Here is a 51239-nt window from a genome sequence, read left to right as displayed (position 1 = left end):
GCTGTCCAGCCAGGTAGCAGCATGGACAAAAGCAAGAAACAAAAAAGAATGCTCTATAAACTGGCAGTTTACCACCCAAGATTCACGAGTTAAATTGAAACGTCTCTATCCGACAATCGATGATTGACGGGTCACTAGTCCAAATTGTATTGCCATCAGGATTTATCTTCCTCAATGCAGCATTATTATTCGAACCACCAGCCAGAATTACATTACCATCAGAAGTAGTTTTCATAGAGAAAACACCGAATTCATTATCATATGGGATTGCCCACATTTGATTTCCCTCCGAATCTCGTTTTATCATATAGATCCCTCCTCCACCAAAAGCTGAATAACCTATAGATAGTAAACTGCCGTCAGGTAATTCAGTAAAATCTATTTGATATCCATTGCTAATCATGAAATCCAGAGAATCATCAACAGCCCAAAGTAGATTGCCATCAGAATCGGTCTTCATAAGGAAGGCCCAATTCTCATACTCATGAGGATCATAGCCGAAAATTTCATATGATCCACAGACCACATAGCCACCATCTTGAGTAATTATCACATCTTCGACTTCGTATCTATCTGTCCAGTTAGGTCGTTGAAATGGACGATAAGTTTTTACCCAGGTTTCTTGGGAAAAAAGGCCAAAAGCAAAAAGCAGAAAGCAGAAAAGGAACAGAAGTGAGAGATGAGAGTTGAGACGATGAGATTTTGAGACTTTGTGACTTTGTGATTGAGAGACTTTGTGACTTTGAGATTGAGAGACTTTGTGACTTTGAGATTGAGAGACTTTGTGACTTTGAGATTGAGAGACTTTGTGACTTTGGGATTGAGAGACTTTGTGACTTTGGGATTGAGAGACTTTGTGACTTTGTGATTGAGAGACTTTGTGACTTTGAGAGAATGAGAAAATACGAATTACTAATGACAAGTGACCAGTGATTAATAACCAATGATCGTCATATTGCAGAAATCTTCTTGCGACTATTGACGAAGAATCTTTATTTCTTTGGATCTTTACCTCTCTGCTTCTTTGCCTCTTTGCATCTTTGCCTCTTTGCCTCCCTGCTTCTTTGCCTCTTTATTTCAACAACTTCATTACACTTCTTCTAAATTCGAATTGTTTCGAATCTAAGCATAGATAGAAAATATTTAATGGAATTGGTTGTCAAATTCTTTACCTGTTTGTAAATTATATTCCATGAAAAAAGAAAAAGTAATTTCGATCATCGGAAATGGCGAAAAGCCAGAAGAAAAGTTGAAAGAGATCATTTTACAATCGGATGTTATTATTGCTGCCGATGGTGGAGCAAATCATTGTGGAGAATTGGATATAAAGCCAGATTACATCATTGGTGATCTTGATTCCATTTTTCCTGAGAATAAACATAAATTCTGTAATGCAAAAATAATCCGGATAGAAGAGCAGCAGACTTCCGACCTGGAAAAAACACTTAATTTTGCCAGCACACTTTCTCCAGATCTGATCAGATTATTCTCTATATTTGGCCGGCGCAGCGATCATACTTTGTACAGTTTGAAAAAGCTGTGGGTAGCAGAAAACAATCTTGGAATTGAGTTGTACGATAATTTCGGTTACTGGAAAATTTATCGATCAGGACAATATGTTTTTAAAGGTGAAATCGGTGAAACGGTCTCCTTTTTTTCTCCGGGAAAAGTTACAAAATTTGAAAGTTTTGGATTTGAGTTTCCTATAAAATTTGGAGATTATGTAAATGGATTTTACAGTTTGAGCAATACATTCCAGCAAAAAGAAGTAAAAATAAAATTTACCTCTGGCAAGGTCTTGATTTATAGAATGCTACACAATGAAGAGCGTTTTGATTAACCAATAAAGATATAGCAAAAAAATAACTTGCACCAAAATGAAGTGAAAAAAAAATGTATGAAAATTGAAATAAGAAAATAAATCTTGGAGGAAGTGTGAAAAAGTTAATTTTAACTCTCGCTTTGATGAGCATTTTGATGTTCTCACTCTTAGCCGAAGTCCAAAAAGTAGCAATAGTAAAATTCGAGAAGAACGATCGTCCCAGCGATTATGTTTATAAGGAGATGACCAAACGTGATTTTGAGAATGTTTTCAAGGACAATGAAAATCTGGAATTGATCAAAATTAAAGATGCCGAAAAAGCATTCAAGAAATCTGGTTTTGCCTATATGGGAAAAGACGAAGCACGTACACTAGGAACTGATCTGGAGGCAGATTTTGTTCTCTGGGGAGGAATTAGTTCTGCTTCCAATAATGAATTCAAAGTTCAATTGAATGTTTACAGTTTGCAAACTTCCGATGTTTTTCCGATAATTTTTAACGTTACCAAAAATAAAGAAGACCGTCGTGCAATGATCTCTGAGAATTTGTTAACGAAAATTGAAGAATCTGGCCAGGCTGAAGTTACAAAACTGATGGATATCGGCTTGCAGCATTTCAACAGTAAGAACTTTGCATCCGCCGAAGAGTCTTTCAGCAGCCTTATACAGATCGATCCGCAAAACGTGGATGCCTATTTTTATCTGGGTGCTATTAAATATTTGAACAAAGAATATGAAGCATCAGTAGATTATTATCTGCAAGGGCTGGAAATCGATCCTGAAAACGTAAATATGTTAGATTTTTTAAGTAAATCTTATCTTAAAATGGAATATTACGAAGAAGCTGTAGATGCTCTGGAACAGATTGCTGCTATAGATGAAAACAACAAAGAGATCTGGTATCGAATAGGAAATATTTACTCCGAGATCGAATATTATGGAGATGCAGAAGCAGCCTTCCGAAAAGCACTGGAAATTGATGAAAACTATTCAGAAGCCTGTCAGGCTCTGGGCGTTTTGTTATACGATCAGGAATTGTATGATGATGCAATTCAACCTCTTTTATCTGCAAGCCAGGCATTTCCGGATGTAGATCATTTGCAGAAAAAACTGGCAAAGTGTTATCTAAAAACTGGAAAATTGGATGATGCTATCCAGCAGTATAAATCTGTTTTGGTTGAGCAACCTGAAAATGTGAATGCTTATATGAATCTGGCTGGAGCGTATCGTGTTACAGGGCAAAATCAGGAAGCATTGAACACCCTTCTTCAGTTAAAAAACATCAATCCTGAACTTCCTAAAGTTTATCTGAGAATTGCAGATATTTACCTGGTGATGAAAGATTATGGAAAAACAATCCAAATGGCTGATAAAGCATTGGAACTGGATGCAAATTTATACGACTCTTACATGATAAAAGCTCAGGTAAAATTTGAACAGGGCTACAAAAAATATGAGAAGTTTTTGTGGTACGAGGAAGAATATAAAGATAAATCCAGATACTACGGTGAAGCTGCCGATCAGCTGGTGGAAGATCGTGACAGAGTGAAGGAAGAGGCTTATAATTTGTTCCTGGAAGAAGAAGCTCTTTTGAATAAAGCTCAAGGAATGACTTCAGATCCTTCTGTATTGAAAGAGATAAAAAACAAGAAAGCTACTTTGCAGCAACTTAAATCTGCTACGAAACCAGGTGGGTTTTAGAAAATATATTTGAACTTGAAAGCCCTCGAATTTCCGGGGGCTTTTTTTATTTTCTTAGACAGGATCACTAGATGGACGGGGAAAATATATGTCATCCTGAGTAGGAGTGTAACGACGTATCGAAGGATATGACCAGATCAATGACGAATTGCAATTGCAAGCGAATTTGTCGCTTAAAATCTAAAAAACGCTTTGCACCCAAAAAAAGCCGTCATCCTGACGTTTCTGTTAGCATTACCTTGGAAGGATCTCGTGAAAACTCTTGGTGCTTTACTTCTCGGAATGCAAAGAGATTCTTCCAACCTGTGCCGAAGTTACCCACGAATGAATTCGTGGGCTTACAAAAAAAATGTCGTCATATTGAGGTACTCTTTGCTTTTTGACGAAATATGAACTCGTCTATCCTTCGTCAACTTTCTAAGAAAGAATTCCTCAGGATGACCGATAATTGGATGAATCTACTTCCCAAACAACACCGGAAATAACTGGCGAATATGTTTTAGTTTTGTGATCTTGCTTTTCACGTTTTTGGTTCGTGCTGAAACGATAATGTTTTCGTAGCCTAATTTAATCGCTTCTTTTATCCTTTTTTCAGCTTGCGATACTGCCCGAATTTCTCCATTCAATCCAACTTCACCAAGCAGCATCGTTTTAGCTGGAAGAGGTGTGTCTTTGGCGCTGGAAAGGATTGCAGCAATTATCGAAAGATCCAGAGCCGGTTCCATCACTTTCATTCCGCCTGCCAGGTTCAAAAACACATCATTATTCCGCAGATTTATGGAAAGATTTTTCTCGATAACAGCTAAGATCAGAGCTAATTTTCGGTGATCGAAACCTAAAGCAACTCGCTGCGAATTTCCATAACTGGCAGGAGAAACCAGAGCCTGAACTTCTACCAGGAAAGCACGCGTTCCTTCCAGCAGACAGCCGATTGCACATCCCACATTCGTTTCATTTTCCCGCAGGAAAAGTTGAGATGGATTTTTGACTTCCTGCAAACCGGAAGCCAGCATTTCAAAAATTCCAATTTCATTTGTAGAGCCAAAACGATTTTTCGTGGCACGCAAAATTTTGAACTGATTCTGCATTTCACCTTCAAAATAAAGAACTGTATCCACCATGTGTTCGATGATCTTCGGTCCTGCTACCGAGCCGTCTTTGGTAACGTGTCCAACAAGGAAGATCGGGATATTTTTCTGTTTGGCAATTCGGGTAAGAAGCCCGGTGCATTCCCGCAATTGAGAAACACTTCCCGGAGCGCTGTCGATAGAATTCATATAAATTGATTGGATGGAATCGATCACTACAAATTCAGGTTCCAGATCGGAAATTGTATTCAAAATAGCTTCTGCATCATTTTCACAATATAGAAGTAACTCTTCCGAAGTACATTCCAAACGTACACTCCTCATTTTGATCTGCTGTTTGCTCTCCTCTCCGGAAACATAAAGAACTTTTCGCTTATCTGCCAGAATATTTGCTACCTGCATCATCAAAGTTGACTTGCCAATTCCGGGTTCTCCACCAATCAAAACGACCATTCCGGAAACAATTCCACCACCCAGCGTTCCATCCAATTCACCGATTGTGGTAGATATCCGCTCTTTTGCATCTGCTTTGATGTTTATAATCTTTTCCGGTTGGGTGGAAAGTTCAAATCTTACGCGCTGATTTTTCTTTTTTCCTGTTACCCGTGTTGTTTCTTTCAATGTATTCCAGGCTCCGCAAGCCGGGCACTTTCCCGACCATTTACTGGTTTCTGATCCGCATTCTGTGCAGAAAAACATGTTTACCTCCGAAACTTAAAAATCTATTAGGACAAATAACGGAAATGGAATGAACAAAACATCTGTTGAATTAATTTTTTTAAAATCAAAATAATCTCTTGAAACAACGAAGGCTCGAGCGGGAACATATTTTTTGATGAAACTATGAAGTGATTTTTGTATACTGCTTCTTTTTAAATTGGATTTAATTTCAACAGGGATTATTTCTCCATTTTTTTCTATTATCAAATCTACTTCCGCTTTCGATTTTGTACGCCAATACTTTGTTTCTATATTTTTTTTATGTGTTTCTTCAAATATGAAATTTTCGTAAAGATCTGCAGTATCAGTACGCGAATCTTGATTGGTAAAGTTTTTGATCACAGCATTTCTGAAACCAGAATCTCGAAAGAAAAGTTTTTTGCTTTTACTAAGTTCCAGAAGTTTGTTTGTATAAAATGGATTTGAAAGCTGAATAATAAAAGTTTTTTCCAAAACATGGATTAATTGCTGAACTTTTCTTACATTCATTCCCATAAAATTTGATATTTCATTAAGATTTATCAAATCAGCTATTCTCAACCCCAGCGATTTCGTTAATTTCTCCATTTCAAAATCATTTTCTATATTCAGGATTTCTCTGATTTCTTTAATTAGATATGTATTGTAAATATTGTGCAAAACGGTTTCTTTTTCTTCAGCATTTTCACTTAATACTACTCGAGGATAACCACCAAAAATAATGTACTCATCTAAAATTTGCAAAGCTTTGCTGATAAGTGCTGACGGCACAATTGGCAATTTATAATCTTTTATTTGAGTAAATTCCTTTAATTGATCTGCAGCTTTATACAATTGCTCATAAAGTTGGATATCTTCATGTCTCAAAACTTCTGAAAAACTAAATGAATTCAGTTGAAATTGAAATATTCGACCCACTAAATATTTTGCTGCCTGCTCTGTTAGTTCTAAAGAAGAAGAACCACTGATGATAATTTTTTTACCAGGATAATTATCGAAGATATATTTAAGTTTTTTGCCACCTTCTCTGGCATATTGGAATTCATCAATTATCAATATGTCGCATTTATCTAAATAATAATCTGCAAAAGACTTTTCATCTTCTTGAAAATGAGATAGCTTTTCCCTATCTTCAAAACTGATCATTAATGAATTTTCCGTATTAAAAAAGTTCTGCAATAATGTAGTTTTTCCTACCTGACGTGCTCCTAAAATTGCAATTATCTCAGGGCTTTTCAGATATTTTTTTAGTTTATTTTCTAATTCTCTTTGCACATACATAACAACCTCACAACCAACAGATTATCACTTTAAACCTTACACCCGATTACATTTTTGCAGGGTTATTTTGTCAAGGTTTTATATTTTAGCAGGGTTGTTTTGGATATTACTTACTTTTTAGCAGGGTTGTTCTGGAAATATCCCCGTGTGTTTTCCACATCTTTTTTTATTTGATCGATAAGTTCGCGAGTTGATGCAAAATCAAGTTCATCTCGCAATTTTTTGTGGAAGATCACTTCAACGGTTTGATCATAAATATCTTCATCAAAATCCAAAATAAAAGTTTCGATCTCTTTGTAATGATTTTTCTTGAGAGTTGGGCTGTAACCAATATTGGTCGTTCCCAGAAAAATCGTATTTTTCCAGTGAATTTCACAAACGTAAACACCGATGCCGGGAATAAGTTTATTAGCATCTACCGGTTGCAAATTAATCGTGGGAAATCCGATCCCACGCCCCAACTGCTGACCTTTGATAACTTTGCCAATTATGGAATATTTCCTGCCCAGACATCTGGCTGCATCAAATAGATCGCCTTCGCGTACAAAATCACGTATCAGACTGCTGCTGATGATGCGATTCTTTATTTTAAAAGGTTCTACAAGCGATACTTTATAATTATATTCTTCCGCATTTTTCTTCAGGAATTCATAATTTCCTGCGCGGAATCTGCCAAAATGTGTATCGTAGCCAACGATCATTTCTTTTGCTCCGATTTCATCTATCAATATTTTTTTCAAGAAATCAGCAGGTGACATCGCAGCCATTTCTTCAGTAAATTCTAAATATAAAATACAATCCACACCAAATTCTCGCAGCAGCTTTTCTTTCAGATTTCTCTCGGTAAGAAGATAGGGAAAAGTTTTTTTATGAATTGTTTCCAACGGATGGTGATAATAGGAGATAACAACCGATTCTCCACCGGTTTCTTGGGCTCGATCAGTTAAATTCTGCAGTAATTTCTGATGCCCCAGATGAACTCCGTCAAAAGTTCCCATGCTGATAACAGGATAATTGAAACTGCAGTTCTGACCGTTTAGAAATTTCATTTTTTAATAATAACCCTCAGCCTTCGTTATACGGAGCCAGCTCCCTTCACAGGGAGCGAAAGCGGAACTCATATTCTCTTTACTTCCATATTTTTCCCCTTCAAAGGGGAAATGTTCTGTCTTTCTTGGTAACAATCTTTCGCAGAACAAAGGGGTTACTTTCTTCTGATAACCCTCAGCCTCCGTTACACGGAGCCAGCTCCCTTCACAGGGAGCGAAAGTGGAACTCATATTCTCTTTACTTCCATATTGTTCCCCTTCAAAGGGGAAATGTTCTGTCTTTCTTGGTAACAATCTTTCGCAGAACAAAGGGGTTCTCCAATTTGCCTGGATAGAGGAATTTTCACTTTTCTTATTATTAATATATTTCATATAAAAACCGTCTTGGGCTGCAACATATTGGCGTGTATTTTTGCGAATCCCAGAAAATCTTGCTCAGGAGATAAAACCATCACATCATCGCAATTTTCATGCTCTAAATCTATAAAACGCCCGTTTTTATAATGCTCAATATTTTCGATAATTATAGATTCAATATCAGGAAAAATATCAGGTACAGATATCATATTCTGCTGCCAGTTTTCTGAATTCAAATCTTTTATTTTTACCGCATTTTCAATTTTCAGATTTCCGATCTTTGTTCGTCGTAATTCTAATGTCGTTCCGATCGTACCAAGCATCTCTGCAATAGTCTCGGAAAGCGTGCGAATATAAGTTCCTTTGCTTACGATAACTCTATATTTCATGATCGGTAAATCAAAACTTTCAATAGAAAAATCATTTATTTGGATCGGTCTGGCTTGAATGGTAAAATCTTCATTTTTCCTAGCTAATTGATAAGCACGTTTGCCATCAATTCTGATGGCAGAAAACTTGTGAGGAATTTGAGATTCAATCTTTTCGACTTTAGATTTGAGTTCGATCAAATCATTATCTGAGATTTCGGGAATTTGCAGCTCTTCGATCTCTTCGCTTTCTGTATCGCCGGTTGCGGTTCGAACTCCCAGTTTCATGGTAACCAGATATTCTTTTTCCTTTGCCATCATCCTGTTTGTAAGTCGAGTTGCTTTTCCTATACAAACCGGCAGAAGTCCGGTGGCAAAAGGATCCAGAGTTCCAGTGTGGCCCACTTTTCTGATATCAGTAATTTTGCGGATCTTTCGGATAATATCGAATGAAGACAATCCCACAGGTTTATCGATGAGAAGCACGCCGAACGGATTCATAATCATCCTTTGAATTTAAATGCTGTGAAGTTGGTTTCGAATATCTTCCAACAATCCTTGTTGAACTTTTTCTAAACTGCCTTTGATCTCGCAGCCGGAAGCTTTTTTGTGTCCACCGCCGCCATATTTTGTAGCAATTTTATTTACGTTTATATAATTGGAACGCAAACTAATACGATAACGATTCGAATTTATCTCCAGGAAACTTGCAACAATTTTCACATTTTTAGTTCCTTTTACCCAGCGTGTAAGTTTGGAAACTTCTTTATCGATAAGATCATGACGTTCCAACATATCGAGAGAAGCAACGATGAACAGAATATTATCTTCATCATAAGTTGCCATTTTAGAGAGAGCTTCCCCGATAAACTGCATCTCATTTACGGGTCGGCAAAGTAAAAACTGTTCTGTGATCTGTCCGGGAACAATATCAAATTTCATCAATTTGGAACAAAATAAAAAGGTAGCTGCATCGGTGTTCATATTTATGAAATTATCTGTATCATTTATAACAGTTGTATATAGAGCTTTGGCAACATAATTTGCCGAATCAGCAGGAAGATTTGCAATTTCTTCTTCAAACATATCAAACAGGATTGCACCGACAGAAACTGCTTTGGCATTTATGTAAGTTTTGGAATTTTCTATCAGCTGCTGCTGCACGTGATGATCGAATACGAAAACTTCTTTGGCTGTGTGAAGCAGAGGAGCGCATTTTCCCAGACGATCAACTTCATGACAATCCAGAATTATCACGAATTTATACAGCATTGTATCATTAAAAACTTTCACCCTTTCAGAACCGTTCAGAAATTCGTAATTATCTGGTATTTCATCTTCGATTACTACATCTGCTTTTATGGCAAAATCTAATAAAATTTCCTGCAGAGCCAAAGCTGCACAAAGACCGTCACCATCAGGATTTTTGTGAGTGAGAATACAGAAAGATTTGTAATTTGGAAGTGCATCTAATAATTGTTTTTTTATTTTTTGCAGATCGTCAATTCTCATCAGTATCAGCTTCCTCCTGGTGAATTTTAGCAAAGATCTCATCTAATCTGCGAGCTTTTTCTGCTTTATCATCAAACTTAAAAATAAGTTCCGGAACGATCCGCATGAATTTAGCAGCTGCGATCTCTTTTTTTATAAAACCTTTACTGCGTTCCAAGCCAAGCTGAACCTTTTTTACATTTGGTTCCAAGGTTGTATAATAGATTTTGGCATAAGCCAGATCATTGGTAAGCTTAACCTCTGTAACATTGACCATCTGCAGGTCTTTATCTCGTACTTTGAACGTGAGAACAGTACTGATAAGCTTGAAAAGTTCACTTTCCAAACGTTGAATTCTAATACGGGGCAATTTTGGTCTCCCAGTTTACAATTTTCTGGCGACTTCTTCCATCACAAAGTTTTCAATCACATCGCCTTCTTTCAAATCATTATATTTTTCGATGCCGATTCCACATTCGGAACCTGCCTTCACTTCTTTCACTTCGTTTGCATAATGTTTCAAAGATGATAGTTTTCCCTCGTGAATAACAATATCATCACGATAAAGTCGAACAACTCCGGTATTGGTTATTTTACCTTTTTCTACCGCACAACCGGCAATTGTGCCAACGCCTTTGATCTTGAATATCTGTTTAACAGCTGCTGTTCCCATATATTTTTCCACAATTTCAGGAGCTAACATTCCCTGCATGGCGCTTTGAATATCTTCGATAGCTTCGTAAATAATGTGATAGAGTTTGATCTCTATACCTTCATCTTCTGCCATTTTCTTAGCAGTGTTGTTAGCTCGCACGTGGAATCCAATGATGATAGCATCGGAAGCAGAAGCCATGTTCACATCGGCTTCATTAATTCCACCAACTGCTTTACGGATAATGTTCACAACCACTTCATCTGTACTTAACTTCTGGAACGAGTCACAAAGAGCTTCCACAGAACCGTCTGTATCGGCTTTCACAATAAGCTTGATCTCGCTCATCGAGTGTTCCTTGATTCTCTGAAACAGGTTATCAAGATTTGTTTTCTGCTGATATTTTTCTCGTTCACGACGAATATTTTTACGTTCAGTACTTATCGAACGTGCCGTTTTCTCATTTTCTACTTTATTCAAAATATCTCCAGCTTTGGGAACACTGTTCAATCCATATAGAACAGCCACACCTGCTGGACTGACCTTTTCAATTTCTTTACCGCGTTCATCTTCCATTTTTCGAATACGCCCAAAAGTAGCTCCACAAACTACGCTATCACTTTTTTCTAATGTTCCTTCCTGAAGTAAGATAGTCACGATTGTTCCCATGCGCTGATCTTTCATCGACTCAATTACAATTCCTTTACCAGGAACTTCTTCAGCTGCCTTCAGTTCCAGCATTTCAGCAGAAAGTAAAATTGTATCCAGAAGTTCGTTGATTCCTTCACCGGTTTTGGCTGAACAGGGAACCCAGAGAATTTCTCCACCGTAACCTTCCAGCATCAGGTTCTGCTGCATCAAATCTGAAATCACACGATCAATATTTGCATCTTTAAGATCAATTTTGTTGATCGCCAAGATTATTGTAACTCCAGCAGCTTTGGCATGATCGATAGCTTCTACTGTTTGCTGTTTCACACTCTCATTTGCCGCAACCACAATAATAGCAATGTCAGTTACATTTGCTCCGCGAGCACGCATAGCCGCAAAAGCTTCATGACCTGGAGTATCCAGGAATGTGATCTGTTTATCCTGATATTCTACCTGATAAGCACCGATATGCTGAGTAATTCCACCAGCTTCTCCGGCAATTACATTTGTAGAACGAATTCTATCCAATATGGCAGTTTTACCATGATCGACATGACCCATCACTGTAACTATCGGTGGTCTGCCGACTTTTTCAGAATCATCGACTTCTTCTACTTTTTCTTCCAGGATCTCTTTTCCGTACTCTTCTTCAAATTCCACATCAAAATCAAATTCATCACAGATCATTTCCAAAGATTCTTTATCCAAACGCTGATTTATCGTTACCATCTGACCCATCATGAAAAACTTCTGAATAATATCCGAAGCATTTACATTCATCAGTTTTGCTAATTCACTTACAGAAGTAAACTCGGCAATTTTTATCTTAGCATCAACCTGAGTCTGAGTTTTATCATCTTTTTTATATTTTTTCTTTTTGGAAGTAGTTATTAATGTTTTTTTGATGTTTTTTGCAATTTCAGCTTCTTCCAATTCTGTAGGAACAAATTTGGTCTTGCGTCCCTTTTTCTTCTTCATGCTTTTTAATTTAGCTTTCAGATGCTTTGATTTATCTTTGAATTTCTTATCTTTAGATTTGTCATCTTTGTTGGTAAATTCTTTGTCTTTGAATTTCGGTTCTGTAACACCTTTTAATTTTGGTGGCAATTTACTTTCTTTATATACTGGTTGTTCCTTTTTTGGTTTCGGCTTTGAATGCTTTTTGTGAGAAGATCGGGAGTCTTTTTTCTCAATTTTTTTCTCAACAAATTTGGGAATATCTATGGCTTTGGGTTTGGGAGAAGAAGCTTTTTCCTGCTCAGTTTCCTTCTTTTTCTTATTTGCCAGAATTATTTTTTTATGAAGCGATTTACTATCGTGCTGACGCTGTTTGATGGCTCTGACTTCTTCGTTGAATTTAGCTCGAATCTTAGCAACTATTTCGTCATCCACCGGACTCATATGGCTTTTTACTTCCACACCCATATCGCCCAGATGTTTCTTCAACGCAGCAGTCGAAATTTTGAATTCTTTGGCTAATTGATGTACTCTTATCGGCATTTTTCCCCCTTAAATTTTCTTCCCCATTTTATCTTCAGGAATATCAGTTTTCTTCAGAATACCCTTGGCAAAATTATGATCTTCTACACTGATAATTCCCAGGTCTCTGGTTTTGAATGCTTCACCGAATTTTTCTTTTGTTCCTATTTCAATCCACTTCACATTACAGGCTTCCGAAACGTTTATCATTTCCGATTTCTGCCTACTTGCCAAATCTTCAGCCAGGATCAGCAATTTAGCATCACCTGCCATCAATGATCTTTTGCAGGCATCAAAGCCGACAATCAAATGACCGGCTTTTCGGGCCATATGAAGCAAATTCAAAACCTTTTCAATTTTCATTTAATCTTTCTTCCTTTTTTGGAAATCCATCTCTTCAACTTAGATAGGCAGTCATTATCATCACAAACATAGCTTCCCCGCTGCTGCAATTTCTGTTTCAGATCGAAGATCGGACTTCCTTTCACCACTATAAATCTTAAAAAATTATATTTCTCTTTTTTTTGCCGGCAGATCACACAAGTGCGCTGTGGCACATGATTAGCATGAGATGATCCATTCGACATAACTTCCTCATTTTAGAAGAATTTGGAAGATTCTTTGATCTTGTTAGCTGTTTTTTTACCAAGACCTTCCAGATTGCAAAGTTCTTCGATGCTGGCATCATAGATATCCTGCACAGAAGTGTAGCCATGTTCTTTCAGAACTTCGGCAACTTTGGCCGAAACTCCATCCAGATCGCTTACATGGCTGGTGATTCTTCTTTCTTCCGAGATCTTTTCTTCAAATTCTTCTTCTGTATAAATATCCAATTTGAAATCGGTAAGTTTGGCAGCCAGTTTCACGTTTTTGCCTTTCTTTCCGATTGCCAGATTTTTGTTGTCTTCACTTACTATTATACGAGCAAATCTGCCACGTTCCGCCAGATAAACTTTTTCTACCAAATCAGGTCCAATTGCGTTAGCAATAAGCTGTTCAGGAGATTCTGCCCAAAGTACTATGTCCACCAATTCGCCATTCAACTGATTACGGATCGATTCGATACGAATTCCTTTTTCGCCAAGGCAAGCAGCTGTAGCGTCGATGTTTTTATCATTGGAAATTACTGCAACTTTAGTTCTCATTCCAGGCTCACGCACGATCTTTTTTATATCGATGTCACCTGAATTTACTTCGGGAATTTCTGTTTCAAATATTCTTTTAACAAATTCCGGACGAGTTCTGGATAAGATCACGATCACATCATTTTTTCTTTTACGAATGTTGACTACGAAAGCTTTGATGATATCGCCAACTTTAAAATATTCATCTTCGATCTGCTCTTCCTTCGGCAGAAGTGCATCTGCATATCCTATATCTACTACGTAACCATTATAATCATCTTTAGTAACTTTTCCGGAAATGATCTGATCTTTCTGATTTTCATAATCGTCCATAATGCGATTTTCTTCCAATGCCTTAATGCGTTCCAAGATTGCCTTTCTGGCATTACGGATCACTTTCGGTTCAAAATCGGAAATATACATTTCCACGGGAATTAAGTCACCTAATTCGGCTTCGGGTTCATAATGTTTAGCTTCTTCCAGGGAGATTTCTCCCAAAGAAAAATCGCGTTCCACCACGATGCGATTAAATTTTGCCAGCACTCTGTTCGTATCAAATTCGGCAATGATCTTCAAATCATTTTCTTCTATCATCTTCTTTGAGATTGCCTGATATAAGCTTTCTTTTATGATCTCTGCCAGTTGATTTTTATCAAGTTGTTTCAAACTGGCCAGTTCGGCTAAAGAACTCATTAAGTTAGCACTCATAATTCCCTCTCTTAACTCTTCTTTTTATAATCGAAATAAGTTTTTGCTTTTTTTATATCACTGAATGTAATTTGTTTCATTTCATCTTTTACATCCAATTTCAAATAATCGGTTTCTACTTCTTTTAGAACTCCGATCACTGTTTTATTTTTATCTTCTGCCTGGAATGTTATCTTCAGTTTCTCGCCAATCGCACTCACGTAATGCTTCTTCAATTTCAATTCGCGTTCCAAACCCGGCGATGATACTTCCAGAAAAAATCGTTCAGCTATGAAATCATCGATTTCCAAACGATTCGAGATTTCTCTGCTAACTATCTGGCAATCACCAATGTTCACACCATCCAATTTTGTGATATAAACCAGCACAATAAGACCTTTGGAAGCACGCTTCAATTCCAGATCGTAAAGTGCTACACCCTGTTTTGAACAAGCTTCTTTAGCTATTTTCTCAAGTTTTTCCACCATGATTTTTTCCATGGTCTCTCACCTCACTTTTCATCTTTTCAGAGCCATTATAAAATAGCCCTTTTATACGACGAAACCACTGAATATCAGTGGTACTCTTTTATTACCAAAAAAATGCTGACCTTGGTCAGCTGATAATAAATATGCGCCTTTTTTAATTGTGTGATACAAAAAATCCCGACGTTTTAGTGTCAAGCATATTATTATAATTTATTATTTTATAATATTATAGTAAATTAATTTTGGAATGGAATCATTGACAAACTTGATTAAAATTAATTTATAAATTCTTAAGAAAATTATTAAATTTCGGAGGTTTTTTTTGATCTATAAAATCGGAGTATTACAATTCGAACCAAAATTTCTGAAAATCCAGGAAAATCTAAAAAAAATGGAAGAATTATTAGCCACGGTAAATGCTGATTTGGTTGTTCTTCCCGAGTTGGCAACTTCAGGATACTTATTCAAAACCAAATCTGAATTGGAAAAAGCTGCAGAACCAGCAAAAACAGGAGTCACGGCAAATTTATTCACAAGATTGGCGAAAGAAAAAAATACCAGCTATGTAGTTGGATTTGCCGAAAAAGATGGAGATAAATTCTACAATTCATCTTTGCTGGTAAATCCTGCCGGAACTATCCATGTTTATAGGAAGACCCACCTGTTTTACGAAGAAAAAAAATGGTTTCTTCCTGGTAATTCGGGACTAAAAGTTTTCGAAGCTAAAGATGGTGTAAAAGTTGGTCTTATGATCTGCTTTGACTGGATATTCCCGGAATCAGCAAGAACCTTGGCATTACGTGGAGCGCAGATAATTGCTCATTCCGCCAATCTTGTATTGCCCTGGTGCCAGCAGGCAATGATAACCAGAAGTTTGGAAAATCGTGTGTTTTCGATAACTTCCAATAGAACCGGAACTGAAAAAAATATGGATAGTGAATTAACCTTTACCGGTATGAGTCAGATACTTTCTACCAAAGGAGAAATTCTGCATCGCTGCACTGAAACTGAAGAAACTGTTCAAATCGTGGAGATCTACCCCGAAAAAGCTGATGACAAAAAAGTTACAGAATACAATCATGCTTTCAATGACAGAAGAACGGAGATGTATGAATGTTGAAAAAAATTCTGTTCTATTTGTTTGTAATTTTCATATTCCTGGTTATTTATTTTATCTCAAATCCCATATCTAAAACCATAACAATCGATAATGAAAATGATCTGATTGAACTATTTAAAACCAGCCAGAATAACATAATTGTAGAGCTGGCAAGTGGAGATTATGAACTGACTCCAACTCATTTTATAGATTCTACTTGTGCCAATTGTGAAGAACCCAAAACAACAAATCCGGCAACTTACGGACTTAAAATAAGTGGGGAAAACATTAAAATTATTGGCCCCAAAGACAGGTCGGCAGTTATTCACACTAATTCCGGATACGGACTTTATATTGTTGATTGCCAGGATTTCTATCTGGAGAACATTACAATTACGGATGGAATACGTGATTCAGCAGGGATGGCCGGCGATGCAGCGATCGTAGTAAAAAACAGCAGCGCAAAAATTCATAATAATCTGATCACGAATAATCTGGGTGATTCCTTGATGATCGTGAAAAATATTTCCGGAATCATGGGGATTTGCGGTCGTGAAAATTCGTATTTGGAAATTACCGATAATGACATCATTCGAAATTCCTGGGATGGAATTGCGCTTTTTAGAAATACAGAAGCGATCGTGACTGGAAATTATATCGACGGCATGGACAAAGCAGGTGGAAGAACTCCCAAAGGTGGCCGCGGAGTAGCAGTTGGCGTTACCTGGAATGCTAAAGCGAAAATCTCGAACAACTACATCGCGCGTTATTGGAAAGGTATCGGACTTTTCGTGGATGCCATTGGAATCGTGGATAACAACATAATTGAAGACATGAATACCTGGGGAATTTCTCTCTGGGATGCCAGTCGCGGAAAACCTCAAGGTTTCATCTCACACAATATCGTTTACGATACAGGAGCAATGGGAGCTGCGATCACTTCTTCAACTGAGGAAAATCCCGGTTTTTTCAAAGATAATATCATCGTGCAAACAGCTCAAAGCAAAGCTTATGATTCTCCCGATTATTACGGCTATCAATGCCCTTTTGCCTTGCACTTGGTTCCAGATGATTTTGTGATAGAAAATAACCTGTTCTTCAATAACCGCAGAGCAACCGAAGATTTGGATGATTTTGATGTTGATGAAGAAATATTTAATGTGAAATTGCAGGAAAAAATGGAGTGGATGAAGAGGATGAAATTTATTGGAAAATCGGAGTTCGGAAAAAAATTTTTTAATCATTAATTATTTTGTATAGAGTTTCGATAAAACGAAATTTCAAGGTCATAGTTTTTATTTCCCAAAACTATCATTTTAACCATAAATAATATTTGACATCATTAATTAAAAACTTAATTTTGTAGTAAAACTTAGGAGTTTTAATATGATGCAGTTAGAAGTTGGATTTCCCGGAAATCTGAAAGTGGAAGCAAAGATAAGAGATTTTTCTGTGATGACAGATCAACCAAAGCGCAGTGGTGGAGATGACTCAGCACCTTCTCCATTTGAATTATTTTTATCAGCATTAGGCACTTGTGCAGGAATTTACATCAAAAGTTTCTGCCAGCAGAGAGGCTTGGAAACAGATCAGATAAAGCTTATCCAGGATGTTGTTTTTGATATGAAAACCGGTTTGATAGATACAATTTCGATGCAGATATTTGTTCCGGAAGACTTTCCCGAACAATATCACAAAGCACTCATCAAATCTGCCAGTTTGTGCGCAGTAAAAAAGCATCTGCATGAATCGATAAAAATTGAAATAGATGTGGTGAAAAATAAATAATTTTAAATAAAGAAAATTCTTAAATTTGGCTATCACCGTGGCAGAGCCAAGGTGTATTTCGCTAAATTTATTTCAGCAAGCTGAAAATCGAATTTTCTTTATTTACCCCTCTCCGGCAACTGCCGGATCTCCCCTCAAACAGGGGAGAAAATTTGGAAAATCCCGATGCAGAGCAGCGAGGAATTCTTTCGATTAATTCCCATTGAAAAACAAAAACTGTTTTAAGTCTTTCAAACTTCTATCAGCAAGTTTCTGCTTTTTCAATTTCTTATCTTTGATTTTTTCAATCAACGGCGGCAACAGTCCAAAGTTTGCATTCATAGGTTGAAAGTTTTTTACTGGTGTTATCAAATGTCGCCAAAGTTGACCGGAAACGGTCGTTTCTGGTAAAATCATTGAGTTAGAACGACAGTCTGACTTAAGGATTTTAATTTTTTCATTCTCGTTCCTAAACTCCGGTATGGAAGCAGTTTTTTCTAACGAAACTCCTTTTCCGTAAGAGTGCAAACAGGATGTTTGCTTTACGTTCCTCGCAACCAGAATTCCACCTAAAATTGATTCTACGTAACCTTCCACACCTGCCAACTGACCAGCAATAAACACATTTGGTTTTGCCTGCAAAGATAAATCAGGATTCAGGATTTTTGGTCCATTTAGAAACGTATTGCGATGGATTGAGCCAAACCGCAGGAATTCAGCATATTGTAATCCTGGAATTTTACGTAAGATCTTTTTCTGATCTCCATATTTCAGCATCGTTTGGCAGCCAACTAAGTTATAAGCTGTTTTATCTGTGTTTTCTGCTCTCAGCTGAAATGCAGCGAAAGGACGTTTATCTGTTTTTGGATCTTCCAAACCGACTGGACGCATCACACCAAAGCGCAGGGTATCCTTTCCCCTTCTGACAAGTTCTTCTATTGGTGTGCAGTTTTCGTAAAACTGAAACTTGATATCTTCGAAAATTTGAGTTTCAAATTCATGAGCTTCATGTTTTTGCCCATTATTCAACACTGTTACGAAATCGTAATATTCATCACGGGAAAAGGGACAATTTAAGTAATCCGCTTCACCTTTATCGTATCGTGTTTTGCGATAAACTATATCACGGTCAATGCTATCCGCATCGATGATCGGAGCGATCGCATCGAAAAAATAAAGCTGATTTTTACCGATCAAATCGATCAGGTTTTGTGTAAGTGTGGAAGATGTTAACGGACCGGTAGCAACGATTGTCAGTTCATCATCAATCTCTGTAAATTCTTTTCTGATCACATCAATATTTGGATGATCTGAGATGATTTTTGTAACTTCATGTGAGAATTTTTCACGATCAACAGCTAAAGCAATTCCAGCAGGAACGCTGCAATTTTCTGCGATCGGAAGAAGTTTACAGCCCAGCATTTTCATCTCTTCTTTCAAAAGGCCGGAAGCAGTTGTTCTCAATTTTGATTTTAGCGAATTGCTGCAAACGATCTCGGCAAATTTATCTGTTTCATGGGCAGGAGTTTTCAGCTTTGGACGCATTTCAAAAAGCTTAACTTTCCAACCGGAATCTGCCAGCTGCAATGCTGCTTCACTTCCTGATAGTCCGGCTCCGATGATTTTTATGGTTTTCATGGAAATTTAATTTGCAATCTTGTTATTTTGTAGATAATTAAATATTATGAAGTCGATTTTTAACCCCCTTTAATTCCCCCTTCCAAAGGGGGACGAAAAGGAAAAAATCTTCTGTTCGTTGTTAGAAATCACCAATTCTGTTCCACTTCGTAAGGAATCGGATCTTTCAATCCTGCTGCTTTGAAAGCATTTACACGCAGCACACAACTGTCGCATTTTCCGCAGGCAATGTCGTTGTTGCGATAACAGCTCCAGCTGAGATCGAAAGGAACTTCCAGTTTTGCTCCCAGTTTGATGATCTCAGATTTTCTCTTATGAATAATAGGAGTAATTAGTTGGATTTCAGTTCCATCTTTTGTACCTTCATTCACTGCTTTCTGCATTGCTTCAAAATATTTTTCACGACAGTCGGGATATCCGGAACTGTCTTCTTCCATAGCTCCGATATAAATTTTATCGGCACCTATAACTTCTGCCCAGCTTACACCAATAGCAATTATATGGCTGTTTCTGAATGGTACGTAAGTATTTGGAATATTGCCATTTTCCTGATGATCTTTCACTTCTATATTTTCGTCGGTCAAACTTGAACCGCCAATTTGTGTGAGATAGGCAATATCTGCTATCAACACATCTTTCGGTTTAAAATAATCTTTCATTTTCCTGAAAGATCGCAATTCGCGTACTTCGGTTCTCTGACCATAATTTACGTGCAAAAAGTATAATTCGTCACACTCTTTTTTGGCAATTGCAGCTGTAACCAGACTATCCATTCCACCACTAACTAAAACTACTGCTTTACTCATTTATTCTCCTAAAATTCCATTCAAAATCTAAATTTAAATCTTTCAATATTTCCTTGTTTCTTAGGAGGTTTTTTGGTGTTGGGATTTTTGTCCAGCACAAATTACATTTAATTTAATTGAATGTTATTGAAATTTGAAAACTATATAAGGTTTTTCGCATCACGCATACTGAGCGGATCGACGTATAACGTCTTGTGGTTTGTGTAAGTTACGAAACCAATTGCTGAACCTTTTGGTTTTCGTACATATCGAATCTGAGTAAAATCTACAGGAACATTTCCCGATTTCTTTGCTTTGCTGTAATATGCAGCCAATCTGCAACAGATCAATTTCATTTTATCAGGAAGTTCACGCTTGTTCAAATTTCGCAGGATTACATGAGTTCCACGGAAAATTCTGGTGTGAAACCACCAATCATGTGATTTTGCCAAACGTGTGGTCAAAAAATCGTTTTCCCTGCTGGTTCTGCCAATATAGATTTCCCAGTTTTCATCCACTTTCAGCATTTTATATTTTTCTGTTTTGGAAGATGATTTTTTATTCTTTTCCCTTTCTTTATCGGGAAGTGCATCGCTTTCTTCGATCTCGATTATCTCCATTTCCAGATCATGAATTTCAGTTTCTGTAAGATCGATCTGCTGAGCTATTTTCACTTTTCCATCGCGAGCTTTGCGATACTTCTTGAAATAGTATTCCACATTCTGACTGGAAGATTTTTTTTCATCTAATTTTATCAGGATTTCAGGAAAATCATTCTCATAATAATTTGTAAGTTTTATAGACTTCATCCCGGTTTTTATCTTTGAAAAGTTTGCTTTCAAAAGCTCCGCCTGCTGTTTCCAGAATTCTTCTTTTGAGGCATCTTTCAGCTCATTTTTCAATTTGATGATTTTACGTTCTTTCTGCTTCAATTTCTTCTTTACTGCTTTTATTTTTGCTTTTTTGAACTGCTCGATTTTCTTGTGCAGAATTCCTTTGTAATAAAGTGCTTCAAAAGCAGAATTCATATCAGAAAAACCAGCACTTTCTGATTTTTCCAGTTTCAATTTTTCATTGAATTGTAAAGGATATTTTATTTCCTTTTCCTGTACTATGAAATCAGTTGGAGGTTCAGAATATGTAACTCCCGGCAAAACCTGACGATGAGTGTTTTCGGCAAAACTGATCTTGCGAAGGCAATCTATGATCTGATTTTTTTGTACAAGAATTACGTTTTGATAGCGCGGGATCAATTCCAGAATAAGCTGCATAGACTCCTGCTGATTATAAATATTGATTCTTTCAAAATGCAGAATTATTATGCGATCATCGGTTGCAATATCTATTTTTTTCAGTTTAGATTTCTCTAAATTCTGGTTAAATTGATTCAGGTCATTTCTATCGGAAAAAAGCAGAATATTCTTTTCAGTAAAAAAACAGAAACAATCATTTGCCAGACAGATCTGAAGCTGTTTTTTCTGTTTATTAAATTTTATAATGTATTGATCCTGATATTTTTGCATCGCTCGAAAAACCAGGTTCTGATCCTGATTTTCTTCAACCCATTTTTTTAGAAATCCGTACTGCATTTTCTCCTCAATTCTCTTTTATTCAAATCAAAATGAGAGGATATATTTGTCCATGAAAGAATTCATTAGCCTGCTTATACTCATCACGAAGAACGATAAAACTTGACATTTAACAACTATACTTCGATTTTCTTTCCATTGAAAATAAGATGGGAGGTATAGATGCACAGAAAAGTTTTTTTATTACTATTTACTTTGCTTGTTGGCTTGTCACTTCTGGCAGATGAATTAGCAACAGAGCCGGAAGGCGGTGGCGGACCATTTAGCATGGGCGGCGGCGTGGGAACCGTGATGTTTGGCGGTACAACTTACACACAGATCAGATTGACTCCGGAACTTGTCTTCGGTAAATTCGGGATTGGATTGGATATGGATCTGCTCATCGACAGTGACGGCAACGTTCGCGAATCAGACTGGGATCAGTTTGATGATTATGTGAACAAAATCTATTATATTCGTTATGGTCAGCGTGGTGATGCCTTCTTTGGAAGAGTCGGTGGATTTCCATCCTACTCACTCGGCTACGGACTTGTCATGAAAGATTATACCAATATGCTGCGTTATCCCGAATATCGACAATTGGGGGTACAATTGGGCGGAGAACTTCCCTTCATGGGAATGACAGCAGAAGTATTCACATCGAATGTTGTAGAAAACGACATCCTGGCAGGAAGATTGACAATCCAACCCCTGGCTGGTTCCAGCATTCCACTTTTGAAAGGTTTCACTCTGGGTGGAACAGTTGCGCATGATACCAATCAAATTAATGGTCTGATGGATTCGGATGAAGATGATTATCCCGATTACTTTGACGATTATCCTTATGATGAAGATAAACATAATGAAGTTGATGAAAACATCGATTACTGGCTGACTGGATATGTTTCCATAAACGGCGATTCCACAGGATTTCATAATTGGTTTTATAATGAGCCTTTCATAAATGGACAGCGCAATCCATCTTTTGGCGATCTGGGTGAAGATGACATTTCCGTTTTCGCTCTGGATTATACTTTACCGATCATTCAGGAAGATTTATTTGCGTTAGGTCATTACGCTGAAGCAGCCAAGATTGACGGGCATGGTATGGGATTTATCTTTCCCGGCTTTTATTCAAAATTCCTGATATTTGACATGAATCTGGAATTTCGCATCTATGAAGAAGATTTTGCACCTGCGTTCTTTGACCAATTGTATGATGAAGGTCGTGCAATGGTTGATCAAAACTCAAATACTGTAGTAACAAAAGAGGATTTACTGGTTTTTAGAACCAAATCTCAAGGCTGGTATGGAAGTTTATCTTCCAATCTCTTCAATTTCATTACAGTAACAGTTGCTTACGAAGATATGTACACCAAAGATCCCGATATTTCCGGAAATGAACATTATCGTTCGATCTGGGGAAAAGCCGGAATTAATACTTCCATTATTCCCAAACTTACCAAAGCAGAAATCGGATATTACCAGACTGGCTTCGATAAATTGGAAGAATTTAAAACTCCCGGTGCTGTAGTTGATGGAAAACTGGCTTACGGTTTGGGCGGTGGAGCTCAACTTGTTGGTGTTTACCAGGAACGTTACGTCGATCTGGATGGCAATGGTAAGATCAAAGGAAAAGATGAAACTGTAAAAACCATCAGCATGGGCGTAGAATTTCAGTTTTAGAAAATAATTTTTTAATAACCTTGCGCAGGTCAAATTCCCCTCTTGAGAGGGGTGCGGCTTTAGCCGTGGGGTGTGTCAAACCTCCGCAAGGTTATTTGTCCCCCTTCGGAAGGGGGAATTAAAGGGGGTTTATGATGACCCATTCTGCATTCCAAAGACCCCAAATTCGTGAAATCCTCCTCCTTAAAAAATTAGTTTAATCTGGTAAATATTTGAGCAAAATGATTCAAAAAAAAGTATGATGTATAATGAGATTCTTCCTAGAACAACGTGCAAGATACGTCAGAATGACGATAAAGAGATATGAAAAAATTCCTCGATGCACATTGCCATCTGGCAGATGAAAGAATGGCTTCTAATCTGCAAAACGAACTTGATGAAGCCAAAAAAGCTGGAGTTACCCGCTTCATTTCTTCTGCTCTTTGCCGGGAAGAATTTACCTGGCATCAGCAAAATCAATTTCCCGGAATGTATTGGAGTGCAGGAATTCATCCGTTTTACGAAAAGAGTGATGAAAAAGATTTCGAATTTCTCATCAAATTCTGCGATGAAAAACAGATCGCTGCAATTGGTGAGATCGGCTTGGACGGCAGAAATAAAAATTCTGAGTGGCAAAAGCAAATACTTCTGCAGCAGCTCGATCTGGCAGCAAATTATGATCTGCCGGTAGTTTTTCATGTTGTTCACAAATACTACGATCTGTATAAAATAATCAAAAATAATTTCCCGAAAATCCACGGCTATCTGCATGCTTTCAATTCTTCTCTGGATGTAGCAGAAAATTTCTCGAAATTTGATCTGGCTTTTTCGATTGGCTGTAAACCTCCTAAAAAAGAAGTTCTTCAATACATTTTTAATCGCAGCTTGATTTTGTGTGAAACAGATGCTCCATATCAGAAACCACATGATTCCAAAGAAGATTTCAATCATTTGAAAAATCTTGGTTTAGTTGTTGAAAACATAAAAAAAACTTGTAATTGTTCTTTCAATAATATATTCTCTGTTCAAAATAAAACAATAAACATGATCTTTGAAGATAAATTGGAAGTTAATAATGCTTGAGCAATTTTCCAGAACAGCACTTTTATTTGGTGATGAAGCGATAGAAATTTTCCAGAAAAGCAAAGTAGCTGTGATGGGTTTGGGTGGAGTTGGAAGTTATGCTGCTGAAGCACTTGCACGCAGCGGTATTGGCAGCTTTTTATTAGTCGATTTTGATACAGTTGGACTTTCCAATTTGAATCGGCAGTTACCAGCTCTGCACAGCACTATCGGTAAGATGAAAACAGAAGCGATGCGAGATCGAATTCTGGATATTAATCCCCAGGCTGAAGTAGAAATCTATTCTGATTTTTGCGCTCAGGAATCGCGGGATTTCTTGCTGAAAAATCTGGATTTTGTGGTTGATGCAATTGATAGTCTGGGCCCCAAAACGGGACTTCTGGAAAGTTGCATTAAAAAGGAGATCCCCGTGATCAGCTCGATGGGAGCAGCCAGTAGATTTGATCCCGCTCAAATCGAACTTGTGGATATCTCCAAAAGCCGTATTTGTCCACTGGCAAAAAAGGTGCGAAAATATCTGCATCGTCGTGGAATTCGCAAAGGAATTCCGGTAATTTATTCCTACGAAAAACCAATCCCGCAATTTGATCATGCAGCGGGAGCGGAAGCAGAATGGGTTTCCGGTCGGGGTAGAAAACGCGGAACTTTAGGTTCGGTGGTTTATTTGCCGGCAATCATGGGAATGTGGGCTGCCAGTTACGTTCTGCGGAAATTGGCAGGGAAATTTTAGCTCACGAATTAACACAGATTACACAGATTATTTCTCTTCTAATTTTCTTGTTCCTAAACCTGCCTGCCAGTTCTTAGTCTCGATTTCTCGGGACGAAGATTGGTTTGGGAACGCATTTAAACTTCCTTTGGAATAAAAATCATTTCTTAATTCTGAATAATTTTTTACTTCTCTGTCATCTGTTCAATATCTCGCACCAGAAAGTAGTTCAATAATGTTCGAATGGCGATAATAGAAGCTAATTGACCAATATCATTCCAGGTTGGAGCGATGGTAGTTTTCAAGATGCTGGCGCCGATCAGAAAACCCAGTCCCAGCGAAAAGGCATGGCCAATTTCCAGACGGCTTTCTTTGATGGCTTCTCGAGCTTCCTTCCTGGTAAAAATATCCGCAAGAAATATCAAGAAGGCTTTTACGATGCCAACACCGATTACACAGATAGCTGCCAGATGGGCAAAATGAGCAGCCCAATTTACGATTACAATAATTACCTCTCCCACTTTTACTCCTCATCCTGCAGTAATAAATCTTCCTGAACAAATTTCTCAGGAATCTGCTTTTTGGCTTTTGCCCCAAGTTCTTCAATTTTTTTAACTCGAGAAATTAAATTTCCTTTTCCTGAAACCAGTTTTTTAATCGAATCATCATAAGCTTTTTTGGTACGATCCAGATTTACATCTATTTTTTCCAGGTCTTCCAGAAATCCATAAAATTTATCCAGAAGATTGCCGCTCTGACGGGCAATTTCCATGGCATGCTGAGTTTGATTTTCCTGCCGCCAAATAAAAGAAATCGTACGCAACGTAGCCAGCAACGTGCTGGGGCTCACTATTACGATTTGCTTATTCAGGGCATACTGATAAACTGTACTGTCGTTCTGCATCAGGATGGAAAACACACCTTCGATGGGAATAAATAGAAATACAAAATCGGGAGAATTTACATCTTTCAGATCATGATAATGTTTTTTGTAAAGTCCTTCGATATGAGATTTTACGGAAATATTGAGAGCTTTTAAATATCCGGTTTTCTGTTCTTCACTTTCAGATGAAACCATTCTTTCATAATTTACCAGTGAAACTTTGGAATCGACGATTAGATGTTTGTTATCAGGAAGTTTCACGACCACATCGGGCTGCATTCTCTGACCTTCTTCGTTTGTCATGCTAACTTGTGTATCGTACTCTATCCCCTTTCGCAAACCAGATTCTTCCAGAATTCTTTCCAGGATCACTTCCCCCCAATTTCCCTGCATTTTCGCATCACCTTTCAAGGCTTTCGTCAGGTTATTGGCATCATCGCTTATTTTTTTATTCAATTCTTTCAAATTTTTTATCTGCTCGATGAGCGAAGTGTGGCTGATCCTGTTTTTTTCGTTGGACTGCTCCACTTTACTTTCAAAATCTTTGATCTTTTCTTTGAGCGGATTTAAAAGTTCATCAAGATTGGTACGATTTTGTTCAGTGAATTTCTTGGTTTTTTCTTCCAGGATTTCGTTTGCCAGATTTTTAAAAGCATCGGTAAATTTGGTTTGCAGTTCTTCGATTTCCTTTTTCTGAGAATCGAGTTTTTCCTGGAAATTTTTATTCAAAGTTTCCAGTTTGGAACGTTCCGATTGCAGGTTCGTGTTATTTTCTCTAAGTTCAGACAGCTCAGATTCCTTCTTCCCAAGATCTTCCCGCAGAATTTCGTTTTGAGCTGCAAGTTTATCTCTTTCTTCTCGAATGATCAATTCATCATTTCCACCCGATTTGGATTTCAAAAAGAAACCAATGATCACCGAGCCAATAATGATTGCAGCAGCTATAATGACAAATTCCATTTTACCTCAAATTATATTTTTTCCTGAATTTTGATTCTTCCTTTCAATTCTTTTTCTTCGATCTCATCCATTTCGTCTAAGGCAGAATTCAGTAGACGTACTTTTTCTCGATAAGGAAGAAAAGCGCTTTTAAAACCATTTATAATAATATTTTTTATTTCGCTGTAATCCAATCCCAGTTCATCTATCGCTAACATAAATTCATCAGTAAGTGTAGTATTTGAGATCAAGCGATTATCGGTATTTATCGTAACGCGCAATCCATATTCCACATAAAATCCCAACGGATGTTCGCGTAAACCGGAGATGGCTTTCGTCTGCAGATTACTTGTGATGCAGATTTCTAACGGAATACGATGATCATTCACATAATTTAAAAGATCGCCATCTTCGATGAGTCGTGTGCCATGACCGATGCGATGTGTTCCACAATAATGCAGAGCTTGATGAATGCTTTCCGGTCCGTAAGCTTCTCCGGCATGAACAGTGATGTTGATGTTGTTGTTCAAAGCCAGATAAAATGCTTCTTTATGATGTTTGGCCGGATGATCAGCTTCAGCTCCCGCCAGATCAAAACCAAGAACACCTTTATTTTTATAAGCGATTGCCAGTTTTGCCAGATCGATGGAAGTTCCCGGATCCATATTGCGAATTCCGCAAATAATCACACCCGTTTTTATGTTAAATTTTTTCTCTGCTTCTGCTAATCCCCTGATAACTGCATCGGAAATTGTAGTTAGTTTCAAACCTTTTTGAGTATGCAAAATTGGAGAATAACGCACTTCCATATAACGAATATTTTCTTTGGCTGCATCTTCGGCCAGTTCAAAAGCTATTCGTTCCAATGCTTCTTCGGTTTGCATCACACTCAAGGTTATTTCAAAACCTTCCAGGTAATCGACTAAACTTTCGCATTGCCTGTCGCAACAAATTTTATCAGCCAGTTCTTTCTCAGTTTTTACAGGAAGTTTTACATTTTGCTTTTTTGCCAGATCAAATATTGTACTGATCCGCATCGAACCATCAAGATGAACGTGTAGATCAGTTTTTGGTAATTTTTGTACAATTTCTTTTGTCAATTTCATTTAAGCTCCTTTATCCAATATCTTATGAAAAAACTGACTAAGCTGTTTTGCTGTCAATTATTCTTTTCAAATCTCATTGTCCGAAAGTCTCATACAATTTTCAGATTCTTCGTCAATCTTCTGTGAAAGAATTGCTCAGATGACAAAAAAATACCGTCTTCCTGAGGATACCAATTGCTTTGCTTTCGACTGTGTCCGGCGAAGCTTTGCTAAGACGGAAGGATCTCGTGGAATTTCTTATAGCTTTACTTCTCTAAATTCGAAGAGATTCTTCCCACTTGTGCCGGCGTAGTTTCTCGAAGCCGTAAGAACAACGTGAACACACCCCACGACTGAAGTCGCACCCCTCTCAAGAGGGGAATAACGTCAGAATGACGGTTTTTTTTGATATATTCTCAAAGTCTCAAAGTCTCAAAGTCCCACAATCTCATCACTTCCATTCATCCCATTTCACTATCTTCTCTATTTCCAGCCGCTTTTTACTGCCTGCGAAAGTTTTCACCGCTTTGGCATAAAATCCCTGCTTCTGTTTGGGATAGCCAAATGGACTCATCGCAACAACTCTGATTTTATCAGGGATATTTAAGATATCTTTCACTTTTTTCTCATCGAAAGCCGCCAGCCAGCAACTGCCTATTCCTCGATTCCAGGCAGCCAGCATCATCTGTTGGAAGGCAATGGAGACATCTACCAGATAGTAATCCTGATTATTCACCGTTCCACTTTTACTTGTATCGGCACAAGCAACGATAATAACCGGAGCAGTTTTGATGAAGAAATTAACTTTTCCCAGAAAACCACTTTTAAGAGCCAGTTCTTTTCTTTTTTGAGGATCTCGTACCACAACAAACCGCCAGCATTGACGATTTTGAAAGGAAGGAGCCAATCGAGCTGCTTCTAAAATTTCTAACAAAAAATCTTCTGGAATATCTTTTTCGGCAAAACTACGAATACTTTTTCTTGATTTTATAACATCTAAAAATTCCATTTTACAACCTCAAACTTGATATAATTATATGAAATAATTGGTCAAACAAAAAAAAGCTCAAACAAAATCGTTCGAGCTTTTTTAAATAGTTTTTTTTTTGATTTAGAATCCTAAAGCAAATCCGGCTGTAAATGAATTGTATTTTCCAATGTTGTAGTCTGCATTGATGTTGAAAACTCCCAGGCGGAAAGTAGTTCCCAGGGTCAGTCTGCTTTTGTTTTTTCCATCAATATCGAATTTTATCTCCATTGGATCTAAAGGAGTTCCTGAAATTGGATCTGTACCTAATTCATAGCTATATTTAAATTTCATGTTGGAACTTTCCAGCATATATCCGGCATAAGGAGTTACACTCAAGAAACTTGCACCAAAAGTTTTACTTACATTTAAACCAAAAGCTGTAGCATTTGCTTCAACAATATCTCCCAATTTCATAGTTTGAGTAAAATAGGAGAAACAAAGATCGATAGGAATCGGAACTTTGAGCCAGGCTTTGGGATTGTGCTGAACTCCAAAACCAAAATAATCAAATTTTCCAAGATCTTCAATATCTAAACTGGGAACAAATCTAAATGCAGCTTTTGTACCATAAATAGTACCGATGCTCAATTGAGGAGCTCCTAAAGGCAGCATCGAATAATCATCCAGAAGACCTCCAACTCCAGAATCCTGAGAATAAGCCAGAAGATCAAAATCTTGTGGGCTTCCGCCAATATCAACTGTTACAGTTTGCTCAGGAAATTCCAGCATCACATGATCATCTTCTTCACCAATAATTGTAGCTCCGTGAATTCCAATTTCAAACTCTTGAGACATGATCGCAGAAACCAGTTCATCATATCCATAGTCACCAGAAGATATGCCCGAATTTTCTACAATATTTTCTGCTTGGTTTTGGTTAAATTGGAATGCTCCAGTTGCATCAAAACTTTTATCATCATCAGGAAACATCGTAGACATTAACACCATACCAAATTCGACATCGAGTCCAAATAACTTGTCTTTCGGTGCCCAATGAAACCAACCACCATTCAGGTTTGTACCAAAAGCTGATACAATAGGACTTACATAACTTTCGGCTGCTTCGCCGGAAAGTGATTCCAGCGTTTCTTCCAAATCTGCTGCTTGTAAACATGTAAAAACGAAAACACTAATTAATGAGAGTACTACAATTTTTTTCATATCCACCTCCATTTGAATGAGAATTAATGAAATGGAAAAAATCTTGTCAATCCGAAAATTTTGAATCTTATTCATTAGCACAAAATGCTTTACAAAAAAAGCGTTTCCAAATGATTTGATAATCAATAATTAGGGAGTTTATCATGTTCAAAAATAAAAAAATATTATTAGGTGTAACTGGTGGAATTGCAGCTTACAAAGCAGTGGATGTTGCCAGCATGTTGACTAAACTTGGTGCGGAAGTTCGCACGATTCTTACAAGTAATGCCTGCGAACTGATCAGTCCTGTCACATTTAAATCGATAACTCATCAAAAAGTAGTGACCAGATTGTTTGATGCTGAGGCTGATATCGAACATATTTCACTGGCAGATTGGGCAGATCTGGTTTTGATAGCTCCTGCCACAGCAAATATCATCGGAAAGGTTGCTTCAGGTATTGCTGATGATCTGCTTTCAACCACGATCATGGCAACTACTGCACCTGTCTGTTTCGTTCCTGCCATGAATATTCACATGTACGAAAACCCTCTTGTTCAAGAAAATATACAGAAACTCACTGATCATGGATATTTCTTCATGGAACCGGAATATGGAAAACTTGCCTGCGGTTATGAAGGAAAAGGACGCTTTCCCAAAACAAATGAAATCATTCATTTTGCCGGAACGTATCTTTCTTATAAACAAGATTTAAAAGACATTCCAATTTTGATAACAGCTGGTGCCTGCCGGGAAAGCATTGATCCGATGCGGTTTATCACCAATTACTCTTCCGGGAAGATGGGACTTGCTCTGGCGCGTGCTGCCCATTTCCGAGGCGCAAAAGTTACCCTTGTTCATGCAGCAGTAGCTGAAGAAATTCCGGAATATTTTAAAAGTATAGAAACTATTTCTGCACAAGAAATGTATGATATTGTAATCAATGAATTTCCTAAACACAAAATCACTATCAAAACAGCAGCTGTAGCAGATTTTACTCCTGCAACGAAATCTGATCATAAGATAAAAAAAAGTGATTCTTTGAATTTACAAATGAAGAGAACAAAAGACATTTTAGCAGAATTAGGACGGCAAAAGACCAGAGATCAGATATTAGTCGGATTCGCGGCTGAAACGGAAAATATTGTAGAAAATGCACGCAAAAAGTTGAAAGCAAAAAACCTGGATTTCATCGCTGCAAACAATCTAAATGTTTCGGGAAAAGATGAAACTGAGATAACTCTGATTTCACCTGAAGTTGAGGAAAAAATCTGCGGAACCAAATTTGAGGTTGCTCATACAATTTTGGATAAACTCAAGGAGAAATTACATGGATAAAGCACTTATTCTTACAGGAGCTGGTGGAAATGTGGGATCTTATCTGGCTCATACACTTAGCCAGAGAAAGATCAATCTTGTTCTTATCGTTCATAAAGATACACACAGAATCGATGATCTATTCCATCTAAAAAATGTAAGAATTTTGAAAACCGATCTTACTGATCTTGAAGATCTGCAAGCAAAATTGAATAAAACTTTTGATGAAACTGGATGGCTGCCAAACCGGTTGATTCATACTGCCACAGCCAGGAACCATAATGTTCAGGATATGATCGATACCGACCCCGAATTGTGGAATTCTATTATTAAAATAAATGTGATTGGAACATTTAACCTGCTGAAGTGTTTGATACCTTATTTTAGAAAAAACAAAAATGGAAAAATCGTTCTTTTCGGCTCAAATGTCTCCCGCATCGGACTACCAAAAGGTTCAGCTTATGCAGCTTCTAAAGCAGCAATAGCCAATCTGGGAAGAACACTCGCTATTGAAGAAGCAGACAACAACATCATCATCAACACGGTTTCTCCCGGACCGATAAAAATTGATGACAGTCAATATTCAGAAAGCTATCGCAAGTTCCGCGAAGAATATTACAATGAAAAACTGCGTGAAATTCCTCTAAAAAGATGCGCTTCATTCAAGGATCTGCTCGGCGTTTGCGACTTTCTGCTTTCGGATGAAAACAGCTATATTACGGGCGAAGAATTCTTTATAACAGGTGGTAAACTTTGAGATTTTTCTTCCTTGCATTCATTCTTTTAGCCATAATCTTATCACTTCCAGCCAAAACGGAACTCGCTGCTTATCCTATCGCAGGCTATTCCAATGAAACCGAGTTTTACGGTGGAGTTTTATCATATCTTCGCTATCGTTCTGCCAAATATGAAGATACAGCTCCCAAAAATGTATTTTATCTGTCTTCTACTTACAGTCAGAAAAAACAATTCAATATTTTTTTCAGTCCTACCATTCACTTTCAAAATGGAAATTATCGTTTGGAAAGTGAGATCCAATACATGAAGTGGCCAACAGATTTTTATGGCATTGGAATGAAAACAGATCGCGATGATTCCGAAAGTTTTACTGCTATCGAAACAAGCATGAAAACGACATTTGTAAAGAAGTTAAATCAATTCTGGGAAGTTGGATTGTATTATGAATTCATGGATTTTGAAGTATCAGAAACCGAAGAAAATGGATTACTCGCTGCGCATATAATTCCAGGTAGTGAAAATTCATTAACTTCCGGAATCGGCTTGAAACTGCTTTTTGATAACAGAAATAATACCTCCTTTCCTACATCTGGAAATCTTGGCAGTTTACAGATAAATAGATTTTCTAAACTTACCGGCAGCGAATATGATTTTTGGGAATTCATTTTAGATTTGCGAAAATACCTGCAAATTGATAAACGAAATACTTTTGCTGTACAGACTTTTTTCAGCAGTATCGATGGCAATGTTCCATTTAATCAAATGAACTATCTTGATGAAAATATGCGAGCAATCACTTCAAAACTTTTTGTAGACAAAAATGAATTTGTGATGCGTCTTGAAGACCGATTATTCTTCTGGCAGGAAGGTTTCAAACAACGTCTTGGTTTAGCTTTTTTTGCTGAATTGGGAGAAGTTGCCGGTAAAATCGACAAATTCAATTTAACCGATCTACAGTTCAATTATGGTATGGGATTTCGTTATTCCTTCTTTTTGGAAGACCGCATGAACGTGCGGCTTGATATTGGCTTTGGAGAAGTAAAATTCAATATTAGTATCGCTTCAGGAGAAGCATTTTGAAAAAAATAGTTTTGATTTTTTTAGTTTTAATTATTTTCCTTCCACTTAACTGCAAAGAAGAAAAGAATTCAGAATTCGCAGTTTTTCCTCAGTTTGCTTACTCGCAGGAAACAGGTTTCTGGGGTGGTTTGATAACTTACTATCGCTATCAGATTGATCAAGATCCTGAATTGAAGAACCATCTGGATATGATGACGATGTACACCCAGAAAAAACAGTTGCAGATACGTTTCTTCCCGAAATTTAATCTAACAAATCTGAATTCGGAACTGAACATAGACACTTCTTTTATGAAATGGCCCAGCGAATTTTACGGTGTTGAAAATACTGATCCTGAAGCTGAGATGTACAAATTTACTCCGGAGATATTTGAATTCGAATTGGATTGGAAATATGATCTTAAACCAAACTGGTTTCTTCATTTCTATTCCGATCAACTTCACAGTGTCATCATAAAACGCGAAAATTCTGTATTAATGACTGATCTACCTGGAAATGAAGAAAATATACTATCAGGAATTGGTTCTGGTATAAGTTATGACAGCCGGGACAGCGAAGATTATTCGACTAAAGGAATTTTTGCCAATTTGAAATTACATTCCTATAGTTCCTGGCTGGGGAGTGATTATGATTATGAAAAACTGACTCTCGATCTGCGCGAATTTATCAGTATCAATAGAAATCACGTTTTCGCATTTCAACAATATTTTTCATATCGCTCCGATACAACCCCATTTTACAGGTTGTTCAAATTGGGAGAATACGTTCGAGCATTTAATAATGAACTCTTTTTGAATAATCATGGAATTGCCTTCCGAGCTGAATATCGCTTTTTTCCATTCACCGGAAAAATCGGACAGAGAATTGGATTTGCCACATTTTTTGATACGGGACAGGGAATGCAGAATTTGGAAGATCTCAATTTTTCCAAGTTCCGCTGCAGTTTCGGTGCTGGACTGCGCATCAGTATTTTTGTGCAAGACCGCTTTAATCTGCGTTTCGATTATGGCCGATGCACCACAAACAGTTCAGTTGATATCGGTGGAGGAGAAACATTCGGATGAGAAAATTAATTCTAATACTATTAACGATTTTCAGTGTAAGTTTACTTGCCTTCCAGCCTGGAGAAAAACTTACTTTCGAGATCAAATACGGAGTTATCAGTGCTGGTGAAGCTACCCTGCAAATTGAAGATCATACCTACCGAGATTCAATAGAAACGTACAGAATCACTTCTCTGGCAAATACGAATTCTTTTTTTGATCACGTTTATAAAGTGCGAGATCGCCTGGAATCAATCTGGAGAAAACGCGGACTGGTGACACTGCGATTTACCAAAAAATTGCGGGAAGGTTCTTATCGCCAGCATCGCATTCATTTTTATTATCCCGATCAGAATTTTACAATTTATACTAAAATTAAGAAAAAAAAGACCAGTCAAGAAAGAATGGAAATCGCCGATAAAACGCAGGATATTTTCAGTGCTTTCTATTATTACCGCCTGCAGGATTTCAGCGTTGGTGATACGCTGGTGATCAACGTTACAGCAGACGGCAGAAACTATCCCGCCAAAATTGTAGCCCATCGCCTCGAAACTATCGAGACGATCTTCGGTGATAAGGAATGCATCGTGGTGGAGCCTATCCTGGAAGGCGAAGCTATCTTCAAACAAACCGGTGAAATCTACATCTGGCTGACCTATGATGAACACAAAATTCCGGTATTGATGAGCAGTAAAATTATTTTCGGACATTTCAAAGCTATATTGAAAGATGCCGAAAATGTTCCTTTCAAAATTACAGAAAAATAATGAATGATATTTTTTTAATCTTATATGAGTTAACATGCTTAAGGTGAATTATTATATGCAGTTATTCCTAATTTGCTCCCTTGTTTAGGGGAGCTGTTTTGCACTTTTTTTTTCATGCAGAACTGAGGGGTTTAATATAAAAAACGAATTGAATAATATGAAAGATCTGTCAAAAACTTCCAGCTACTGGTACGATCTTCCGCCCGAACTTGTTGCTCAGTTCCCAGTAGAAACTCGCTCTGAAAGCCGTCTTTTGAAATTAGAAAAAAAAACAGGAAAAGTTTCACATCATAAATTTTCGGAAATTATAGATTTTTTGGTTCCAGGCGATGTGCTGGTTGTGAACAAAACCAAAGTTATTCCGGCCAGATTATTTGGAAATAAAACTACAGGCGCAAATGTAGAAGTTTTCCTTTTGAATCAATTAGAGGACGATGTGTGGGAATGTCTGGTAAAACCGGGTCGTCGTTTGCAAATTGGAGTTAAAATTAATTTTTCTGAAAATTTTTCTGCCGAGATCGTCGATCATGCCGAAGAAGGTGGAAGAATTATAAGATTCTACTGGAAGGGAGATTTCTGGCAGAATTTGGATAAACTTGGCAAAACTCCGCTGCCGCCTTACATCAAACGCGACCCGATCGAAAAAGACAGAGAAACCTATCAAACAGTCTATGCTCAAAAACGTGGTTCTGTGGCCGCTCCCACAGCTGGTTTACATTTCACTCCCGAACTTTTAGAAAAAATTAAAACTAAAAATATCGAAATCCTGGAAGTTGTTTTGCGAGTTGGTTTGGGAACCTTCCGACCCGTAAAAACGGACAACATTGCCGAACACAAAATGCACAGCGAATTTTGTGAGATTTCCCAAAATACTGCTGAAAAAATTAATAAAGCAAAAGAAGCGAAACGCAGGATCATCGCGGTGGGCACCACGACGACCAGAACACTGGAAAGTTTTGCCCAAAATGGAAAGGTAAAATCCGGCTCACATTGGACGGATATTTTTATTTATCCTGGAAAGAATTTGCAGATCATAAATGGCTTGATCACGAATTTTCACATGCCAGAATCTACGCTGATGATGCTGGTTTCGGCTTTTGCGGGTTATGAAAATATCATGAATGCCTACAAAATTGCTGTTCAAGAAAGATACCGCTTTTTCAGTTACGGCGATGCAATGGTGATACTATGAATAATTCCTCAAAGGTACTCTTTCAGTCATTGCGAGGAGTTCCCAGAACTTTCGGAACGACGCGGCAATCATTTCTTTCTCTTCTTTCATTATTTGAGATTGCTTCGGCAGATGCCAGCAAGAGAATACTCGCAAAGACATGAAAGGATAATAATGATTGAATTTAAACATCCCCTATTCGATGAAGTTTACTTCTACGAAAAATTGATAACCACTTCCAAACAGGCAGAAAAAATGATTCGGGAACAAACAGCACAGGGAAATTTCCTGGTAATTGCCAATGAACAATCCGGTGGGCTGGGCAGAAACAAAAGCAACTGGTTTTCTCCTGTTGGCGGTATCTGGCTGACTGCTGCGCTTTATGGACTCTCAGTACAATCCAGCTTAACGATATTCACCGGAACCTGTTTGCATAAAATTTTGAGTAAACTTTTTCCAACAATAACAAATGATCTGAAAATAAAATGGCCGAACGATATTTTTTTACAAAACAGAAAACTATCTGGTATTCTATCCTCTCACTTGGAAAATGAAAAATATCATCTGATTGGAATTGGTCTAAATTCAAATAACTTAGATTTTCCTGATGAACTTAAAGAAGACGCAATTTCTTTGAAAAACATTTTGGGAGAAGAAGTTGATAATCGTCAGATACTGGCAGAATTTTTCGATTTATTCGCAGCTGATCTGCCCGATTTTATTGAAGGCAAATTCGACCTGAAATATTTTAATGAAAATTCATTTCTAAAAGATAAAGAAATAACTTTAGATACAGATTTTGACCAGTTTTCCGGAAAATGCAGAGGTTTGAACAAAAACGGAGCCATCCTGATCGAACTTAAATCCGGCATGATCCAGCCATTTTATGCCGGAACGGTGGTGGATTGGAGTGATAGAAAAAATCTAAAATGAAAAAAATATTTTCTTAAAATTTGTGAAATACTAGATAAAGGAACAGAAAAGTAATGGCTAATACAAAATTTGGCAATACCTGGTGGGGAGCAGCCTGGCTCAAGGCACTCACAAATATCGATTATTCCAATCGTCTGCCGCGCGGTGTGCGATATGCTCGCAACGGCTCGGTGGTTTCTATCGAGATCAAACAGAAATATATTCATGCCCGAGTTTCGGGAACCAGAGCAACGCCTTATAAAGTGAAAATCGTGAAAAAGGAGTTTACAAAAACTGAGCAGGAAAAAATTAAAAAAATCATTCTGGACAATCCCTATTATCTGTCTCAATTAGCTTCCCATAAGCTTCCATACACCTTGTTGGATGATTTGGAAAGAAAAAATATCGCCTTATTTCCAAATTCCTGGCAAGACATGCAAGCAAGCTGCTCCTGTCCGGATTGGGCAGTTCCCTGCAAACATATTGCAGCGGTTTTCTATATCATCGCCAACGAAATCGATCAAAATCCCTTCCTCGTTTTTGATTTTCATAACTACGATCTGCTGACGGAAATTTCCAGAACGGTTGATATTTCTAAGAATAAAGTTAATTCTCTGGAACAAGATATTACAAGTTGGAAGGCTCTGGTTTCGATAAAAAAAACAATTAGTAAGCAGAATAATGCATTCCAGATACTACAGCAAATTGACCTTTCCACCATCGCTGAAAGTGATAACGATATTATCAATGTTTTGTCGCAGAATCCTTTGTTTATAACTGATCGAGACTTTCGATATGTACTGGCGGAAATGTATAAATTCAATAAAAAACTTATCACAAAATTTTTGAATTCAACCTCACAGGAAACGCAGCGATTAACACAATATCAAGTCACATCTATAAAGTTACAGAAAGATAGCAGGGACTTTGCTGTTGAACTGGAAAATGACAAACAGGAAAGGATTTTGCTGAATGAACTGGAAGGACTTTATCAATATTTTAAACAGGTTGACCTGGCAGAATTGCAGGAAGCAAATGCTCAAACGGTTGTCTTTTGGTTTTGTCTGGCTTTTGCATTTCACCTGATCAAAGCTGGAGCGTATCTACCGCAAATAGTTAATGATACTGAAAATCGTTATTTACTGAGATGGATTCCGGCGTTATTCAAAAAGAATGTATCTGATATTTACCACACAATGGTAGAAGTTATTCCTGAAAATTTTGTGAAGATAATTGACAGTAAAAAAGAAAGTTCGACAAATCCTGAAGAAGCAGTGAATTTTCTCATTTCCCAAATTATTAAGAACATTATGCAAGATTATTATATCAAAATATCTCAGCGGAGAATGGACAAGATAGATAGCTTTTTCTTTCATGATTTCTCCTTTTGTCTTAAGAAATTTGAAGATAAACAAATTCCCCACACTATTCATCTCTGGCTCAGCAGATTTTATCTCGTTCATCAACTCAATTCGCCGGTCATCAAGATAGATGAAACTGCAAAAGGCAACGAATTTTTGTTTGAAATTCTGGTTGAAGAAAAGCAGAAGAAAATCGAAACATTAATTCCCCTGCAGAAAGTCTTGAAGCAAAAAAAATATGAAAAGATGCGACTCGCATTATTGAAAGATCTTTCTCAGCTCAGTGAATTCTTGCCGGTAGTAAATACTTATCTAGCCCGGCAGGCACAAACTCCGATCTCCATAAATTCCAATGAATTTGTCTCTATCTGGTTTCATTCTCTGCCCATCCTGGAAATTCTGCGAGTGAAAAGTCTCATCCCAAAATCTTTGAAAAAGATCATCAAACCTCAACTCACTTTGTCTTTGAAGAAATCACAAAAAGAAATGAAAGTGAAATCTTATCTGGATCTGATGCAGCTGCTTTCTTTCAACTGGGAAATAGCCATCGGCGATAAATTCATAAGCAAAGATGAATTTTTTCGTCATGTGAGCCAGTTATCGGGAATCGTTAAATATGCTGATCGATACATTTACATCGAGCAGAATGAACTCCAGAAATTGATGAAAACTGCCCGGCAGGATATTCCCTCGTTCACTCCCACAAATCTTTTGCGAATGGGAATCGAAGGTAAATATAAAGATGTTGAATTGGACATCAGTAATGACCTTAAACGAATTTTTAAAAATATTTTCTCTGTAAAAAAAATAGCTGTTCCAAACGGCTTAAAGGGAACTTTGCGACATTATCAAACGCGTGGATTGCAGTGGTTGTTTCATAATGCGCAAATCGGCTTCGGTTCCATCATCGCAGACGACATGGGGTTGGGAAAAACCATTCAGGTCATCTCACTTTTACTCAAATATCAGGAACAATCCGATCTTTCCAACCCAGCTCTGATAATTGTTCCCACAACTCTGCTCACAAACTGGCAAAAGGAATTTCAGAAATTTGCACCCACGCTAAACGTAACAATATATCATGGTTACAAACGTGAACTTGAAACAAACTGTCAGGCAGTTCTTACCACTTATGGAGTTTCGCGAAGCGATAACCGCAAATTAAACAAAACCAGGTGGAGCTTCATAATTCTGGATGAGGCACAAAATATCAAAAACCCACTCACCAAACAGACCAAAGCAATAAAATCCTTGAATGGCAACATTCGGATAGCGATGACAGGAACACCAGTAGAAAACAGATTATCAGAATATTGGAGCATCATGGATTTTGTGAATAAAGGGCTTTTGGGATCGGCGACATCTTTTCGCAGGGAATTCGCTATGCCCATCGAAAAAGAGCGCGATAAAGGCAAACTCAAGCAATTCCTGCACATCACTTCACCATTTATTATGCGCCGTGTGAAAGCAGATAAATCCATTATTAAAGATCTACCCGAAAAAATCGTGATTGATCAATTTTGTTTGCTTACAAAACAGCAGACAGCCCTTTATCAGAATGTGGTTGATAGCACAATGAAGTTATTAGATAAAACTGATTCTGCACAAAGTATTGAACGTAAAGGTGCGATTTTTAAGTTGATAACATCTCTCAAACAGATCTGCAATCATCCTGTGAATTTCTTGAAGAAAGGAGACAAATCGCTCGAGGATTCCGGTAAAACTCAATTCCTGACTACCCTTTTAGAAAAGATATTGAGTAATCGGGAAAAATGTCTTATCTTCACCCAATATAAAGAAATGGGAAATATTTTACAGCCACTGCTGACCCAAAAATTCGAAACTGATGTTCTGTTTTTGCATGGTGGCATCAGCCGTAAAAAGCGTGATGAGATGATCGAACAATTCCAGAATGATCAAACCAAAAAGATTTTCATTCTCTCTTTGAAAGCAGGTGGAACCGGCTTGAATTTAACAGAAGCAAATCATGTAGTTCATTATGATCTCTGGTGGAATCCTGCTGTAGAAAATCAGGCAACCGACAGAGCTTATCGCATCGGGCAAAACAAAAATGTGAACGTTCACCGTTTCATTACTACCGGCACATTTGAAGAAAAAATTAATCAAATGCTGGAATCTAAAAAGGAATTATTTGAAATTTCCGTTCAGAAAGGCGAAACCTGGATTTCTGAAATGTCGAACAGCGAATTGCAGGAACTGGTTAGGCTGGATTTGAAAAGTTGAATTATCGTTTAATCAAAAGAGTTCCTCGCTGCTTACTTAGGGATTTCAAAATTTTCTCCCCTGATTTTAGGGGAGATGTCAGGCAGCTGCCGCACAGAGCGGCAAAAAAAATATAGAGGAGGAGCATAACATGAAAGCAGTTCTATTCAACGGCAGTCCCAGAGCAAACGGCAACACATTCGAAATGTTAAAAACAGTAGCAGAAGTTTTGAGGGAAAATAATATCAAAACCGAAATCGTGCAGATCGGCGGCAAGCCGGTAAATGGCTGCAAAGCCTGTGGAGCCTGCTTCAAAAGCGATGATAAACGCTGTATTCAAAAAGATGATTTGAATTCCAATTTTGAAAAAATGCTGGAAGCTGATGCGATCATCATCGGGTCGCCTACATATTATGCCGATCTCACTCCCGAAACCAAAGCACTCATAGATCGTTGTGGTTTTCTGCACGGAGCCAATAGCGGAGCCTTGAAAAGAAAACTGGGAGCGGCTGTGGTGGCGGTTCGTCGGGCCGGCTCGATCCATGTCTTCGATTCCATCAATCATTTTTTCCTGATCAACCAGATGATAATTCCCGGCAGCAGCTATTGGAATATGAGCCTGGCTCGAACTTTTGGTGATTATGAAAAGGACGAGGAAGGCATTCGCACGATGAAAATTTTAGGCGAAAATATTGCCTGGTTGTTAAAAAAAATATCTTGATAATATAACAGCCAATTGATAAAAAAACACAAAAAAAGGAGATTTTATGCAAATCACAATCGATAAAAAAGAAGTAACAGTAACCGACTCAAATCTGAATCTTGTGCAAATAGCCAAAGAGAACGGTATTACAATTCCGGCTCCCTGTTTCCTGGCTGGTCGTCCTTTCGGCTGCTGTCAGGTGTGTGCCATTGAGATCAATAACGCGATCCAGTATGCCTGCTGCACCAAACCGCAAGCTGGCATGGAGATCATTGTAAATCGTGACGATTTGAACGAGTTACGAAAATTGAGAATGCAGAAATACCAGGCAGATATCCAGCAAGGAACTGTGGAAGAATGCAATTGTTCCTCTTCGGCTTCATCGGGTAAATGCGGTTGCGGAGAGGGATGCTGTTAGAGTTCACAAGCAGAATAAACGATTTTCTTGGCTCAAAAAAAAATAGAAAAGAAGGAGTTTTGTATTGAGTTATGTCTCAGATTCTTCTGTCAAAAGCTTATAAAGCTCAAAGCAGTTATCATAAATAATTTTCATTAATTTTCTTTGCCATTTTCTGGGCATTTCTGAAAATAGTATTTTGAGGTTTTTTCTTTGATCAGATTTTGATAATAAAAAATCGGTTAATTCGTTAGCTGTTCGTAAATCTTTGGCGATTTTTTTTTCATCTTTTCTTTTGATTGTCAGTAGATATTTCATTAAAACAAAAGCTGCCGGTTCCGGTACTCGAATCTTCATAATACCAAAATCCATAACTATTGTATTATTTTGAATGAAATTAAGATATCTTAAGGGCTGAGCAATAACATTGAGTTCTTCAATATAAATAGCTTTGTCATTTCCTCTTCCCAGTTTGGGAATCAAAAACTCTATTTCAAAATCGACATGTGAAAACTTGGTAAAATTATTCAATAAAGAAAAAGTTTCTTCAAAACCTAAGGATTTTAAAATTGCCGAAACATCTACTTTCTTTTTGATTCCGGGTGGATTTGTAATCAAAAAATCAATATCTGTAGTTCGTAGAATTGGAATTCCAGCTGAATTAGAAAAGTGATATTTATAAACTGGCAGAACCCAACTGCCAATTAATATAATGTCTTGCAGAATTCCTGCTTTGTTTAAAGCAAGTAAAATGTTTTCAAAAAGTTTATTTTTGTTTTTCACCTAAACCTCTACGTACTTCCTGTAAATTTTTTTTTATTTCATTGATTTTTTGCTCAAGATTTTTTCTTCTAAGAATTTTTTCTTTCATTGCATTTACTTGATCAGAATTTTCTTTGCCCAGATACTGAAAAATAATCTTTTTCCCTGCTCGAAAAGCTCTGTAACAGTAAATATGTTTTCCTCGTTCTTTGTATGAAATAGATCCCTTGGGAAGATTTCTCAATTCCTTTTCAAACTGCTCCAACAGATCTAACAACCTATTTTTTTCTTCAATTAGAATATCATTAATAATACTCATAAATCCCTGCCTAACAAATCATGCAATAACACCTTATTGTTAGGCATTTTCTGTCAAGAAATTATTGCCTAACAGACTTTATTTGCTTGAAAAATGTCAGGCAGAATAAACGATTTTCTTGACTAAAGAAACTTGAATAATATACATTAGTTTGAATTTAGGAGGAATATTTTATGAAGAAATTGTTTTTTATCATTTTTATTTTTGTCGCTTTTCAACTGATATTTGGTCAAACAGCTTACTTCGGTATGGGTTACAATGTTGCATCTGGCTCATTTAAGAATTTGAATAAAGTTGTTAAAGAATATAATGATGTGTATGAGGAATATCTCACATCTAAAATGGATGAAATTCATCTAAATCATGGTATGGTATTTGATTTTGGTCTGGCAATGCCCTATTTCAGTTTTTCTTTTGGACTTCAATATAATCGAGCTAAAACTCATGCTTTGCTGGTAGGAAATTCCGGTGTGAAGCATCAACAAGACATTTGGTTAAGATGTTTGAGTTTACCAATGGATTTCGGTATAAACATAGATTCCGGAAGTTTCGCATTTGATCCGGGAATTGGAATAAATTTTATGTTTTGGCGTTATTTCACACGCTTTGGAGAGAAATCTGATATCGATGATACAGATTATGATGATTCGGTTACAGACATTAATATGCACGTTAAATTTTTCACGAAATTCGTTTTCGGAGGTTTTGAAGAACCAGGTTTGGGTTTTGTTGTTGAACCTTATTACAATTTAGGTATTATTGGAAGCTCAATGAATGATTTAAGTGCTGATTTATTGAATTATTATATTGAAAAAATAGATAGTTTCAATCATTATGGTGTAAGGTTATATTTTATCATCAAAGGTTGAAAATAGGCAGACCTTCCAGTCTGCCCGGTATGCTAACTTATATATTCATATACAACCTTGCGAAGGTCGAATAAGCAAGGAGCTCAAAAACCTTTGCAAGGAGCTCTAAAATCCTACTCTGATTCCTGCAATTATATTTCTTCCAGCTCCGGGAAAATAATAATTCGCACCACTCCAGTCAGGTCCGCCCCACGGATCATAATAGCCAGATGTTTCGTATTCTTTATCCAGAAGATTATTAATTTTCAAATTCACGGCAACGTCTGTTTTCTTTAGTAATTCATCAAATTTATAACTAAAACCAAAATTCAAAAGTTGATATGCTTCTACAATGCGATCTTCATTTTCCGTGTTATCCAGATATTGTTTTCCAACGTGTTGAATTTGCAAGGAAGTCAATAGAGATTTCCATTCATAAGAAAGTTTGGAACTTGCTAGAATATCGGGGAAACCACCTATTTTATTACCGGAATAATCTACATCGATAACATTCCAGTTGGCATCCCAGTCTTTCATAATAAATTTCTCGAAATAATTATCGTTGTAACTGAAACTTCCACTCAAACTCAGATCTGGAAATATTTCTGCTTTCACTTCAAGCTCCACTCCGCGATGCACTGTTTCATCGGCATTTCCACGGATTGGATCACCATCATCATCCATAGTTCCATAGCCGATAATTTCATCCTGGAAATTCATTTGGAAGAGATTCGCTTTGATTTTCCAACTTCCGGCATCGTAACCAAATCCCAATTCAATATCCATCAGCTTTTCTTCTTTCACATAAGGATCGCTCCACTTGATGTGATCGATCTGGCCATTCACATAAATCGTATCTGCATTGGCAAAAAGCGGGGCAACGCCTAAATCGTCCGGTCCATCCCACAGATCGAAAAGTTCGCCATCGGTTGGCTCACGTTGCGCAAAAGAAAGATTTCCATAAATGTTGAACGATTCATTCAAGTTGTAATTAACTCCAAATCTGGGATTGAAAAAGTTGTAATCAACTTCGTAGGAATGAAGATTTTCACCGGCAAAATTACCGGATTCATGCTGCCGGAATTTATAGTCGATCATCTGATAATGAAGGTTTGCCATGATACTTATTTTTTCAATTGGTTTGAAGATTTCATTGATGTAAAATGTATAATATTTTTTATCTCCTGTGTAATTGTGATATTCCTGATTTTTCTCATAACTGACACTTAAAGTATCAGCTCCAATAACTTCTTCAATTTCTCCCCAATGTTCGCTGTCGAAAAGGCTGATATAACTGCCAATTGTAAGATTTCCAAACCGATGGTTCCAATGCAGATTTCCCACCCAGCCATACTGATTTTTTTCTACCCATTTCTGGCGGATCAGATCAGTTTCGATCGTTTCAGGATCGGCTGCCAGACCAAATTCCCAGAGATCTCGATCTTCTTTGTACTGTTCATAATAACCTTTCCCTTTTATGTAGAAAAGAGAATTTTCTGAATTCAGGTTTTCGTTGATCATATATTTGTGATGCAATTCATAATGTGGCTGGCTGAAATCATCGATTTCATTATCATAAGTGATGGGATTGTGCTGGTGATTTTCCTGCAGATCACCTTCCCAGGAGGCGTACCAGGCAGCATGAGTGAGTTCGTTCCCACCGTAGAAATTAAGTTCCGTGATGCTGCGTTCTCCGATCTTGCTGAGACCTGCAAAATAGGAATGCTGCTCTGTTTTGCTGTTATCTCGATAACCATCGGAAGTGATGCGGGAAAGCCGTAGATTGAGTTTGAAATAGTTCATTATATCATGAGTTGTTTTGAAGCCGTATTTTACAGTATTATAACTTCCAAAATTAGCAAAAAGTTCGGAACCTTCTTTCTTAGTTGCATGATTTGTCTGCATATTCAATGAACCACCAAAAGTAGAAACTCCGTAAATGGAACTTCCTACTCCGCGCTGGAATTGAATATCGGAAATGCTTTCAGCAAAATCGGGCATATCAACCCAGTAAACCTGATGATCTTCCGGATCATTGAGGGGAATTCCATTGATCATCACCCCAATTCGCTTCTGATCGAAACCGCGAATTTTGAGATAAGAATATCCCATCGGGCTGCCGGCATCTGCGTAAGAAAATACGTTGGGTAGTTCATTCATCAGCATGGGAATATCCTGACCAAAATTAGCTTCCTCAATTTCCTTTTTTTTCATATTCGTAAATGTAACTGGTGTTTCTCTTTCCACCGCAACTGTCGATGAAACGCGCATTCCTTCGATCATAGTCGGTTTTCTTTTCAACTTGATCTGCAAACTGTAAACCTGGGGGAAATCAATTTCTTTCTGAAAAGATTTATAACCCATGCGAGTGAAATTTATAAAGTAATGTCCTGGTTCCAGATCCTTAATTACAAAATTTCCTTTTTCATCGCTTATCGTGCCTTTATTCATTCCTTCAAGATAAACAGAAACACCTTCCAAAGCCTTATCTTCTTCTGCTGATCGAATTTGACCGATCAGAGTATCTGCCAATAGCAGATCAGCTAAAAATATTATAAATATAATTAAAAATAATTTCTTCATCTTTTTCGCTCCTTTTTTTTCAACCTTATCCGATCTGACCACTCACGAGTGGTTCAGACCACCTTCTCCTATCGAGGAGAAAGTGTACTGTCTTTGCGAGGAATCTTACAAAATTTCTTACGAAACGATCTCCATTGCATTTCCGAGAAGTAAAACTAAAAGAGTTTTCACGAGATCCTTCCGTCTTCGCAAAGCTTCGCCGGACACAGTCGAAAGCAAAGCTATATGCCGCAGTAAGAAGATTTTCTTTGAAAATCTGTAGATACCTCAGGAAGACGTCTTGTTTCATCTTCATTCCGAAGTTTCTTTCTTCAGAATTACATTTAAAAACAAAAAAAACCACATCCCAGCAGATAACGGGAATGTGGTTTATTTCGATACTTTATCAATTTCTTCATATTTCCTCCGCTGGCATTATCCAGATCAGGTTCAAGGGTATTATCTCAGCCTTCCGGCACCCCTAAATCAGATTTACACACTAATTTCTTAAAGATCTAAAGTCGACTTTCACTGGGATGATTTCGATGTCAAATGGTTTTTTTCTTCACGCATCCCCCGAAAAATATTTATTTTTCAGTAAGCAACAAAAAAAACACAATAATTTCATTTTTTTCAAGCCCATGAATTTTTAACCTGTGAAATCAATTCAATTTCATTTATTACAATAAATTAGGTTTATACTTTCCAAATTTTTCGGGGGATGCGTGTTTTTTTTCTTAACTTGAAAAGGCTTCTCTACCTTTGGCAGGCTTTCTCCAGATTTTCTTCCTGATTAGCAGTTTCAAGGATATTTAGAAATTCATTCAATTATTCAACCATTGCGACGCAAGGTTTTTCCTGCTTAAAACCCTGAAAGTGTTTAATGCAAGATTCTGTGGAAGAAACCTTTTCAGGGTTTTGCTAAACTTATGTTTTGATAAAATGATTTGACTTTTATTCTAATTTCAAAATCTTTCCGAATAGAAACAGGGGAGCCTTCCTGCAAAAAGGCGGGAAAGTGCTGAGAGGTGGAAGCGACCCTTAGAACTTGTTCGGGTAATTCCGAAAAAGGAGTGAAATGAATTTTGAAAGTACGGTCGATTACAAATCGATAATAACATCAGCTGACTGGATAGTTTTCTCAGCGGTTTTATTAATTACTTTTGCAGCAATCATTTATGGACAGACTCTCAAGAGAAAAGTTAAAAAGAAAAACAGCGAAGAATATAATTTTCTGGATCTGCTTTTGATGGGAAGACAGTTAACTCTGCCGATGTTTGTGGCAACCTTGGTTGCAACCTGGTATGGTGGCATTTTCGGCGTGACTAAGATCGCCTTTGAACAAGGAATCTTCAACTTTGTAACACAGGGTTTTTTCTGGTATATTGCCTACATTATTTTTGCACTTTTCATTGTGAAGAAAGTTTCCAAATATAAAGCTGTAACGCTGCCTAATCTGGTAGGGAAAATGTTCGGTCCTAAATCGGAAAAACTGAGTGCTGTTTTCAATTTTTTCAATGTGCTTCCTATCGCTTATGTCATAAGTTTGGGATTGCTGATTCAGGCAATTTTTGGTGGAACCCTATTTGTAAGTATGCTGATCGGAACTACGATCGTTATTATCTATACACTTTATGGTGGATTTCGGGCAGTTGTATTTTCTGATATCGTACAGTTTTTCGTGATGTGTCTGGGGGTGTTTTTAGTTCTGGTTTTTTCAGTAAAAATATTCGGTGGAATCGGATTTCTGAAAGCCAATCTACCAGCCACACATTTTTCACCTACAGGCGGAGTTGGTCTTGCAACTACTTTGGTTTGGGGATTTATCGCACTTTCCACTTTAGTCGATCCGAATTTCTACCAGCGAGTTTTTGCTGCCAAAAATGAGAAAGCAGCCAGAAATGGAATCTTGATTTCTACCTTGATCTGGTTTTTATTCGATATCTGCACGACCAGCGGTGCAATGTACGCACGAGCTGTAATTCCAGAAGCAGCTTCCGATAAAGCTTATCTGATCTATGCTTTGCAAATTCTACCTGCAGGAATCAGAGGATTTGTTTTGGCTGGGATTCTCGCTACGATTCTTTCTACATTGGATTCTTATCTTTTCATTGCCGGCACCACAGTTTCCTATGATCTGATGCCAAGAAAATTGAAAGGAAAAGTTTCACTTTATCATTTGGGAATCATTTTCGTGGGAATTCTGGCAGTTATATTGGGAATTGTATTTGAAGGGAACATAAAAGATGTTTGGAAAACGTTGGGAAGTTACTCGGCGAGTTGTTTATTATTACCTGTTCTTTACGGTTATATCTTTCCGGGAAAAATAAAAGATAATCAGTTTATTTTTGCCAGTATTCTGGGAGTTATCACGGTTTCAGTTTGGCGCAATATTACACTAACTGGTTTCTGGCAAAATGTGGATGAATTATATATGGGAATAATTGCAACTTCATTGGGATTGATAAGTTATGGATTATTAAAGAAATTACTCAAAACATCGTCATTTTGCCTGCCAAGCCGAAGCTTTGAGCTACCTCAGGATGACGAAAAGGAGAAAGAGATGAAAATTGGAAGTATTATTACATTATTATTGGGAATTGGATTGCTGGTTTTTGCAGTCATTCATTTTGCTCAGGGCATCATTATGTGGGCTCTCGTAAAATTGATCATAGCAACAGGATTGATAACGATAACATTTGTGAAAAACCGCTATGGGATGATCATTTTTGGTCATGCGGCGATCGTAGCAGGCTGCATGCTTGTTACAGCTGGAATTTATTACGTTCCAATAATCTCGGAAAGTGTGAAGGCAAATAACGGTGAAATTTCCATAATGCACATTTTTGCACTTCCATTGTTCTGGGGATTTTTCTCCATTTTTGGAGGAATCTGTGCTATTTATCACGGTTTTTGTAAATGCGTTAGAAAGGATTGGAAAATATAATGAACAAATTTACAGTAGATTTTTTCAAGACTAAAAAAATTATTGGAATGATCCATGTTCAGGCTTTGCCGGGAACACCAAAAAATGACAAAACAATTGCTGAAATTATTGATTTAGCTGTCAAAGAAGCAAAAATCTACCAGGAATGTGGAGTTGATGCGATCATGCTGGAAAACATGCACGATGTTCCCTATTTGAATCGGGAAGTTGGTCCGGAGATTACAGCTGCAATGACTGCTATTGCCCGAGAAGTGAAATGCGAAGTGAATTTGCCCTGCGGTTTGCAAATTCTGGCAGGAGCCAATCAGGCGGCTTTGGCGGCAGCACTTGCTGCCGAATGCGAATTCGTCCGTTGTGAAGGTTTTGTATTTTCCCACATTGCTGATGAGGGCTTGATGAACTCCGATGCCGGAGAATTGATGCGATTTCGCAAAAAAATCGGAGCTGAACACATTGCCATTTTCACTGATGTCCAGAAGAAGCATTCATCTCATGCTATCACATCTGATCTAAGCATCTCCGATTTTACCAAAGCCGCTGAATTCTTCTTGAGTGATGGCATCATCATCACCGGCAAATCCACTTCGGAAAAAACCGAGCTTTCTGATTTGAAAGAAGCTGAAAGATCTACAAAACTAGCCATTTTGATCGGTTCAGGAATATCGATCCAAAACATCTCTGAATATTGGAATTATGCTGACGGATTTATAATTGGTTCTCATTTCAAAATAGATGGAAACTGGCAGAATAGTGTAAGTGAAAACAGAGTAAAAAAATTCATTACAAAAATTGAGAACCTAAAAGGTTGATGAAAATAAAAGGAATCTGTATAATTAAAAATGCAGTCATTCTGAAGTTTCTTTCAGGAAATATCTACTGAAGAATCTCATTAAAGCGAGATCCTTCCCACTTGTGCCGGCGTAGTTTCTCGAAGCCGTAAGAACAACTTGGAAGAAAACGTCAGGAAGACGAAAAAACTCTATTATGCAGAACTCATATGAAGATAATAGATTGGAGGAACTTATGAAAAAAATATTCTTTGTAATGATAGTTATTACTGGACTTATCTTTAATGTTGAAGCTCAATCATCAGATGCAATTGATTCCGAAAAATTTTATCAAGCTGTTTCCAGTATTCTGAATTCATCAGATAATTACTTCAAAGAAGTTATTTCTGAGAATAAAGTTCATGGCACATTTGGCAATAAATTAGTTAATGTTGATTTTCCAGGAGCGGAAGTTGCATATTATGAATATTGGTATGAAGATGGTGAAAGCGGTTATACAGTAATAGTACAATATTTCGAAGGAAATAATCATGAAAAAGCTTCAAGCTACCTTCAAAATCTGAAAAACTTTCTCTTTAATATTAAAGAACAAAATAAGTTTGGAAACTGGAGTTTGAATGAAGATATTAATAGTAATGGAACTTTTCATTGGATTGATATGCGCTGTCCTTCATATTCTGGTTTAACTGTAATCCTTAGTTGTTCTTTATATGAAAACGATCAAAATATCGAATTGAAATTTGAAATAATTGAATACGATGATTATTAAAAACCTGGCAGACTTTCGAATGCCAGGTTTCCGAAATAAAGAAAATTCTTAAATTTGACTATCACCGTGGCAGAGCCAAGGTGTATTTCGCTAAATTTATTTCAGCAAGCTGAAAATCGAATTTTCATTATTTACCCCTCTCCGGCAACTGCCGGATCTCCCCTCAAACAGGGGAGAAAATTTGGAAAACCCCGATGCAGAGCAGC

At 37.4% G+C, this 51239-nt stretch carries 46 protein-coding genes and 1 riboswitch; of the genes, 22 read left to right on the top strand and 24 right to left on the bottom strand.

Going from position 1 to position 51239, the window contains the following annotated elements; all coding sequences use genetic code 11:
• Positions 1–82 precede the first annotated feature (82 nt).
• Positions 83–553, bottom strand: a complete 471-nt coding sequence (locus tag K9N40_03375) for a hypothetical protein (GenBank protein MCF7813507.1) — start codon at positions 551–553, stop codon at positions 83–85.
• Positions 554–1192: 639 nt separating this feature from the next.
• Between K9N40_03375 and K9N40_03370 the strand changes: the two genes are divergently transcribed.
• Together K9N40_03370 and K9N40_03365 are read left to right on the top strand one after the other, a co-directional pair.
• A complete protein-coding gene (locus K9N40_03370; protein ID MCF7813506.1) occupies positions 1193–1840 on the top strand; it encodes a thiamine diphosphokinase in 648 nt (215 codons plus the stop codon).
• Positions 1841–1935: 95 nt separating this feature from the next.
• Positions 1936–3522 (top strand): tetratricopeptide repeat protein, encoded by a 1587-nt coding sequence (locus K9N40_03365; GenBank protein ID MCF7813505.1) that lies wholly within the window; start codon positions 1936–1938, stop codon positions 3520–3522.
• Positions 3523–3980: 458 nt separating this feature from the next.
• Here the strand turns inward: K9N40_03365 and radA are convergent, their stop codons facing one another.
• The 12 genes from radA to K9N40_03305 all read right to left on the bottom strand — a co-directional run bounded on the left by radA (position 3981) and on the right by K9N40_03305 (position 14948).
• Positions 3981–5309 (bottom strand): DNA repair protein RadA, encoded by a 1329-nt coding sequence (radA, locus tag K9N40_03360; GenBank protein ID MCF7813504.1) that lies wholly within the window; start codon positions 5307–5309, stop codon positions 3981–3983.
• 15 nt (positions 5310–5324) lie between these two features.
• Positions 5325–6590, bottom strand: a complete 1266-nt coding sequence (locus tag K9N40_03355) for an ATP-binding protein (protein ID MCF7813503.1) — start codon at positions 6588–6590, stop codon at positions 5325–5327.
• 110 nt (positions 6591–6700) lie between these two features.
• Positions 6701–7639: a bifunctional riboflavin kinase/FAD synthetase gene (locus K9N40_03350; protein ID MCF7813502.1), complete on the bottom strand. Its 939-nt coding sequence runs from the start codon at positions 7637–7639 to the stop codon at positions 6701–6703.
• Positions 7640–7642: 3 nt separating this feature from the next.
• Positions 7643–8011, bottom strand: coding sequence for a hypothetical protein (locus tag K9N40_03345; GenBank protein ID MCF7813501.1), 369 nt, complete (start codon positions 8009–8011; stop codon positions 7643–7645).
• Complete coding sequence (gene truB / locus K9N40_03340) at positions 8008–8865, bottom strand: tRNA pseudouridine(55) synthase TruB (protein ID MCF7813500.1); 858 nt, start codon at positions 8863–8865, stop codon at positions 8008–8010. Before truB ends, K9N40_03345 begins: the two co-directional genes overlap by 4 nt.
• A gap of 15 nt (positions 8866–8880) precedes the next feature.
• Positions 8881–9876, bottom strand: a complete 996-nt coding sequence (locus K9N40_03335; protein MCF7813499.1) for a DHH family phosphoesterase — start codon at positions 9874–9876, stop codon at positions 8881–8883.
• A complete protein-coding gene (gene rbfA, locus K9N40_03330) occupies positions 9866–10225 on the bottom strand; it encodes a 30S ribosome-binding factor RbfA (GenBank protein ID MCF7813498.1) in 360 nt (119 codons plus the stop codon). Before rbfA ends, K9N40_03335 begins: the two co-directional genes overlap by 11 nt.
• Before the next feature lie 15 nt (positions 10226–10240).
• The gene (gene infB, locus K9N40_03325) at positions 10241–12658 is read right to left on the bottom strand and encodes a translation initiation factor IF-2 (protein MCF7813497.1); all 2418 of its coding nucleotides are present in this window, start codon (positions 12656–12658) and stop codon (positions 10241–10243) included.
• A 9-nt stretch (positions 12659–12667) separates the two neighbouring features.
• Positions 12668–13000, bottom strand: coding sequence for a ribosomal L7Ae/L30e/S12e/Gadd45 family protein (locus K9N40_03320; GenBank protein ID MCF7813496.1), 333 nt, complete (start codon positions 12998–13000; stop codon positions 12668–12670).
• Positions 12997–13224: a DUF448 domain-containing protein gene (locus K9N40_03315; protein MCF7813495.1), complete on the bottom strand. Its 228-nt coding sequence runs from the start codon at positions 13222–13224 to the stop codon at positions 12997–12999. The genes K9N40_03320 and K9N40_03315 overlap by 4 nt, the downstream gene beginning before the upstream one ends.
• Before the next feature lie 12 nt (positions 13225–13236).
• A complete protein-coding gene (gene nusA / locus K9N40_03310; GenBank protein MCF7813494.1) occupies positions 13237–14469 on the bottom strand; it encodes a transcription termination factor NusA in 1233 nt (410 codons plus the stop codon).
• Positions 14470–14480: 11 nt separating this feature from the next.
• Positions 14481–14948 carry a ribosome maturation factor RimP gene (locus K9N40_03305; GenBank protein ID MCF7813493.1) on the bottom strand — a complete coding sequence of 156 codons (468 nt, stop codon included), beginning with the start codon at positions 14946–14948 and terminating at the stop codon, positions 14481–14483.
• Between the two features lie 313 nt (positions 14949–15261).
• On the opposite strand from K9N40_03305, the gene K9N40_03300 reads away from it, so the two are divergent.
• The 3 genes from K9N40_03300 (at position 15262) to K9N40_03290 (ending at position 17823) form a co-directional block, all read left to right on the top strand.
• Positions 15262–16056, top strand: coding sequence for a beta-ureidopropionase (locus K9N40_03300; protein MCF7813492.1), 795 nt, complete (start codon positions 15262–15264; stop codon positions 16054–16056).
• Positions 16050–17282 carry a right-handed parallel beta-helix repeat-containing protein gene (locus K9N40_03295; GenBank protein MCF7813491.1) on the top strand — a complete coding sequence of 411 codons (1233 nt, stop codon included), beginning with the start codon at positions 16050–16052 and terminating at the stop codon, positions 17280–17282. Before K9N40_03300 ends, K9N40_03295 begins: the two co-directional genes overlap by 7 nt.
• A gap of 142 nt (positions 17283–17424) precedes the next feature.
• Positions 17425–17823, top strand: coding sequence for an OsmC family protein (locus K9N40_03290; GenBank protein MCF7813490.1), 399 nt, complete (start codon positions 17425–17427; stop codon positions 17821–17823).
• Between the two features lie 192 nt (positions 17824–18015).
• On the opposite strand, the gene trmFO is transcribed toward K9N40_03290, so the two are convergent.
• The 3 genes from trmFO to K9N40_03275 all read right to left on the bottom strand — a co-directional run bounded on the left by trmFO (position 18016) and on the right by K9N40_03275 (position 21814).
• Positions 18016–19440, bottom strand: coding sequence for a methylenetetrahydrofolate--tRNA-(uracil(54)-C(5))-methyltransferase (FADH(2)-oxidizing) TrmFO (trmFO, locus tag K9N40_03285; GenBank protein MCF7813489.1), 1425 nt, complete (start codon positions 19438–19440; stop codon positions 18016–18018).
• A 128-nt stretch (positions 19441–19568) separates the two neighbouring features.
• The gene (gene queC / locus K9N40_03280) at positions 19569–20246 is read right to left on the bottom strand and encodes a 7-cyano-7-deazaguanine synthase QueC (GenBank protein ID MCF7813488.1); all 678 of its coding nucleotides are present in this window, start codon (positions 20244–20246) and stop codon (positions 19569–19571) included.
• 140 nt (positions 20247–20386) lie between these two features.
• Entirely contained in the window at positions 20387–21814 is a 1428-nt protein-coding gene (locus K9N40_03275; protein ID MCF7813487.1) for an NFACT RNA binding domain-containing protein, read from the bottom strand.
• Between the two features lie 162 nt (positions 21815–21976).
• Between K9N40_03275 and K9N40_03270 the strand changes: the two genes are divergently transcribed.
• From K9N40_03270 to K9N40_03260, 3 genes are all read left to right on the top strand, one after another.
• Positions 21977–23479: a hypothetical protein gene (locus K9N40_03270; protein ID MCF7813486.1), complete on the top strand. Its 1503-nt coding sequence runs from the start codon at positions 21977–21979 to the stop codon at positions 23477–23479.
• A 303-nt stretch (positions 23480–23782) separates the two neighbouring features.
• Positions 23783–24541 carry a TatD family hydrolase gene (locus tag K9N40_03265; protein ID MCF7813485.1) on the top strand — a complete coding sequence of 253 codons (759 nt, stop codon included), beginning with the start codon at positions 23783–23785 and terminating at the stop codon, positions 24539–24541.
• On the top strand, positions 24534–25271 hold the full coding sequence (locus K9N40_03260) for a tRNA threonylcarbamoyladenosine dehydratase (GenBank protein MCF7813484.1): 738 nt from the start codon (positions 24534–24536) through the stop codon (positions 25269–25271). The genes K9N40_03265 and K9N40_03260 overlap by 8 nt, the downstream gene beginning before the upstream one ends.
• Positions 25272–25435: 164 nt before the next feature.
• Here K9N40_03260 and K9N40_03255 read toward each other — a convergent pair whose 3' ends face one another.
• From K9N40_03255 to K9N40_03235, 5 genes are all read right to left on the bottom strand, one after another.
• Complete coding sequence (locus K9N40_03255; protein MCF7813483.1) at positions 25436–25759, bottom strand: DUF1622 domain-containing protein; 324 nt, start codon at positions 25757–25759, stop codon at positions 25436–25438.
• Positions 25760–25773: 14 nt separating this feature from the next.
• Positions 25774–27093, bottom strand: a complete 1320-nt coding sequence (gene rmuC / locus K9N40_03250; GenBank protein ID MCF7813482.1) for a DNA recombination protein RmuC — start codon at positions 27091–27093, stop codon at positions 25774–25776.
• 11 nt (positions 27094–27104) lie between these two features.
• The gene (gene add, locus K9N40_03245) at positions 27105–28178 is read right to left on the bottom strand and encodes an adenosine deaminase (GenBank protein MCF7813481.1); all 1074 of its coding nucleotides are present in this window, start codon (positions 28176–28178) and stop codon (positions 27105–27107) included.
• A gap of 430 nt (positions 28179–28608) precedes the next feature.
• Positions 28609–29166 carry a nitroreductase family protein gene (locus K9N40_03240; GenBank protein MCF7813480.1) on the bottom strand — a complete coding sequence of 186 codons (558 nt, stop codon included), beginning with the start codon at positions 29164–29166 and terminating at the stop codon, positions 28609–28611.
• 102 nt (positions 29167–29268) lie between these two features.
• Positions 29269–30348: a hypothetical protein gene (locus tag K9N40_03235; GenBank protein ID MCF7813479.1), complete on the bottom strand. Its 1080-nt coding sequence runs from the start codon at positions 30346–30348 to the stop codon at positions 29269–29271.
• 143 nt (positions 30349–30491) lie between these two features.
• Between K9N40_03235 and coaBC the strand changes: the two genes are divergently transcribed.
• From coaBC to K9N40_03185, 10 genes are all read left to right on the top strand, one after another.
• Positions 30492–31664 carry a bifunctional phosphopantothenoylcysteine decarboxylase/phosphopantothenate--cysteine ligase CoaBC gene (coaBC, locus tag K9N40_03230; GenBank protein ID MCF7813478.1) on the top strand — a complete coding sequence of 391 codons (1173 nt, stop codon included), beginning with the start codon at positions 30492–30494 and terminating at the stop codon, positions 31662–31664.
• Positions 31657–32400, top strand: coding sequence for an SDR family oxidoreductase (locus tag K9N40_03225; GenBank protein ID MCF7813477.1), 744 nt, complete (start codon positions 31657–31659; stop codon positions 32398–32400). Before coaBC ends, K9N40_03225 begins: the two co-directional genes overlap by 8 nt.
• On the top strand, positions 32397–33461 hold the full coding sequence (locus K9N40_03220; GenBank protein ID MCF7813476.1) for a BamA/TamA family outer membrane protein: 1065 nt from the start codon (positions 32397–32399) through the stop codon (positions 33459–33461). The genes K9N40_03225 and K9N40_03220 overlap by 4 nt, the downstream gene beginning before the upstream one ends.
• Positions 33458–34525, top strand: a complete 1068-nt coding sequence (locus K9N40_03215; GenBank protein MCF7813475.1) for a BamA/TamA family outer membrane protein — start codon at positions 33458–33460, stop codon at positions 34523–34525. The genes K9N40_03220 and K9N40_03215 overlap by 4 nt, the downstream gene beginning before the upstream one ends.
• The gene (locus K9N40_03210; GenBank protein ID MCF7813474.1) at positions 34522–35271 is read left to right on the top strand and encodes a DUF3108 domain-containing protein; all 750 of its coding nucleotides are present in this window, start codon (positions 34522–34524) and stop codon (positions 35269–35271) included. Before K9N40_03215 ends, K9N40_03210 begins: the two co-directional genes overlap by 4 nt.
• A gap of 157 nt (positions 35272–35428) precedes the next feature.
• Positions 35429–36463, top strand: a complete 1035-nt coding sequence (queA, locus tag K9N40_03205; protein ID MCF7813473.1) for a tRNA preQ1(34) S-adenosylmethionine ribosyltransferase-isomerase QueA — start codon at positions 35429–35431, stop codon at positions 36461–36463.
• Positions 36464–36616: 153 nt separating this feature from the next.
• On the top strand, positions 36617–37375 hold the full coding sequence (locus tag K9N40_03200) for a biotin--[acetyl-CoA-carboxylase] ligase (GenBank protein MCF7813472.1): 759 nt from the start codon (positions 36617–36619) through the stop codon (positions 37373–37375).
• A 53-nt stretch (positions 37376–37428) separates the two neighbouring features.
• Complete coding sequence (locus tag K9N40_03195) at positions 37429–40959, top strand: DEAD/DEAH box helicase (protein MCF7813471.1); 3531 nt, start codon at positions 37429–37431, stop codon at positions 40957–40959.
• Positions 40960–41089: 130 nt separating this feature from the next.
• The gene (locus K9N40_03190; protein ID MCF7813470.1) at positions 41090–41659 is read left to right on the top strand and encodes a flavodoxin family protein; all 570 of its coding nucleotides are present in this window, start codon (positions 41090–41092) and stop codon (positions 41657–41659) included.
• Between the two features lie 46 nt (positions 41660–41705).
• Complete coding sequence (locus K9N40_03185; GenBank protein MCF7813469.1) at positions 41706–42059, top strand: hypothetical protein; 354 nt, start codon at positions 41706–41708, stop codon at positions 42057–42059.
• Positions 42060–42128: 69 nt separating this feature from the next.
• Here the strand turns inward: K9N40_03185 and K9N40_03180 are convergent, their stop codons facing one another.
• Both K9N40_03180 and K9N40_03175 read right to left on the bottom strand, forming a co-directional pair.
• Entirely contained in the window at positions 42129–42821 is a 693-nt protein-coding gene (locus K9N40_03180; protein MCF7813468.1) for a nucleotidyltransferase domain-containing protein, read from the bottom strand.
• Complete coding sequence (locus tag K9N40_03175) at positions 42805–43119, bottom strand: hypothetical protein (protein ID MCF7813467.1); 315 nt, start codon at positions 43117–43119, stop codon at positions 42805–42807. Before K9N40_03175 ends, K9N40_03180 begins: the two co-directional genes overlap by 17 nt.
• A gap of 173 nt (positions 43120–43292) precedes the next feature.
• On the opposite strand from K9N40_03175, the gene K9N40_03170 reads away from it, so the two are divergent.
• Entirely contained in the window at positions 43293–43988 is a 696-nt protein-coding gene (locus K9N40_03170; GenBank protein ID MCF7813466.1) for a hypothetical protein, read from the top strand.
• Positions 43989–44093: 105 nt separating this feature from the next.
• On the opposite strand, the gene K9N40_03165 is transcribed toward K9N40_03170, so the two are convergent.
• Positions 44094–46550, bottom strand: coding sequence for a TonB-dependent receptor (locus K9N40_03165; GenBank protein MCF7813465.1), 2457 nt, complete (start codon positions 46548–46550; stop codon positions 44094–44096).
• A gap of 383 nt (positions 46551–46933) precedes the next feature.
• Positions 46934–47022, bottom strand: a riboswitch (TPP riboswitch).
• Positions 47023–47607: 585 nt separating this feature from the next.
• Between K9N40_03165 and K9N40_03160 the strand changes: the two genes are divergently transcribed.
• The 3 genes from K9N40_03160 (at position 47608) to K9N40_03150 (ending at position 51033) form a co-directional block, all read left to right on the top strand.
• On the top strand, positions 47608–49476 hold the full coding sequence (locus K9N40_03160) for a sodium:solute symporter family protein (GenBank protein ID MCF7813464.1): 1869 nt from the start codon (positions 47608–47610) through the stop codon (positions 49474–49476).
• Entirely contained in the window at positions 49476–50285 is an 810-nt protein-coding gene (locus tag K9N40_03155; GenBank protein ID MCF7813463.1) for a BtpA/SgcQ family protein, read from the top strand. The genes K9N40_03160 and K9N40_03155 overlap by 1 nt, the downstream gene beginning before the upstream one ends.
• Positions 50286–50499: 214 nt before the next feature.
• Complete coding sequence (locus K9N40_03150; protein MCF7813462.1) at positions 50500–51033, top strand: hypothetical protein; 534 nt, start codon at positions 50500–50502, stop codon at positions 51031–51033.
• The last annotated feature ends 206 nt before the right edge of the window (positions 51034–51239 follow it).

This window comes from Candidatus Cloacimonadota bacterium (assembly GCA_021734245.1).
Classification (GTDB): domain Bacteria; phylum Cloacimonadota; class Cloacimonadia; order Cloacimonadales; family TCS61; genus B137-G9.
Note: the sequence above shows the minus strand (reverse complement) of the source record. Positions and strands in the feature narration are given on the sequence as shown.

What these genes read in the sequence shown, in the direction of transcription:
- K9N40_03370 (MCF7813506.1), top strand. Translation starts at nt 1,193, where the DNA reads ATGAAAAAAGAAAAAGTAATTTCGATCATCGGAAATGGCGAAAAGCCA.
- radA (MCF7813504.1), bottom strand. Translation starts at nt 5,309, where the DNA reads ATGTTTTTCTGCACAGAATGCGGATCAGAAACCAGTAAATGGTCGGGA.
- K9N40_03355 (MCF7813503.1), bottom strand. Translation starts at nt 6,590, where the DNA reads ATGTATGTGCAAAGAGAATTAGAAAATAAACTAAAAAAATATCTGAAA.
- K9N40_03350 (MCF7813502.1), bottom strand. Translation starts at nt 7,639, where the DNA reads ATGAAATTTCTAAACGGTCAGAACTGCAGTTTCAATTATCCTGTTATC.
- K9N40_03345 (MCF7813501.1), bottom strand. Translation starts at nt 8,011, where the DNA reads ATGAAATATATTAATAATAAGAAAAGTGAAAATTCCTCTATCCAGGCA.
- truB (MCF7813500.1), bottom strand. Translation starts at nt 8,865, where the DNA reads ATGAATCCGTTCGGCGTGCTTCTCATCGATAAACCTGTGGGATTGTCT.
- K9N40_03335 (MCF7813499.1), bottom strand. Translation starts at nt 9,876, where the DNA reads ATGAGAATTGACGATCTGCAAAAAATAAAAAAACAATTATTAGATGCA.
- infB (MCF7813497.1), bottom strand. Translation starts at nt 12,658, where the DNA reads ATGCCGATAAGAGTACATCAATTAGCCAAAGAATTCAAAATTTCGACT.
- K9N40_03320 (MCF7813496.1), bottom strand. Translation starts at nt 13,000, where the DNA reads ATGAAAATTGAAAAGGTTTTGAATTTGCTTCATATGGCCCGAAAAGCC.
- K9N40_03315 (MCF7813495.1), bottom strand. Translation starts at nt 13,224, where the DNA reads ATGTCGAATGGATCATCTCATGCTAATCATGTGCCACAGCGCACTTGT.
- nusA (MCF7813494.1), bottom strand. Translation starts at nt 14,469, where the DNA reads ATGAGTGCTAACTTAATGAGTTCTTTAGCCGAACTGGCCAGTTTGAAA.
- K9N40_03305 (MCF7813493.1), bottom strand. Translation starts at nt 14,948, where the DNA reads ATGGAAAAAATCATGGTGGAAAAACTTGAGAAAATAGCTAAAGAAGCT.
- K9N40_03295 (MCF7813491.1), top strand. Translation starts at nt 16,050, where the DNA reads ATGTTGAAAAAAATTCTGTTCTATTTGTTTGTAATTTTCATATTCCTG.
- K9N40_03290 (MCF7813490.1), top strand. Translation starts at nt 17,425, where the DNA reads ATGCAGTTAGAAGTTGGATTTCCCGGAAATCTGAAAGTGGAAGCAAAG.
- trmFO (MCF7813489.1), bottom strand. Translation starts at nt 19,440, where the DNA reads ATGAAAACCATAAAAATCATCGGAGCCGGACTATCAGGAAGTGAAGCA.
- queC (MCF7813488.1), bottom strand. Translation starts at nt 20,246, where the DNA reads ATGAGTAAAGCAGTAGTTTTAGTTAGTGGTGGAATGGATAGTCTGGTT.
- K9N40_03275 (MCF7813487.1), bottom strand. Translation starts at nt 21,814, where the DNA reads ATGCAGTACGGATTTCTAAAAAAATGGGTTGAAGAAAATCAGGATCAG.
- K9N40_03270 (MCF7813486.1), top strand. Translation starts at nt 21,977, where the DNA reads ATGCACAGAAAAGTTTTTTTATTACTATTTACTTTGCTTGTTGGCTTG.
- K9N40_03265 (MCF7813485.1), top strand. Translation starts at nt 23,783, where the DNA reads ATGAAAAAATTCCTCGATGCACATTGCCATCTGGCAGATGAAAGAATG.
- K9N40_03260 (MCF7813484.1), top strand. Translation starts at nt 24,534, where the DNA reads ATGCTTGAGCAATTTTCCAGAACAGCACTTTTATTTGGTGATGAAGCG.
- rmuC (MCF7813482.1), bottom strand. Translation starts at nt 27,093, where the DNA reads ATGGAATTTGTCATTATAGCTGCTGCAATCATTATTGGCTCGGTGATC.
- add (MCF7813481.1), bottom strand. Translation starts at nt 28,178, where the DNA reads ATGAAATTGACAAAAGAAATTGTACAAAAATTACCAAAAACTGATCTA.
- K9N40_03240 (MCF7813480.1), bottom strand. Translation starts at nt 29,166, where the DNA reads ATGGAATTTTTAGATGTTATAAAATCAAGAAAAAGTATTCGTAGTTTT.
- K9N40_03235 (MCF7813479.1), bottom strand. Translation starts at nt 30,348, where the DNA reads ATGAAAAAAATTGTAGTACTCTCATTAATTAGTGTTTTCGTTTTTACA.
- coaBC (MCF7813478.1), top strand. Translation starts at nt 30,492, where the DNA reads ATGTTCAAAAATAAAAAAATATTATTAGGTGTAACTGGTGGAATTGCA.
- K9N40_03225 (MCF7813477.1), top strand. Translation starts at nt 31,657, where the DNA reads ATGGATAAAGCACTTATTCTTACAGGAGCTGGTGGAAATGTGGGATCT.
- K9N40_03210 (MCF7813474.1), top strand. Translation starts at nt 34,522, where the DNA reads ATGAGAAAATTAATTCTAATACTATTAACGATTTTCAGTGTAAGTTTA.
- queA (MCF7813473.1), top strand. Translation starts at nt 35,429, where the DNA reads ATGAAAGATCTGTCAAAAACTTCCAGCTACTGGTACGATCTTCCGCCC.
- K9N40_03200 (MCF7813472.1), top strand. Translation starts at nt 36,617, where the DNA reads ATGATTGAATTTAAACATCCCCTATTCGATGAAGTTTACTTCTACGAA.
- K9N40_03195 (MCF7813471.1), top strand. Translation starts at nt 37,429, where the DNA reads ATGGCTAATACAAAATTTGGCAATACCTGGTGGGGAGCAGCCTGGCTC.
- K9N40_03190 (MCF7813470.1), top strand. Translation starts at nt 41,090, where the DNA reads ATGAAAGCAGTTCTATTCAACGGCAGTCCCAGAGCAAACGGCAACACA.
- K9N40_03185 (MCF7813469.1), top strand. Translation starts at nt 41,706, where the DNA reads ATGCAAATCACAATCGATAAAAAAGAAGTAACAGTAACCGACTCAAAT.
- K9N40_03175 (MCF7813467.1), bottom strand. Translation starts at nt 43,119, where the DNA reads ATGAGTATTATTAATGATATTCTAATTGAAGAAAAAAATAGGTTGTTA.
- K9N40_03170 (MCF7813466.1), top strand. Translation starts at nt 43,293, where the DNA reads ATGAAGAAATTGTTTTTTATCATTTTTATTTTTGTCGCTTTTCAACTG.
- K9N40_03165 (MCF7813465.1), bottom strand. Translation starts at nt 46,550, where the DNA reads ATGAAGAAATTATTTTTAATTATATTTATAATATTTTTAGCTGATCTG.
- K9N40_03160 (MCF7813464.1), top strand. Translation starts at nt 47,608, where the DNA reads ATGAATTTTGAAAGTACGGTCGATTACAAATCGATAATAACATCAGCT.
- K9N40_03155 (MCF7813463.1), top strand. Translation starts at nt 49,476, where the DNA reads ATGAACAAATTTACAGTAGATTTTTTCAAGACTAAAAAAATTATTGGA.
- K9N40_03150 (MCF7813462.1), top strand. Translation starts at nt 50,500, where the DNA reads ATGAAAAAAATATTCTTTGTAATGATAGTTATTACTGGACTTATCTTT.